Here is a 57,671-nt window from a genome sequence, read left to right on the forward strand (position 1 = left end):
CGAAAGACGTCGAGCAAATACCATCTCTCTTCATACGCATGCCAACCAAAGGTCAGCCCAACCGTAAAGTCCGAACGCGGACTATCCTTCGCCGCTGTATCCCAGCTCTGGACCCGCCGGACAAACACGCTTTCGTCCGGCAAAGTTTCCACCAGATGCAAATCGGACATTGAGAGAAATTCGTTTTCACCGTCCGTTGGGTTTTGTTGATACTGTGCCTGGAAGGCAAAATTGCCTATGTCGGCCTTAATCCGATCAAGAACCTCCTGCGGTTCCCGCTCTGGGTTCAACAAATCTCCTGGCCGACGCGTCAGCACCCGGTTGTTGTAGAGCGGGATCTCTTCCGGGATCTCCGCGATAGACGGCAGGCACAAATGGTCAAATGTGTCCTTTTCCAAGAGGTAGGCGGAGAAGTCATCCGGGTGCAGACGCTGCTGAATCGAGACAATACGATCGGTGCGCTTGTCGTTCAGCCGTGAGAACAGGGTCTGGTCGAAAAAATCACGCAACTCCTGCCGGTACGTATCGTGGCGCATTTCAGAGGGTTTACCCAGATCGTCGATGATAATGAGGTTTGCACCGAAGCCAGTGATGCCGCCGCCAAGAGAGACCGATTTGCGTCCGCCTCCTTTAGTGGTTTTCATATGTTCGAACCGGTTGTGTTTGGGATCGACCTTCATCTTCGGAAACAGGCGCTGATAAAACGGGCTGGTCACCAGCCGTCGAAACTGTTCGGCATGTTCGCGCGCCAGATCTTTGCCGTAACTGACAACAACCACTTTCTTTGTCGGATCGCGTCCAAGCTCAAAGGCTGGCAACAAAACAGATCCACAGATCGATTTCAGATGGCGAGGGGCAATCGAGATCATCAACCGTTGGCACTCACCAGAGGCCACGCGCTGAAGGGCATAACACATAGCCTCCAGGTAAGGCGCCCGGGCAAGCCTCTCACCCGGACACAAGATACCAAAACTGCCTGCAAGGAACGCGTAGAGGTTTTCACGCATCGCAGCCTCTGCCAACCTTTTGCGATCATCAGAATTCTGGGCATTCATCGTCGATGCCTCCTTGGATGCTTGCAAAAAGTTGATCCGGATCGCTGCCAAACATATCCGCCAGCACTTCCAGGGCGGCCAGGTCTGAACCGGGGTCGGCCGCAGATGCACCTTCGCTACCCGCCAGTTCTGCAGCGCGCGCCTCCTGAACCGCGGGCAACAATTTCAGAACCCGGTCAATCGAACGCATCTCGCCTTTGACTGCCCCATTCACCAGTTGGCGCAGGATTGCTTCCAGCATCGTGACCTCGCGGCGTGATCCGTTCTCGGTGATCGGGATTTTCCGAAAGAACACCTCCTCAAGCATCGACCCGACATTCTTCGAGGCTTTCGGCCGCCCTTTCGGATTGCCGGATCGGCCTTTCTTGAATCGGGTTGCTTTGGGCGGTTTGCCGTAGCCCACCTCAAACTCTTTCGTATCGTCAGACATGATCCGCCTCCAGCTCTGAGGTGGTGTCGTTGGCCGCAGAACGCACATCAAACGTCTGTCCTGTCACCGAATGTACGGCGTTCTCACCAGTCATCTCCTGCCAACGGCGGATGGCGACATCGACATAGGCCGGGTCGAGTTCAATCAAGCGCGCCCGGCGCCCGGTTTTCTCAGCCGCCAGCAAGGTCGCGCCGGACCCGCCAAAGGCGTCCAGCACAACATCACCGCGTTGGCTCACATCCATGATGGCATCTGCAACCAGTGCCGTTGGCTTAACTGTGGGATGATCTGAAAGATCGGCCTCGCGCCCTGCCCCAAAGCTGTTTACACCGGCGCAATCCCAGACATTGGTGCGGTTGCGCCCGTGTTTGCCCAATTCGACATTGTTGATATGCGCAGCACCTGGCTTCTTGAAGACCGCAACCAGCTCGTGCTTGGAACGATAAAGGCTGCCCATCCCTCCGTTGGTTTTATTCCAGACGCAGAGATTGATGAGATCAAAGCCACCTGCCTTGCCGGACGCAATCAGCTCTTCAATATGACGCCAGTCCATGCAGATCATCGCGATGCCACCGTCCGGCAAGCAGTCAAACAGCCGGTTGATCACGTCCGAGAGAAAGCTGCAGAACTCACTGTCCGACATTTCTCCCGACGCCATGGCAAATTCGCGATGAGCGCCATCGGTGCCACAGCGGACATGCCCATTGACCGGTACGTTGTAAGGCGGATCAGTGAAGATCATCTGTGGTTTCTCGCCTTCCAGCAAGGTGTCGTAGCTCTGAGCTTGCAGGGCATCCCCGCAGAAGATGCGGTGATCTCCGAGAAGCCAGAGGTCGCCCGGCTGCGTGATGACAGGTGCCGCAGGGTCCGGGGTGTCTACAGTTTCCGCTTCGGTCTCCGCAGCCTCGCCCGCAGCGTCGATGATGATGTCGATCTCCGGTGCCTCGAACCCGGTGATATCCAGATCAAAATCGAGCTCGCCATCAAGGCTGAGATCCATCAGCTCGGCAAACTCGATCTGCAGAGCAGCTTCGTTCCAGTCCGACAGTTCCGCCAGCTTGTTATCCGCGATCCGCAGGGCGCGCACTTCTGCGTATGACAAGTGATCCGCGACAACAGTCGGCACGGACATCAACCCCAGGGCCTTAGCGGCTTCATAGCGGCCATGACCCGCAATGATTGTGCCCGAACCATCCAAAAGGATCGGAGTGACAAATCCAAACTGGGCCACCGACGCCTTCAGCTTGTCAATACTCTTGGCCGCGTGCACGCGGTTGTTGTTGKCGTATGGCTTGATCTGGCTGATCTGAGATTGGACGACTTTGTCCGCCATCCAGATCGGTGTGTTGGACGCCTTRGCGTCGCTCTGTGTWTTTTTGGCAGACATAGCCGCCTCCTTTCGTTTGACGCTCGTTAGCGTCGACAAGAAAGGATCGYGTTGGGAATTCGGAGAGAGCACGATTAACAACTCTCCGGACCAATCGATCCGGTTCGTTGCCCCTTCGAATGCTCTCTGCGGAAACCTGTGTTTCCAATGAGTGCTGCCTGCGGGAGCAGTTTCCCGCCCTGATAGTCCGGGCGATTGAGCCAAATGTAGGTGTCATCAATACGAGAGGCAACCCCCAAACCAAACGCAACCAAATCGTAACCAATTAAGATTGTTTACGAATAATCGGGGGTACAGCAGCAGCGCCCTGCAAAACACACCCCTTCTGAGGCTGCTCCAGAAAGGGCTGGACTGTTGCTATAAACCACGCATCAATGGTTCTACGCCCGAGCCATTCGGGCGCTCCTCAGTACCGGAGTTCGGCATCTCGCTGACCCAAGATCAGAGGAGACAGTTCATGGCCAAGCGGAAGCAAACCAAAATTGACAAGGTACAAGCCTTGTTGCGCCGCCCGAGTGGCGCCAGCCTTGAGGCGCTCTGCAAAACAACAGGGTGGCAATCTCATTCGGTCCGAGCGGCTCTAAGCGGTCTGCGGAAGAAAGGCGTCACAATTGAACGACGCGCATCCGACAAACCAGATGGTTCTTCCACCTATCACCTGACGGTAAGAACAGGAGAAGAGTCATGATCAAAACTAGCGATGTCGCAGATCTCGCCGCCATGGGTCGATCGGATCTGGTCGCGATTTGGCGACAACTGTTTGATCAACCCGCCCCCACTATGCTCAGCCAACCCTTCCTGCGCCGCTTCATTGCCTTTGAAATGCAGTCCCGCAATCGTGGCGGGCTGTCGCGGCAGGTCAAAGCCACATTGGAAAAGGGTTCTGAGAAAAAACCCCGGCCTGCCTGCCCTGCCCTTAAACCAGGCGGGCGCCTGCTGCGCGAGTGGAATGGTGTGACCCATATGGTCGATGTGACAAGGGATGGTTTTACCTGGAACGGTCGGTCCTATCGCTCGCTCTCGGCCATCGCCCGAGAAATTACCGGCGCGCATTGGTCGGGGCCGCGCTTCTTCGGGCTCACCAGCAAGGGGGCCAAATGAGCCCGCGCTGCAAGATCCGGTGCGCCATCTATACGCGCAAGTCCTCAGAAGAGGGGTTGGGCCAAGACTTCAATTCGCTGGATGCACAATATGAGGCCTGCGCGGCTTATGTCGCCAGCCAGCGACATGAAGGCTGGACACTGTTGGACGAGCGTTACGATGACGGTGGCCTGTCGGGTGGCACCCTAGAGCGCCCTGCCCTTCAGCGCCTGCTTGAAGAGATCGATGCCGGGCGCATCGACATGGTTGTGGTCTACAAGATCGACCGGCTGACCCGGTCGCTTGCCGATTTCTCGAAGCTGGTCGACCGGCTGGAACAGGCGAACTGTTCCTTTGTCTCCGTGACGCAAGCGTTCAATACCTCCTCGTCCATGGGCCGGTTGACCCTGAACGTGCTTCTGTCCTTTGCCCAGTTTGAACGGGAGGTGACCGCAGAGCGAATTCGCGACAAGATTGCTGCGTCGAAGAAAAAGGGACTTTGGATGGGTGGTAACCTGCCTTTGGGCTATGATCGCCACCCCGATTCCAAAGCAAGAACGTTGGTGGTGAAGGAAGATGAGGCCCGAACGGTTCGACATCTCTTTGATCTTTATGATGAGCTGGGTTGCCTGCGCAAAGTAGAAGAACGGGCAACGGCTGACGGGCTGCGGTCAAAACGGGTTGTTCGGACAGATGGCAGCGTGAAGGGGGATTGTCCGCTGTCACGCGGCCAGATCTATTACCTGCTGCGCAACCCGGTTTACCTCGGAAAAATCCGCCACAAGGATAAGATTTGGGATGGACTACACCCGGCGATCATCGACCAGGACGTCTGGGACCGGGTGCAGGAAAAAATGCGCATAGCGTCGCAGCGATCCCGTGCAAACCTCACGCCCGATGCGCGCCAACGCACCAATGACCCCGGCGCCTGGCTCACCGGTTTGATGCGAGACGAAACAGGTGATCGGTTGACGCCAACCCACACCACACGCAAAGGCCGACGGTTACGCTATTACGTCTCAAATCGACTGATCTCGGGTGGCAAGGATATCTCCGGCTGGCGACTGCCCGGCCCGGCGCTGGAACACGCAGTCATTGATGTCATCGCAAGACATCTGCAAAAGGCCGCCGCCGCGCATCAGATACTGGCGCAGCCGGAAGCCGGGTCAGCCGAGGCGGTTCAGACTTCGGTTGCGAATTTAGTAACCCGGCTTCAACGCCAAGCCGGTCAGGTCGGCGCTGCTCTTCTGGTCAAAGGCAAAATTGCACGAGGACAGATCGACCTCGAATTGAACCCCAAAACTCTGGCAAGCGCACTTGGCATTGCTGCGGACCATCTGCACCCGGATCTCACCCACGTCACCGCATCTTTCAATCTGCGCCGCCGTGGCGTCGAGGCCAAGGTCATCGCCGGAGATGTGGCACCCCAACCTGATCGCCGCCTCCGGTCCATGCTGATCCGCGCCCATGGCTGGGCCCGAGATCTGAAAGCCGGGGTTCAACTGATGGAAATTGCGCGGCGGGAAAACCTCCCCGGCGCCTTCATCCGCACCCGCGCCCAGCTCGCCTTTCTATCACCAAAGATTCAAGCCGCGATTCTCGACGGCACCCAGCCGCCCGAACTCACACTTAAGCGACTAGTCAGCGTTACCCATCCACTTGATTGGTCCGAACAGGAACGCCAGTTCGGCTTTTGATAGCTTCAGATCCTGCGTCCCTGATGCAGGGTTCGCCCTCCCTGATCCGGCGGAACAATTCCCTGTTCGTGCGAGAAAATTCCCTGTTCCACGATTTAGGGAATTTGCAGCATAAACCTCTGAAAAACATACGGTTCTGATAGAAGAAATGACGGAAATCAGTCCCGGTTTGCGAAAATTCCCTGTAAATAGCCGGGTATCAGGGAAATCCAGCCCAAAGCGACCCCGCTAAAATGCGGCACTGAGACTGGGGCCTGAATTATGCTCTGAATGTACGGTCTGCTCCGTCTCTGATTGAAAGCGCATGCGCCAACGCGCGGGAATTGCGGCACAATTCCGGGTCAGAAAACACAACTGAAATGAGACGGGTATGAGTGGCGGTGCTGTCAGACTAATTCGAACCAGTCTCAGTTTGCCGTGGAAACCGTGAACCTATCCGGAACAAAGTTGACGCCACTCGGCGAGAGCGGCGGTGCGTGTCAGTTTGAAGGTGTCTCGGCTGGCGAGCGATCTTTCCTGGTTGAAGTGGTTGTAGACGGAGGAATGGACGGCGGCGAATTTCCGCAAACTTCGCATTCGCCTGAAACGTTGCATGGCGCTTTCGCGTCGTCGAAACGGGAGATGCGAATTCTCGACGCGGATATTGAGCCACCTGCCCGTCTGATGTTTTTCGAGTGCACCCAGTTCTTTGAGCGCGGCTTTTTATGAGGCGAAGCGATCCGTCACGACGGTTTCCGCTTTGCCGTGTCGCTTCATTAACTTCTTGAGGAATTTCAGTGCTGCAGCCTTGTTTCGGCGTTTGGTGACAACGGCCTCAAGCACTTCACCTTCGTGATCGACTGCACGCCAGAGATAGTGGCGTTTGCCATTCACCTTCACAAAGACCTCGTCCACGTGCCACTTCCATTTGGAGAATGAGCGCAGCTGCTGAACACGCTTCCGTCTGATCTCAGCAGCAAACATCGGGCCAAACCTGTTCCACCAATATCGGATAGTTTCGTGGCTCACGTCGATGCCTCGCTCGTGCAGCAGATCTTCGACATTCCGAAGCGAGAGCGGCAAACGGATGTACAGCATCACCGCAAGACGGATGATCTCTGGGCTGGTTTTGAAATACTTGAAAGAGGCAGGATTGGTCATGGGCAAAAGCTACGCAACACCCCTACCCCGCTCAAGCAAAGTTCTTCTGACAAGACCCTTCAGCATTCCCTACCGCTGAACCACATGCTTGCCCTGGACTTTGAATGGTCCTCTCTGTCGATGAGTTCAGGACAACTGCCGGACTACTCCGTAACATCCATCGAGAAGAAATACGTTGCGCACAACGCTTGATCGGCAATGCCTGAAGGTGGTTCCATGCCAGTAAACATCGCTACGCCAAGGTAGGTGAACCCGGAGCTGTCCTCACTCCAGGCTGCCATATACGTAATTGGTTGGTCGCCACAAAGCGTGTTTCCCTGCCTTAGTGGGCCTGCATCGCCTGATACACGAAACACCTGAGCAACAGGCACGTCGCCAGACGCACCCCAATTGCCTGAACTCTTGGGGTCATGAACTTCGAGATCAAGAAACCTGCCGGTCTCGAAGACCATCCGCTTGGTAGATATAATTACTGGTCCGGTAATCGCCATTGCCGTTTCGCTGGAAGGATTGAAAGCCTTGGAATCCTCAAAGAACGGCTGGGATGCTGCTGGCCCCCCCAACATCCCCATAGCCATTGGCAGCATCAGGATCGATCGACGCATTTGAATCTCCAGTGTGCGTAGTGGTCTGACAACCTTAAACATCCTTTTGCTTCGTCGTCGAATGCCTAGACAATCGTTTCGAATGCTGCGTTCGCGATCAAGGTCTGAGAAGGGCTCGGAGCAGTCATTCGCCGCACTCGGCATGAACGACTGCTACGCGGACAGAGCGCCATTTCGCTGCAGTAACTACCAAGGTCTGCTTTACTAGAATTAGGTTCCAGCAATCGAACCCTCAATCAAGCGCCGTGTCTCGCTCGGCACCGCGAAGACGACTGAGTGTGACCGGAGTGACACCAAGAAAAGATGCTATCAAATAGTGGCCAAATAGCCCTTCGTGGCGCGGGAAGTTTTCGCGAAACCACGCAAGGCGGTCTGCCCCGCCAAGTGCAGCAAGGCACCATTCCCGGTCAGCCTTGCGAGCCAGTTCTTGTTGCAAAATGCCGTTTGCCCATTCGCGAATTGGCTCCGATACCAGCATGAGCTCAGTCAAAGCGCGGTTGTCCATTTGCGCAACTAACGCGTCCGCAACCACAATTATTGATACGAGCGAGGTCCCGTTTCTGGTTCTCGCGACATTTGGTGCGACCACGCACGGACCTGCGTTAAAGCCAACGCAAACACCGCGGCCTTCTGGATCGCTAATTTGGCTCGTGGCGCGCCCATCAAGAATGATGTGCTCCATTGGGTCTGGTTCGCCCTGCGTCGCAATGCGACGCCCCTTTTCGACAAGTTCAACATTCCATGCTGCCGCGAACTCACGCGCTGTGTCTCCATCTAAAGCGTTCGGGAGACATGTCAGAAACGTAAAAAGGTCCAAATCGCGAATTCCTTATCAAACGATAATGCCAGCTTTGCTCGCGCTCAGTACGACGGTGCCAATGGTAAGGAGAACAACCAATGAATATGACGATACCAACTAAGCAGTACGGGCGGCAAGCGGCACTCCTTGGCCTCGCTGCCGCTGGATTCTATCTGCTGATGATCTTTGGCACTCTGGCGCACATCGAGACCTTATCCGGCCTTCGCCCTTTCGACATGCGCCCCGGCGGATATTCGGCTGAACTAGCAAATTCGCTGATCGATGCCTTGGGATCCAGTGGAAGGTCGTACTATCTCACGCGACAAATTCCGCTTGATCTAGTTTATCCCTCTTTGATGGCGCTGACCTTAATATCATTGTTCAAATGGCTTGGTTCACGAGGCATAAGCCAAAAGCTTGTTCGAATTGGAACTTGGATTTCGATTGCCGCAGCTATCGCTGACTATCTAGAGAACGCCGGCATCTGCCTCATGATCCTGAGTTGGCCAGAAATATCAGCCAACACTGTCTTGACGGCAAGTGTCGCTTCCATTGTGAAATCGGGCTTAACGACGACTGCAGTCCTGATCGTCTCGCTAGGTGTCGGCTCTTGGTCGTTCAAAAGGAAACGTGTCTACGCCTGATCGATGCCTGCTGAAGGCCCCATCCCTTCCACTGGCATTTAGCATAGCCAAAAAGTTCAGAATGCCAGTTGAGCAAGTGTTTGAAGGCGAATCTTGAAGTCTTAATAGTAAGTATGAAGCCACCGTTCGAGAATGAACGCTGAACGGTGGCTTGTCGTATTTGGCCCGTAATTGGGTAAATACATTGGGCGCAGCTACGAGCGCTGAACCAGGTTTTGATGAGTCCGGAAACCAACCGGACCCGCTCATCAGTCAATGCTCCAGTCGTCGATTCAGGTTGACGTCGAGTTGTAGATCACCGGCATCTTGCCTTGCCACATGTTCCAAGTGTTATCGGTATTGATCAGCTTGGCCATAAAGTGGGCGACGTTGATGCGACTGGTCGTCCCAGCATCAAATATTGCGCTTCGGATTGGTGACCCAAAAATTTTGTAGTCTGTCACTTCGATGTCATCGATCAATCCGTCAGGACGGACCGCGGTCCATTCTATTTGTGTATCGTTCTGACCAACGTTCGTGCGCAAGTAATCAGCAGCTTTTTCGTTGTCGACGTGCGGGGGAAGCAACAAACGAAGCAGGCCGATGACGCATTTCTGGCCAAATGAAATTCGCTCGTTCAGATCGCGGTTACTGTTTCCGGTTGTGTTCATAAGCACGAACTTGACGGGCTCACTTGGTTGGTTTGCCCGAACGGCGTCGCACAAACGCTGAGTCGCATCAGTGACGAGCCTGCGAGGCCCTCCGAATAGTCCCCGGAAGGTTAGGTTGTGCCCCAAACAAGACACCACTGCGTGACATCCCCGAACATGTTTGGCCATGTCGGAATCCCTCATGTCCAGAATACTCGCTTGGATTACCGACAAATTGGCATGGCCTCTTACTGCTTCAGGCAGGCTATCCAGCGATCGAACAACGATTTTTACGGCTTGGCCGCGATTTAGTAATTCTTCCACAAGCAAACGCCCTGTTGCACCGCTTGCTCCGACGATGAGAGTTGTCATATCCGTTCCAATCCATTGGGTTCTAACTGTTGTCAGTGTGATGTTGGATACGGTTTAGCGCTTTGGTTTATTCATGCAAATTGAATATTTTTTGTACTTTGATATGCATATATGCATGGATTGGCGGTCGGTAAAATTTGATTGGAACAAAGCACGGGCGTTTTTGGTCACGGCAGAGGAAGGCTCATTGTCTGCAGCGGCGCGGGCCTTGGGCATGGCCCAACCAACGCTTGGCCGTCAGGTCGATGGGCTCGAGCAAGAACTGGGCATCGTTCTGTTTGAACGTGTCGGTCGCGGCCTAACGCTCACACCAAGTGGTTTGGAACTATTGGACCATGTCCGCGATATGGGAGAGGCTGCAGGTCGTGTGTCGATGACTGCTCTGGGCCAATCACAAGCGTTAGAAGGAACGATCTGCATTTCAGCGAGCGAGACTTATGCTGCAGTGTTGTTGCCCCCGGTCATCGCCAAGCTACGCATTCTGGAACCGGGCATTCAGGTCGAAATTGTCGTCGCTAATCATGCGAGCGATCTGCGCCGCCGCGAGGCTGATATCGCGATCCGCAACTTTCAGCCTACCGAACCCGATCTGATTGCCAAGAAGATCGGCGATGCTGATGCCGTACTCTATGCGACGCCCGACTACATCGCGAAGATCGGCTATCCTACAAAGCCCTATGATCTACGCCATGCAGACTTTGTAAACATGGATCACGGCGGCATGATGATCAAAGGCCTCAACACTCTTGGGCTTGGCTTGACCGAGGCGAACTTCCCGCTGCTTACCGAAAGCTATCTGGTCATGTGGGAACTTGTGCGCCAAGGAGCGGCTATCGGCATTCTTGACGCCCACATCGGCGACGCTGACCCAATCGTGCGCCGTGTCCTGCCTGACCTCGAACCGCTTTTTTTCCCGATTTGGCTGGTCTCACACCGGGAACTCAAAACGAGCCGCCGCATTCGCAGGGTCTATGATTTCCTGGCAGAGGAACTGCGTCGAGGCTGAGTTCAAGGGATGGATTTGGTCGGGCCGATAATGCTGGTTAGCAATCTGTCGGTCATCATCGTTGCGTCCGCCCAAGGATAATCACGGATCGTATTGAGACAAAACGCTATGCCGATCATTCCGGATATGAGTGTGTCGGTGCTGGCTTTCAGGTTGCTGTGATCTTGAAGCACGGCCTGCACCAGATCCGAAAACACCCTGAAGTGTGCCAAAGTTTCTTCGTCCATGACAAATGTGCTGACGTCCGACCGCGTTACGTCGTTCGACATGAAGACCAGTCGAAAATGATCAGGATGATCGATCCAATAGGATACAAATGTCTGGGCAGCCGTTTGGAGACGTTCATCCGGTGCAACGATCAGTTTCAGTATTTCCTGAATTTCGTCAGACATGTCGGCGAGAACATCAGCCCACAGATACCTTAGAATATCCTGTTTGCCCTCAAAATGCGCGTAGATCGTCATGGGAGCGCATCCAACCTCCTTGGCAAGACGGCGCATCGAAACTGCTCCAAAGCCTTCTGCGCGGTAGATCGCAACTGCATGCTTAGCGATCTTTGATCGGAACTCCACAATATCGCTCTGGCTGCGGGGCGGCCTGCCTGCGGTCTTAGCCATGGGTTGGTCTCTCCAAAAGTATTTTAGTACGCGTCACAAATAATTCTTGCCCTGTCAAGGCGACATTATTATAGCACGCGTATCAATTAAAAGAACTACCCACCTGAGCTCCCACAAGGAACATGGAAATGAAAAAGATAAACTTACTGAATCTGGTTGTCGTGATTGTCGGCGCAGCAATCATCTTTCTCGGGCTGAACATCGGTCTAGGTGGGATCAAGACACTCGGCTGGCAAACAACACGCGACTTTATCTCCATCACGGATGCCGCAACATTCCACGTCCAGGATAGCCACATAAGATTCATTGGCGGGATCTGGTTTGGTGTCGGCGCAACCTTCGTAATCGGCGGGTTTGCGATGCGTACGTTCCGCCCAACATTGATTATTCTGTCCGCGATGATCGCAATAGCCGGTCTATTCCGGCTGAGTGGCCTGGATAGCGGTGTTATCTTCAGCGCGGCAATTGCCCCGTCGCTTATGCTGGAACTATTTGGCTTTCCGCTTCTCGCGTGGCGGTTAGTTGTTTCGAAAAACCGGGAAACCAAAGCTGACGGTTAAGCCAAAGCGGTCGTTAGCCCATGTCGCAGCATCGGTCGTTTTGGGCTCACGCACTAATCGCTTCGCGATAAGGGTGCTTGTTTCTGGCGTTGCGCTGAGCTGGGATTTCTTTCGCGATTTGTGATGTTGGGTTTGTGCTTTTGATCGAGGTGATTTTGCCTCGATTGACAGAGGACATTCCGATGAACATTCAGCATTCCACACCATTGACGCCCCTTCGTGCCCGCATGATTGCCGATATGTCGGGGCGCAATTTTGGCCCTGCATCGCAGACCAGTCACCTGCGCGCCTGCAAGCGTTTTGCAGCCTGGCTCGGGCGTTCTCCGGAGACGGCGACGCCGGATGATGTGAAGCATTTCCAGCAGCATCTGATTGAAAGCGGTGTCAGCATTTGCACGCGCAACCAAACGATGACTGGAGTAAAGTTTCTGTTCCGTGTGACCCTGCGGCGGCACGATCTGGTGGCCGAGATCTTCCATCTGAAGGAACCGGTGAAAGTGCCTCCGGTTTTGAGCAGATCGGAGATCAAACGCATCCTTGCTGTGGCACCCAGTCTGAAGGCGCGCGTGATGCTGTCGCTGGCTTATGGGTGCGGGATCCGCGCAGGCGAGGTCGTGCGGCTGAAGGTTGGTGATATCGATAGCGCTCAAGAGATCATCCGGGTCGTGCAATCAAAGGGGCGTAAGGATGGCAACGTGATGCTGCCCGCGGATATCCTGGACCTGCTGCGCGAGTGGTGGAAAGAGCGACCCGCCAGTCAGAACAAGGATGTTCCAGCGCCTGAGCGGGTCCTCTTTCCCGGCTATCGTGGCAAACACCTCTCGGCCCGCCAGATATCTCGGCTGTTCAAAGAGACCGCGCAGGAAGCCGGGATCACTAAGCCGGTCACGCTGCAAACCTGTCCGAAAAACTGGGACCACTTCAGTGTTTCGCATATGATTTAGAATTTGATACGCCGTTCGTCGAGACGGCATGCAGAAAAACACCCCGCTCGCAAAATTTCAGGCGGGGTGTTTTCTCAGAGTTGTTTAGTGTTCGCGTATCAGTAGCCTACGGTAAAGGCGGCGCGCGGAAATTCGGCCGACTGAGCCTCATCTACAATTGCCATCGCGAAATCTTCCATTGAGATTTCAGAGTTACCGTCTTCATCAACAATCAGGTTGTCTGTGTCCGTTCTAAAGGCACCCTGGCGCTCGCCTGGCTGCAATAGTGCGGACGGGCTGGCATAGGTCCAGTTTGCCGATACATCAGATGCACAGAGTTCCCACTGCGCCATGGATGCACGCGCGGTTGGGACGATGCTTTCGGGCAGAAGGTCGGGATCTGACAAGACCGTGTGCGGGCTTCCATCGGGGAGATGCAAACGTGCGGCACCTCCGACTATGATTACCCGAAGATCGGTCAGCGATGCAGCATCAAGGATGGACCGAGTCAGAGCAACGATTTCGCCCTCTCGCCCGGCTGGCGAACGCACGGCGCTGATGGCCAGATCCTGCCCGGTCATGGCGGCGGCCAGGGCTGCGGGGTCCGCAACATCTGCAACAATTGGTTTCACGTCTTTGGGCAGTTTATCGAGTCCTGCTTCGTTTCGGACGGCTGCGGTGACATCATGGCCACGCGAGAGCGCCTCGGCCACGACACGAGAGCCGACGTCGCCTGTGGCACCAAATACGATGAGTTTCATGGGAATTCTCCTTTTAGGTCGGGTTGTGAATGGGGCGTTTTGGAAGGACGGGAAGACTGACGCGCCCTGCGCGCTGTCCGAGCCAGATTGCTGTGAGCACAATTCCAGCTCCTGTAATTTGGGTGAGCGTCAGGGCCTGGCCCAGAAGGATCCAGCCGACCAGGACTGCGGAAAGCGGGCTGAGAAACCCAAGGGCGGAGACGGCGCCGGGCTCGATCCGGGAAATGCCTCGAAACCACAAGATGTAAGTCAGCGCGGCCCCAATCAGAGTGAGATAGGCGATGCCGGTGATATTTTGCGTATTCAAAGGGGGAAGCGCTGGTTCAAGCAACAGCGCAAGCGGCACCAGCAAAAGCCCACCGGCCGTGAGTTGCCAAGCGGCAAAGGTCAGCAGTGGCACCGGCGCTTGCCATTTACGGGTAAGGACCGTGCCCGCCCCCATCGAGATTGCGCCGCCAATCCCGGCGAATAACCCGATGGGATCCAGCGATATTCCCGAGCCAAGCACAAGAAGCCCGACCCCCGCGATCCCGATCAGGGCGGCGATCACCGCCGATGCTTTGATGGTGGTTTCTAAGAGCAGAGCCGCTAGAAATACGACAATCAATGGCTGAACTGCCCCAACGGTTGCCGCTACACCGCCCGGCAGTCGATACGCTGCCACAAACAAAAGTGCCCAGAATAGCGTGAAATTGAGTGTGCCCAGAATGAATGCTCTCATCCACCAGATGCCTTGCGGCAATTGCCGCGCCAGTATGAGTAGCACTAGGCCCGCTGGCAGCGCGCGCAGCGCGGCCATGGTCAATGGGTAACCGGCAGGAAGGAATTCGGTCGTCACGAAATACGTGCTGCCCCAGACCAGCGGCGCAACGGCCGTAAGCGCGATGTCAAATTGTTGTTTCATGGCGAATCTCCATTTATCTTGACGTCAAGATACTTCTTTATCTCTTGACGTCAAGATACATTCTCGCAATATGACCTCATGGACCACGTAGATCGCATCGTTACCCAATGGAACAAGGCCCGCCCCGACCTCGATGTGGGGCCAATGGAAACGATCGGACGTCTCTCCCGTCTGACGGCTAAGCTCAGAGGGGAGATGGAGAAAACCTGGAAGAATTGCGGGCTCAATCCCGCCAGCTTTGATGTCCTGGCAACGCTGCGCAGATCCGGAAAGCCCCAAGGCTTGTCGCCCGGCGAATTGCTCGACTTGACGATGGTGACGTCAGGGACAATGACCAATCGGATCGATCAACTCGTCAAGCTAGGCTTAGTAGAGCGGGTGCCAAATCCGGAAGACAAGCGCGGCTTCCTAATTTGCCTGACCGAAGAGGGGTTTGCAACGATTGAGAATGCGGTCAGCGACCATGTTGATACGCAGCACCGGCTTTTGAAGGGACTATCTGACGCGCAGCGCGACAACTTGAATGGATTGCTAAAAGTTCTCGGCGAAACGATTGACACAGATACATAATAACTTCCGGTAAAATGGACGCCTCAGAAGGAACCCTTCTGGAGATTTCAGCGGGTAGATGTGTCGAGCAGTGGCTCTACGCGGCATGAACTAATTTGATATTTCGCTCACGCAAAAGAACGTCCGCGGGAAAGTGGTCTTTCAGTGGTCGACCGGCGGGGCATCCCTTAGCTGTTTTCTTTGCCAGTGATGGCAGCTTGCGGGCTTCGCTTCCGTTCGTGCTACGCGCAGCATTCGACAGTAGGACTCCGAGCCGACATTGCCTGATGGGAGAAAGCGTTCCTCCGATAGTGCAGATAGAATGTCCGGTTAGCCCCCTTCTGGATGCCCATCATTCTGCGGAGCTTGGTCACAGATTTGATACCATGAAGGTTTCTCACCCACGAACTCATGGGACTGGTTCTCGAGGCTGATATCTCCATCCAGCGCGTTAGCTGCGATTGGAAAACTGTCTTCGGTGGATAGTATCTCGCCGAGTGATGTGCCGCAGATTTTGCAGAAACACCGCCCATAGATATAAGGAGTGGTCGGTTTGTAAACGCTAACGCAGTCCTTGCCTGCAATCCATTTGAGGTCTTCCTTTTTTACGAACCCGATGGTGCTTGCGCCAACCTTACGGCACCTTGAGCAGTGACACGTTCCAACAAATGATGGTTCGTTCGTCAACTCAAACTGGACGGCTTTACAGCAGCAACTGCCTTTTATCATGTTATTCTCCGTTGTGTATGGTTGGCCTTCCTCACACGTTTGCTTGGCGACATAAACATGGCATGCTGACAGCATCATGGCAGCATTCAACACGAGGAACGTTTTTTGCGCAAAGCGGAACGATTATTCGAAATTGTCCAACTTCTGCGCCTTGCGCGGGAACCGATTTCGGCACAGCACATCGCAAATGAATTGGGATCGTCCAAACGTTCTGTATATCGCGACATAGCTGCGCTAAAGGCGCAAGACGTACCTATCCGTGGGGAGGCTGGCATCGGCTACGTCCTTGGAAAGGGATTTGACATGCCGCCATTGATGTTGACCTCCGATGAACTGGATGCTGCCGTTTTAGGTGCGCATTGGGTTGCTAGCAGAGGCGAACCAGATTTGGCAAAAGCCGCTCTTAACTTCCTTGCGAAAATCGAAGTGGTCGTTCCAGAGCGCCTGCGAGCACAGGTATTGGAACCTGCAACGAGTATCGCTCCTGTTGTTCCCGCCTTTGAGGCAGTCAACTCCTCGATCCTCAGGAATGCCATCCGGACACACCGAAAGGTAAAGCTGGTATACGAAGGTGGTTCTGACGCGGGCGCGGAACGCGTGGTCTGGCCCGTTCTGCTTGGCTATCGGGACGCGGGGCGCATTCTTGCTGCTTGGTGTGAACGACGAAGCGGCTTTCGATACTTTCGTACGGATCGTATGATTTCAGCGGACACTCTCGAGCAACGGATACCAGAAAATGCACTGGCTTTACGTGCACGCTGGCGTTCCGCGATGGACCAAGAGCGAGCAAGCTACGCAAATCACCCCCGTGAGGGTGGATGATGGTCTTCACGACACGCGGCTTCACGAAAACGGTCACTGGTGCAAAATGCAGCATCGGTAGAACTGGGCTCAAACCGGTCGTTCGCTGCAACTTGCTTGAAGGTCTACTTTGCGGGACTTTCCGGACCTACGCCAAGTTGGGGCCAACTGGCGCTTCCGGCCCAGACCTGCCGCTCGACTTGGTATCACGATGCCGCGATGCAGCCCGTCGAACCTGCCGTTCGCTGCACCTGCGAATTTGGGACCAGCTTGAATTCAGACAATGCGGACACAGCCGTCGTTCGCTGCGGTTCCATTGAACGGCAGCTGACAGATCCTTGCTGTCGCTTGCACCAGAGTTCGAGAACCGCGGCACCCACCGCTCCTGACATAGGATCGCTACACCGCAGCGCTCGCGGGTACCGGTCCTAATGACTTCTTGATCTCCGCCATAAGGTCGGCAGGGAAATCTCCCTCTTTCACGTGGCGATAGTTTACATCCGCGCTCTCCGCCTCGTGCACGCAGTACAGTTTACTCCTCCACCAGCACGAAGTCACCTGGCATCCAGGTCTTGTCGAACCATTCCTGACCAGGGCTGTAGAGACGGATGATAGACGACCAGGATTTCCCAGGTGTGGTCTGCACCCAGTTGCCTTCTTTGCCTTCCGGCGGCTGAGGCCCCACCCAGACGGTCCAGGAACCGTCTTCGTTCGGCTCGATCTCTGGGACTGTACTGTCGATCCCCGCAAGTTTCTGATCGGTTTCCAACATTGACCGATGCTGATTGTCGTAGACGGTAATCGACCAGAAATCGCCCGCAGGCACCGGCGTCGGCAGATCAATGCGATATGTCTTTCCACCATCCAGATAGACGCCGTCTGCATCTTTTGCCGTGAACCCGTAGACTGATCCGGACCCGACACGTGGGTTGGACATGGCCGGTGTAATGCCGGTGGCCATGTAATGAAAGAACGTCCGGTCGCTTAGAATGCGCACATCATCTTGAAGAAACTCGTGGCTCAGCCGGGCATAGGGCGTCGTCCATTCACGGCCTTCAAAGAGGTAGACGCCAAGATCGCGTGGGCTGAAAGACATCGCCCGGGCCGTTGCGTTCCCGACTGCACCCGCTTCAGTCAGGATATCCCGCATCCGCTGGTCAGGCTCAAACGGCTGACCGTGCCGGATGCCGATACTGTCGAAGATACCCGCGATTTCGGGCGGGAATGCATTGGGGGGTTCATATTGCACGGCGGCATTCAATTCTTCATAGAACGAAAAATCGTTTCCATGGATGGTGTTCCATTGACCACCGGTCAGCTGTACGAACTTCTGCTCCGGTGGATTCGCGATCTCGCTGTAGGGGAACATGCGGAAGTTATCTTTCATCCGCTTGACGGTGCCTTCCAGGCCGTCGTCGAGCACGAATGCCCGCATCAGAACAAAGTGCTTGTAGGTCGACGAATGCACAATATGCGCCCCGTTTTCGGGTAGCTCACCTTCGTACTCGGGCGGCACAAACAGATAGCGCCCACCTCGACCCTGATCCGGGCCCGTGAAACCAATATCGGTTACCCAACGGAAATAAGCATCGTCGATCGGACCGATGGTAACTGGCGGCACATCAACCACCACTGGACCAGTCTTGGTGTCGATACAGAACAGCACATACATGGTCGTGGTATTCGCGGTCAGCATAAGGCTGCGGGCGTCCAGAAGTTCCTCAGTGATCCCTGCGGCGAAAGGCTCTACGCCGTAATCTTCCAACCCCTTACAAAATGCGTGAACCGAAGTTGCCGGGATACCATGCAAGAAAGCATCGACTCCGCGCATGAAATCGAGGTTGTCCCAAAGTTTGCCGACGGTTTCTTCGGTCGGCAGACCGTCGAAAAAGTTGAGCGTCCCAAGGCGCTCGGTTTCGACAGTATCAGGCGTGAGGAGCTTTTCGGGGACCTTGGCGGCATAGGTCGGGCCGTCGGCGGACACGAAGTGCGGAAGGGTCGTGATGAAAACCGCTAGCACAGCCAGTTTTACCTTGTGGGGGATGAAATGCTGCACGTAAAATCTTCCTAACTTGTGGCTCTCGTTTTTCCTTAGAAAGGTGGCCTCCGCATTTCTTTTGTCAAGAGCGCATCTTGCGTAAGCATCGGCAACTGACTGCAACGCGCTACATCTACGCCAAAGCGCTTGGGTTTTTAGCCGCGACGCTCCTTTTGTATCGGCTGGGGCGGTTTGCTTGCAGCACCTGCAAAAGCGGGCGAATTCAATCTGGCCGCTCTGGGCTGAGGCTGTGTGAAAACTCAGTCCAGTGACCTCTCTCGTCGCCTTCGTTTCGAGCACCTGAGTAAACACTCCCCCAACTGCGCGACAGGACGCATCTAAGGCCCATTTTTGGTAGAGAAAGCCGAATGTCTGGAGTTTTCACACAGCCTCGGCTCGTTGCCGCCATGCGGCGGTTCAGAGAACACCTCGGTTTCGAGCGAATGTGGATGTCGGCATTCAACGTTGCGGTTTGATCAGTTCGCAGATGCAGCGAAAGCCCGCAATCCGCCCATTTTACCGAATGCTGCGACTTTCATCGAGGTCGCCTTTGGGCTCGAAGCAGACATTCGCTGCAATTAAGTCGAACGACTGCTATGCGAAGATACTGTTGAAAAACTCCGAATTTGCGCAAATCAGATTCAAAAACTGTTCGTGCAGACCTGGTAGGAATTCTCGGGTGAGGGGTCGGCCAAAATCCGACGCTGGCTGCCAGAGCGCGCCTCAACGACTGTCATCAATGCCGGAGTTGGACTTTTAGATTGATCGCCCGTTCGCGGAAAATCCGAGCTTCTCAGATTTCCGAGTTTTTCAACAGAATCCGAACCAAGCAGCCGTTCAAAAAGGAAACCAGCGGACTTCGACGTGGCGGTAAGTTGCTTGCATAAAGACTTCGGTGGGAATTGGCTTTACTGGATTTCGATAGCGTTCAGAATAACTCTCACTGTTCAATCTATTTTATAGGAGTTACAAATGAAATTAGTCAAATTCACAGCCGTTTCATGTATGGCAGCGGCTGCCTTCGCAGTACCGGCTTTTGCGGAAGACCCCATTCCTGGTGCTGAGGACGGCTTTGCACCGTACGGTGATCCAGTCGAAGGTTGGAATGTCTTCATCGATGCTGAGCGTCAGGCTTGTTTGATAGAGCGAACAGATGACTTTGGGCACGCGGTCCAGATCGGTCTTACCAATAACAAAAAGCATGCGTACATTGGAGTATTCACTTTGGCGGATGTGGACATCAAAAACAAACAGAAGGTCGAAATTGACATCAACGGTTTCGTATTCGACGGCAAAGCCCGTGGGATGAAAAGCAAAGACCTGCGCGGTGAATACAAGGGCGCCTATTTCGTTATCAAAGACGACAACATGGTGAATGCCATAATGCAGGAAGGGACACTGACAGCCTTCCCAAAGAAAACCAAGCAACCGATCAAAGTAAACCTGACTGGCGTCAGCGCGGCAGTCGAAGCAGCGCGCACGTGTACTGACGGTATTTCCGGTTAAAACTGCGCACTAAAAATTGCTCTAGCACCCCCGTGCTAGTGCAAATATTTCGCGTGAGCCGGACATCGATACCGTTTGAACGCCTTCATGCTCCATTGGCTGAAAGATTAACGATCACTCACCTGACGCAGTTACTCTGCAAAAACATTCTCAAAGTCAGTTGTTGATGAAATGCCCGCGTCGTCTGTATCTGGGATGATCGACAACGCGGGCCAAAGTCTGGTTATGGGACTATCCAGACTATCTGCAATTGGCTTTTCAGCACACGTAGGTGGCCGGTATGGCTTGAACTTTTTACCGCGACACCAGGGACACATCTCTACAACCATTTATCGAAACGACACTGCCACAACTGTCTGCACGAGCTGGATATTTGAATTCGCAGGAAAAGCTCAAGCGCGCGAGCGCAAACTTCTTATCGCGCGTAAGAAAACTTGAAATGTTATATTTTAGGTGCTGTCAGACGAATTCGAACCAGTCTCAGTTTGCCGCAGAAACCGTGAACCTATCCGGAACAAAGTTGACGCCACTCGCTAAGTGCGGCGGCGCGGGTCAGCTTGAAGGTGTCTCGGCTGGCTAGCGATCTTTCCTGGTTGAAGTGGTTGAATACGGAGGAATGGACGGAAGCGAATTTCTGTAAACTTCGCATGCGCCTGAAACGTTGCATAGCGCGTTCTCGTCGTCGAAACGGCAGGTGCGAATTCTCAACCCGGTTGTTAAGCCACCTGCCCGTCTGCTGTTTTTCCAGAGCGCCCAAATCTCTGAGCGCAGCCTTGTAGGATGCGAAGCGATCTGTGACTACTTCTTCAGCTTTGCCGTGGCGTTTCACTAATTTCTTAAGAAATTTCAACGCTGCAGCTTTGTTTCGGCGTTTGGTGACAACCGCTTCCAACACTTCACCTTCGTGATCGACCGCACGCCAGAGATAGTGGCGTTTGCCATTCTCCTTCACAAAGACCTCGTCCACGTGCCACTTCCATTTTGAAAAGGCTCGGAGTTGCTGAACACGCTTTCGTCTGATCTCAGCAGCAAACATTGGGCCAAACCTGTTCCACCAATATCGGACAGTTTCGTGGCTCACGTCGATGCCTCGCTCATGCAGCAGATCTTCGACATTCCGAAGCGAGAGTGGAAACCGAATATACAGCATCACCGCCAGGCGGATGATCTCAGGACTGGTTTTGAAGTACTTGAAGGTGGCAGGTTTGGTCATTCCTAAATGCTATGCACCCGCCCTGCCCCGCTCAAGCAAAGTTCTTCTGACAAGACCGTCTGTACAGCGGACTTTACAGTCCTCCAAGTTTTGCTCCGAAGGGCCGCAGTCAGCTCAACGTTGACCTCGTCAATTTTCACTTGGACGGCAAACCAAGGATAGCTCTGGCTTGCGCCGGTGTTGCGACTGGCCGGCCGTACTGCAGGCAGATATCCGACGTGCGTTCGACCAATGCGGCGTTCGATGAGGCCAAAGTGTTTTTGTCCAGACGCACATTGTCTTCCAGACCCGTTCGCGCATGGCCTCCTGATGAAATTGCCCAGTCGTTCAAGACAGTCTGCTGCGCACCAATCCCGGCGGCACACCAAGGCGCGCCAGGAAACAGTCTGTTGACAGTTTTTACATAGAAATCAAAAACCTCACGGTCTGCAGGCATCGCGTTTTTGACACCCATGACAAATTGGACGTAGGGCGTATCTTTGATTTGCCCCTTCCGGTGCATCTCAGCCGCCTTCAGAATATGGCTCAGATCGAAGGCTTCGATCTCGGGTTTGACGCTGTGGGTAACCATCTCGGCCGCCAACCAGTCGACCAGATCAGGTGGGTTCTCGTAAACGCGCGTCGGGAAGTTGTTCGAACCTACGGACAATGAGGCCATATCAGGTCGCAAAGGCAACATGCCACCACGCGTCTTGCCTGCCCCGGATCGCCCGCCTGTCGAAAACTGAATGATCATGCCGGGGCAGTATTTCTCCAAACCCTCTTTCAATCTCGCGAATTTTTCAGGATCGCTTGACGGCGTCTCGTCATCGTTGCGCACATGTGCGTGGCAGATGGCTGCCCCCGCTTCGAACGCTTTATGGGTGCTTTCGACTTGTTCTTCAACCGTTATAGGCACGGCCGGGTTATTGGCTTTGGTTGGCAATGACCCGGTTATCGCGACGCAAATGATGCACGGATCGCCCATTTCAAACCTCTTTGGTTGCTAAGACGAAATCGAACTCGACATCCCAATAGGGACCCGCAAAGCCAACTTCCGCAGAAGGTGCTGGGTCATCGACGCGGCGGAATTCGGCGATCAGGCTTTCCTTGATACCACAAACGGAATCCGAATGGAGGTATTTATCTTCGGGGTCAAAAATGTGGGTTGTCAGCTCATCATACCCATACTTTGAGACAGTGTAATGCAAATGGGCCGGGCGAAACGGATGGCAACCCAACCGATTCAAGAGGTCCCCTACGGGGCCATCGTAAGGATTTGAATAATGTTTGGGCCTGACAGCGCGAAACCAGTATTTTGGTGCTGTCAAACGAATTCGAACCAGTCTCAGCTAGGCCAGCATAGCTGCCCTTTATGCCGCACCAAGTTCGCGCCACTCGGCAAGAGCGGCGGTGCGCGTCAGCTTGAAGGTGTCTCGGCTGGGTGCTGTCAGACCAATTCGAACCAGTCTCTGTTTACCCCTAAATGCCGGAACTTATGCTGAACAAAGTTGGCGCCACTCGGAGAGAGCAGCGGCGCGGTTTAGCTTGAAATTGTCTCTGCTGTAGAGGGCGCGTTCCTGATTGAAATGGTTGTGGACGGAAGAATGAACTGCGGCGAACTTCTGCAAACATCGCATTTGCCTGAAGCGGAGCATCGCACGTTCTCGTCGTCGAAATGGCAGATGGGAATTCTCGGCCCGATTGTTCAGCCAGCGGCCGGTCTCTTGCCGACTACCGTTCCCGACAACTCTCATCGCCGCRCCATAAGACCGCAGTTTGTCYGTCACGATGGATTCAGGTTGACCGTAGCGTTTCATTGATTTTCTGAGGAATTTCAACGCAGCTTTGCGGTCACGGCGCTTGGTCACATAACTTTCCAGCACCTCGCCTTCGTGATCCACAGCCCGCCATAGGTAGTGCGTCTCGCCATTGATCTTCACGAAGACCTTGTCCAGATGCCACTGCCAGTTCGAATAAGATCGCATCCGATTGACCCTGTTTCTGCGGATCTCTGCCGCGAATATCGGGCCAAATCTGTTCCACCAATAACGCACAGTTTCGTGGCTGATTTCGATCCCACGCTCGTGCAGAAGGTCCTCGACGTTTCGGAGCGAAAGCGGAAAGCGAACGTACATCATAACCGCCAAGCGAATAATTTCTGGACTGGTTTTGAAATAGCGAAAAGGGGAGCGTTTTCTCATCACAGCAGGCTACGAAACCGACCTACCCGCCTCAAGCTGGTTTCTTCTGACAGTGCCTGCTTCGTCGCTAAAATTGTTCCTGCAACAGATCAGACGGCATGTTCTGAAAGCACACGGGCCGCAGGAACCGCCTGATCGACAGGGTTCCGACGGAGGTTGCCCCGAAATTGGTCGAAGCGGGATAGGGGCCTCCGTGCACCATGGTACCGCTGACTTCAACGCCTGTTGGGAAGCCATTTATCAGGATGCGCCCAGCCTTGCGCTCAAGGATTGGCACTAGCGACTTCGCGGTCTCCATATCACTCTCATCAATGTGCAACGTACAGGTCAGTTGCCCTTGCAGTGCCAGAGCAACAGCGCGCATTTGATCCAAATCATCAGCAACAACAATCAGACCAAGCGGGCCGAAAACCTCTTCTCCCAGTTCTGCGTTAGCCAGCCAATGTGCAGCCGTTGTCTGATACAGATACGGCGTCGCGGTTCGCTGATCACACATGGTGGTCAACATACCTTGGACACCCTCGCTGGCAGCGATACGTGATTGTCCATTACGATATGCAGCGGCGATCCCATCGGTAAGCATGGTTTGTTTACCAACCTGTTCCAATCCCTCGATCGCAGCCTCAGTCAGGGCCTTGGCGTGATCTTTAAGGATCACGACAATTCCCGGATTCGTACAGAATTGCCCTGCCCCCATTGTCAGCGATCCGGCCCAACCTGCGCCGATCTCCGCCCCACGCGACGACGCGGCCTCGGGCAGAATGAACATCGGATTCACGGAACCCAATTCACCGAAGAACGGGATCGGCTCGGGGCGGGCAGCGCAAAGGTCAAAAAGTGCGCGACCACCAGGCAGCGACCCAGTGAACCCAACGGCTTTGATCAGCGGGTGTTGCACAAGCGCCTGCCCCACATCGCGTGTTCCACCCTGAACCAGCGAAAACACACCCGGGTGAATGCCGCATTTTACTATTGCTGCGTGAATGGCTTCGGCTACGATTTCGCCTGTACCTGGATGAGCAGAATGGCCTTTTACGACAACTGGGCAGCCCACAGCCAGCGCCGCGGCGGTGTCGCCCCCAGCGGTAGAAAAAGCCAAAGGAAAATTCGACGCTCCAAAAACGGCCACAGGGCCAATCGGTCGCTGGATCATCTTGAGGTCTGGGCGCGGTAAAGGCGCGCGATCGGGGAGGGCTTCGTCATGTCGGAGATCTAGATAATCGCCTTGCAGGATGTGCGCTGCGAACAGGCGCAGTTGGCCCGTGGTACGACCACGCTCGCCTTGCAGACGTGCTTCGGGCAACCCAGTTTCCTGCGTTCCGATTTCTGTGATGGCCTCAGCGCGAGCTTCAATCTCATCAGCGATCGCGTTCAAAAACGCAGCGCGGTCCTCGCGGCTGGAATAGCCATATGACCAGAACGCTTGCTCAGCAGAGTTAACAGCATTGTCGACATGCTCCGCTGTCCCGACCGAGAAGTGATGTGAAGGTCCATGTGCAGGTTCGGAAGTAAAGTGACTTTCTCCGTCAACCCATTGGCCAGCGATGAGGTGTTTTCCGTGCGGTTCGAATATCATGTTCAGTTATCCCAATGTGTGACCATGTCACAGGCAATATCAAAGGCGGCGCGGGTGGCACCGACGTCTGCTCGGCCCTGTCCGGCAATGTCGAAGGCTGTCCCATGTGCGGGTGTTGAAACCGGGAAAGGCAGCCCGCCCTGGACGGTTACACCACGATCAAATCCCAAGAGCTTCAAAGCGATCTGCCCCTGATCGTGATACATCGTCACAACGGCGTCGATATCCTTGGCCACAGCCTTGAGAAACACCGTGTCAGAGGGCCATGGGCCGTCGATTGACATCTGTCCGCCAGCGAGCTTTTTCACGGTCGGTTCCAGAATGTCGATTTCTTCTGTTCCAAAGTTCCCGCCATCGCCGGCATGCGGGTTGATAGCGGCCACGGAAATTCGCGGGCGCTCCATACCTGATCGGCGCAACACGTTGTGGATCAAATGCACGGCTTCTGTGACACGCTCTTCGCTGATCGTGTCAGCGACATCTCGCAATGGAATATGGCTTGTGACACGGCTCGTCCACATGCCGTCCAACGTGTTTAATTCCGAAATGTAGCTGGTTACGCCCAGCTTCTCGGCCATGTAGTGCAACTCATCATCATGTCCCAAACCTGCGAGATGCATGGAGGCCTTGTTAAATGGACCAAAGACAATGGCATCGATAACACCGGTCTGAACGAACTCCAGAGCTTGATCCAGCGTTTGCAATACCGAAGCACCGCCCTCCTGAGAAACTTCTGCTACCCTGATCTCATCCGGGGCGATGGTATCCATTGCGTGGTGAGCGAAGCCCTGCTCGACAGTCCAGTTTGTTGTGACGTCGGCAGGGATCAGATCATATTGGCATTGGGCCACGTTCTGGCCGGCCTCAAATACGTGCGCATCGCCGATCAACAGGATATCAGCGGCATCTGCTACGCCCTCAGAACTCAGCAAGCGCGCGATCAACTCAGGCCCGATGCCGCTGGGGTCACCGGGGATAATGCCAATTTTGGGTTTCATGCTCACTCCTCGGGGGCTCTGTCCGCGTCATCTGAATGAATGCGGGCGATGTTCTCGATTGTACTTTTCAGATGGTCTCTGAGTGCGCGGCGCGTTGCCTTGGCATCGCGTCTTTGCAGGGCGTCTGTGATGTCGGCATGTTGCGCCAGTGTGTTATCCCGGCGATCGACTTGCTGTGAAGAAAGAAAGCGCGCGCGCCAAAGTCGAGCGTTATACTGTCTGTGCGTTTCGATCAGGGGCTCATTCCGGCTGGCTTCAACGATGGCGGCGTGGAATTGCATGTCCAGTTGGAAGAACTCAAGCGGCTCCAATCGCGACGAATTTTTGAACATCCGGGCACCCAACCGCACGATCTCGGCGATCTCGGCCATTGTAGCCTCGATACAGGCCATTTCACCGGCCAGCGCTTCGAGAGCGCCAAGTACGGAAATGTACTGCGTCAACTCATGCAGAGACGGGTCAGCTACACGCGGGCGACGGGTGGCAGAATATTCAACAAGCCCTTCAATTTCCAATAACCGCAACGCTTCGCGCAACGGTGTGCGGGACACGCCCAGAGCATCGGCAAGATCGCGTTCTGGAATAGCAGTTCCGGGGGCAAGTTTACCCAGAAGAATAAACTCCCGGAGGTTATCCGCCGCTTCTTCGGCCAGTGTGCGACGGGGTCGCACGCCACCTTCTTCTTTCAGGTTATCAATCCAGCTTTCACTCAATTCATTTCCCCCACTTCAGGACCATTGGATCCAGAGGTTTTAACAGGTCTATCAACCGGCTGCGGATGGCGGGATGCAAAGGAGGGATCGGATGCCGGCAGAATTCCGACTTGATTACGCCGCCTTCGACCATGGCAGCCTTACACGATTGCCAGCCACATTGCCGGTTTTCATGATTGATTGCCATAGCCACACGGCCATAGGCTGATGTCGCTTCGTCGATACGCCCGGCGTAGTGATGGGTCAGCACCGGCTTGATCTGGTCGACAATCATCCCAGAGGTCATGGAACCTGTCGCCCCGGCGTCCAGATCCGCCAAAAGCGTAATCGCCTCTTCGCCGTCGAAAGGCGCTTCAATGGCCTCGCTACCCTGTTCGATCAATGCACGGATCTTGCTAGCCGCACGCGGGCACTCGATCTTGAACAGCTTGACCGCTTCGATCTCTTTGGCCATGCGCACAAGAAGAGGCACGGGCAAATCTACACCTGACAGCGGCGCGTCTTGCACCATGATCGGGATACCTACTTTGCCCACGGCTTCGAATTGCTCAAAGCTCTGTTCAGGCGTGCCTTTCAGCAAAGCACCATGATAAGGGGGCATCATCATGACAATGTCGGCGCCAAGATCCTTGGCAAATTGCGCGCGTTCCACGGCGATCTGCGTCGCATAATGGCTGATCGTAACGATCACCGGCACGCGACCCGCAATATGTTCAACGGAAAGCCGGGCAAGAACCTCTCGTTCTGCATCGGAAATCAGAAACTGCTCAGAGAAGTTGGCCAGAATGCAGATCCCGTCTGCGCCCTGATCAATCAAACAATCCAGAACCCGCTTCATCCCTTCAAGATCAAGCGAACCATCGGGGTTAAAAGGAGTGGGAGCAACCGGCCAGATACCAGTGTAAATGCGGCTCATTCTTCCACCTCAAAGTCATGCAGGTGTTTGTCCGAGATCTCGATACCAAGACCGGGTTTGTTGTCATCCAGATCAAGGTATCCGTCGACGGCATCCGGGTCACCTTCGAAGATGTAGTAGAACAGCTCATTACCGACTTCGACATCGAAGACGGGGAAATATTCACTGATCATGCAGTTCGTATTGGCCATGGTCAGGTGGTAGTTGTGCATCTGCCCGGCGTGCGGGATCACAGGCACTTGGAAGGCTTCGGCGATGGCGTTGATCTTTTGCGCCGCCGTAATACCACCCACCCTGTTGGTGTCATATTGGAGAACGCTAACGGCCTTTTTCTCGATCAGATCTTTGCAACCAATAACCGAGAACTCATGCTCACCACCGGAAATTGGCACGATGTTCATGGCGTTCAGTTCCCGGTAGCCTTCGACATCATCCGCAATCACCGGCTCTTCCAGCCAGCGTGGTTCGTATTTGACCAACTTGGGCAACATCCGCTTGGTGTAATCAAGGTTCCAACCCTGATAACATTCTAACATCAGGTCCACATCGTAACCGACAACTTCGCGGACCGCTTCCACCCGCTTGAGGTTTTCGCGCATGCCCGCCATACCGTCTTTGGGACCCCAGCCAAAGCGCATCTTGTAGCCTTGGTAATTGTTCTTCTTCGCTTCCTCGGCTTCGGCCTGCATCATTTCGATCGGGCCAGAATAAAGCTTGGAATAATATACCGGGATTTTCTCTTTGGTGCGCCCGCCCAACAGTTTGAACACCGGCTTTCCAGTCAGCTTGCCCATTAGATCCCAAATCGCCACATCAATCGCGGAAATCGCGGTCATGCCAACACCTTTGCGGCCCCATGCATGCGAGCGGCGATACATCTTTTCCCAAAGATAGGCATAATCAAATGGATCTTCGCCAATCACCATCGGCGCGAACCACTCGTTTATGGCTTTCTTCACGACATTCGGTGCAAGAGCTGCGTTACCAATCCCGACCGTACCGTCTTCGGTTTCAATCTCGCAGGTCAGCCACTGATGAAAGCGGAAGGACGACATAGCATCCCCTTTTTCCCACAAAACGTCACTCGCGTTGGTGCAGAAGTTGCCAGTTGGCGGAACGGTTTTGCCTTTCCAGTTCCAGACACGTGTGCGGACTGATCTAATTTTTGTCATTGTTATTCTCCAGTCGACTTAAGCGGCGAGCGTTGTTTGAAAAAGCGTCCCCAGATCGTCGGTCCAAACAGGGCCAAAACTGTGAGAACAAAGAAGAAGAGCGACAACGGGCGGGTTAGCATCAGCCACCATTTTTCGTCGAGCATGACCATGGATTGACCAAGACGGGTTTCAAGCATCCCACCAAGGATCAGGCCAATCGCCATAGGCACAACCGAGAAACCATGTCGGCGCATGAAGAAGCCCAAGATACCCGAACCGATGGCGATCCAGACGTCCATCATCGATTGCTCCAGCGCATATGCCCCAACAATCGAGAAGATAAAGACGATGGGCCACAGGACCTGGATCGGGATCAACGTGACGCGAGCAAATATCTTGGCGCCCCAGAGCCCGATGAAGAAGAAGATTATGTTGACCAGCATCATCGACCAGAAGATGGCGAATGCGAAATCGGCCTGTTCCGTGAACATGGTCGGGCCCGGACGCAATCCATGCACCATCAGACCGGCAAGGATCACAGCGGCGGTGGGGCTACCTGGAATGCCCAGCGCAAGCGTTGGCACCATGGCACCACCGGTTGCCGAATTATTTGCCGCTTCAGAACCAGCAATTCCCTCGAGCGAGCCTTTGCCGAACTCTTCGGGTTTCTTGGACCACCGCTTGGCCTCATTGTAACCGATCATCGAGGCCACAGTTGCGCCTTCGGCAGGTAGAATGCCAATGAATGTGCCGATACCTGATGATCGAAGAATGGTCTTCCAAACGCGCGAGTAATCGTCTCGGCTGGGTAATTTTATCGCTTTCATGATGACCTGTTTGCGTTCCACATGCAGGTTATCGGCCTGCACCAGAAGCTCCGAGATTCCGAAAACGCCGATCATGACAGGTACGAAGGGAATGCCTTCGCTCAGCTCGTTCATACCAAAGGTGAAGCGTTCGATCGAGGTCAGCAGGTCAATACCCACTGTGGCGACCAGCACGCCGAATGCGCCAGACAGGATGTTCTTGACTGGAGAACCGTCGCCTATAGTGGCGAGCATCGAAAGACCAAAAACGGTCAGTGCGAAGTATTCAGGAGGCGCAAAGTTGTAGGCCGCACGGGCCATTAGCGGGGCAGCGGCCATCAGGCACACAACCGAGATTATGCCACCGATGGTCGAGGAGACCGCCGCCATCCCCAGCGCACGGCCTGCCTCGCCACGTTGTGCCAGTGGATAGCCGTCAAGGCAAGTGGTGGCACTGGCCGAAGTCCCTGGCGTGTTGATAAGAATAGCGGTGATTGCGCCTGCAAAAGTGGCAGCGCAATAGATTGTCGTCAGGATGGCGATTGCCGGGATCGGCTCCATCGTGATGGTAAATGGCAACAGTAGCGCGACGCCTGTAGTGGCGTTAAGCCCGGGAAGCGCACCCACGAGGACTCCACCAAGGGTGGCTACAAAGATCAACATCAACAGATGTGGATCAGCTAACGCCAACAGTCCGTTCAGGATAGCTGCATCCATGGTCTTTATCCGTACCAGAGGTTAGTGAGCAGCCCGCGCGGGAAGCGGACCTCGAAAACGCCGTCAAACAGAAAAAAGACGGCAATTGGGGTGATCAGTCCAACGAGGAAAACGGCCCAGAAGCGGCGTTCACCCCAAAGGGCTGCCAGCGATCCGGCGAATAGGCCAAGTCCAAGAAACAAATCGATTTCAGCGACAAGCAAGAACCCGATCAATAGCCCCATGGTCATTTGCACCATTTTTGTCAGTCGTTCAGGCGCGGCGCTGGTGTCGCGAAACAAGAGCCAGACTGACAGCATGATGATCAAACCGATCACAAGCTGGGGAAAGTCTTCGGGTTGCATTCCGCGTTTCAGAATTGGCGGCACCCGGTCAAACTGGGTCGACAACCAATAGGCCCAAGCACAAAATGCAATAATCCCCAATGGGACAGCATAACGGGAAATGTCTCGGCGGGGTTGATCAGTGGTGTCAGCAGCGTCTTGCATCTCATGTCATTCCTGAAAAAGGAAGTGCGGTACGGCGACAGGGAAGTCGCCGTGCCAACTGGTCAAATTATTCGATGAATCCCAGCTCTTTCAGAGCCGCTTCCATATCGGTGACCATAGTGGTGATCTGGTTGCCCCACTCTTCTGAACCAACAACCGAAGTGCTGTCGAGACCGACCGATTCCAGGAAGCCCTGATAAACGCCGTGGTTCATCGAGTTCATCAAAGCAGCTTCGATCTGTTCAGCCACTTCGTCAGGCGTGTCCTTGTGAACAACGAACCCACGTACCGTTGAGAAGCTGACATCAATGCCCATTTCCTTAGCGGTTTTTACGTCAGGCAAGCCTGCCATACGCTCATTCGCCAGAACAACAATCGGGCAAACGTCGCCAGCATCGATTTGCGAACCAGCTTCGGCAAGGTTCAGAACAGCTGCGTCAACCGCACCGGCAACCAGTTGGGTCGCCAATTCGCCACCACCATCAAACGGGACGATTTTTGGGGTCTGCATGCCGCCTTTCTTGGTGAACATGAATGCCGATACGTCATCGATGTTGCCAAGATGGGTGGTGCCATAGCTGATAGGCGCTTCTTTTTGCGCCGCAACGAATGCGTCCGCGTCAGCATAGGCGCCACAGCGTACCATCAGAATTTGTGGATCATCTGTACCGCGTGCAATTGGACGGATATCATCCAGCGTCATTTCGGTTTTGCCCTTTGCGACAGTCGCCGCGTGACCAATGGTGAAGGTCAGGATCGAATAACCATCCGCGGGAACGGTCAGATAGTGATCCATGGCAACTGCACCGCCGCCACCCTTTTTGTTCACGACAACCATATCCGTTTTCAGCTCGCGACGGGCGCGCAGCATCATCATGCGGGTAGTGACATCCGTGCCGCCGCCGTTACCGGCATGAGTGATGACTTCGATAGTCTTGGATGGGTACTCATCGGCACCTGCAATAGAGCCCATTAGGGCCATTGCAGCGACCGATACGGTGGCAAGAAAGTTTTTCATTAGTTCCTCCTAGGTGTTTCAAACCGGCACTCCCTAGGGCCGATTCGTAATCTCGTGAGCATGGCGTATCAGGTATTTGGAATTTGGTATACCAAAAATTGGCGACATTGGAATATGGGTGCTGTCAGACGGGTGCTGTCAGACGAATTCGAACCAATCTCTGTTAGGCCAGTGAAGCTGTCCTTTATTCCACGCCAAGTTCGCGCCACTCGGCAAGAGCGGCGGTGCGTGTCAGCTTGAAGGTGTCTCGGCTGGTGAGCGATCGCTCCTGATTGAAATGGTTGTAGACGGAGGAATGAACGGCGGCGAATTTCTGCAAACTTCGCATGCGCCTGAAACGCTGCATGGCGCGTTCTCTTCGTCGGAACGGCAGGTGAGAGTTCTCAACGCGGTTGTTGAGCCACCTGCCCGTCTGTTGTTTTTCCAGAGCACCCAAATCTCTCAGCGCCGCCTTATAGGATGCGAAGCGATCTGTGACGACTTCTTCAGCTTTGCCGTGCCGCTTCATCAGTTTCCTGAGGAATTTCAATGCTGCGGCTTTGTTTCTACGCTTCGTGACGACAGCTTCGAGCACCTCTCCTTCGTGATCAACGGCACGCCAGAGGTAGTGACGCTTGCCGTTCACCTTCACAAAAACCTCGTCCACGTGCCATTTCCATTTCGAGAATGCCCGCAGTTTCTGAACACGCTTTCTGCGGATCTCAGAAGCAAACACCGGCCCGAACCTGTTCCACCAGTAGCGGACAGTTTCATGACTGACATCGATGCCTCGCTCGTGCAGCAGATCTTCGACATTCCGCAACGAAAGTGGAAACCGGATGTACAGCATCACCGCCAAGCGGATGATCTCGGGACTGGTTTTGAAATACTTGAAAGTGGCAGGTTTGCTCATTCCCAAAGGCTACGAAACCCCCCTGCCCGCCTCAACCCAAGTTCTTCTGACATGACCCTGCGAAGAAGTTGGTTAAAAAGTTAAGAGTCTTTTTGTTTTCTTCCGACGTATCAAGGAATGCCGATACTCGTATTTCAAGCTGATTGAGTAGCGTTAGTGCATTCGACTACGTATGCGGTTGGCTGGGCGTCGCTTTTCGCTTGATACCTTTGCAAAGCTCACAAACCCATTCAGCGGTTCCATCAATCGCTCGACTTGAACTCTTTAGGTCGTGGTAGGAAACGACCCGCTGTTCGCGGCAAAAAGGACAAGTTGCAATCGCATGAAAATCGGGAACATGGACGGCTTTCGGCGGGGCGGGATTGCAAACCATAGAGTTCTCCAATTGGGAGGATACCGCGCGTGCTGAACATAGGTTAGCGGCCTATTTTGACACTTTGTCGGGCTATATCATCACAAATTCTAACATAAGTCGCTACGCTGTGCGATTTTCGTTTCGGAAGGCACGCCTTGAGTGCGGTTTAGTAATTTCACAGATTTAGTTAATCGTCTGCCTTGCAGAAGATGCGGTCATTGGGCTTCGCACGTTTGAGCTATTTCGGGCCGTCTAGTGTGCTACAGCGCCAGCATCAGTTCGTGAAAAGCTCCATTACTCCGATATTTTTCGCCCGTGCCGTCAACTTTTTTGAGAACTTCTTACGGCTGACTGTGTCGAGTTCGTTCCAGAACTCTCGGCTGACACGGATGCTTCCAAGCTTACTATGGCCGTCCAGTATGTCTTCGGAATGGATCTGTTCAAGCCGCGCTGCTTTGTTAACCTCTGTCCCAATCATCGTGAACTGATGTCGTGTTGCAGAACCGAAATCTCCACTCACGACAAGCCCGATATGTAGTCCAATTCTGAGGGTCAAAGGCTCGTTCCCTATTCTAATCTCCTTGACGTTCTTTACCGATTGTTCAGCGGCACGAACAGCATCCGAACAGATTGACGAGGCGTCTTCGACTTTGCCCTTCATCACCCAAAACGCCATCAACCCGTCACCGATGAACTTATCGATGTGTCCGCCTCGATCTAGGACGGGGGACGTTTGTGCGTTGAAAAATCGCTGAACGATGTCGGCGACGCGCTCCGGAGGCGTATTCAATGTGAACTTGCTGAATCCGACCACGTCGGAAAACCAAATTATAGCCCGCTCGATGAGGTATTCGGCTTGTTGTTCGCTCCCGGACTGCATTCGGCGACTTAAGGCGTACTGGTTTGTGTAAGCGTGTAGAATGCGCGTGTCGTCAGCCAAGTGGCGGCTAAGAGACGCAGTCTTCCTAGTCGCGCTTCGAAGTTTGATCGAGATAATTTTTGCGATGTTTCTCCAAATGATACCCGCTTCTGGGTGTGTCTCTATATTGGTCCGATCAATAACTAAAACATCGACAATACTCTCGTTTGCGACAAGGTCGTAGACACGTTGATACCCGTTGCCGGCCAAGTGTTGTTCTCCGATCACTTCGTTTCGCCGCCGAACGAAAAGAGTTTGTCCATTTAATTTAATGGCGACAGATCCATTAACGATAATCCAGAGACACTCTGCCGGATCGCCGGCACTGCAGATAGATTCGCCTTCGGTGTACCTGTATCTACGTGGTTCGAGCGGCGTGGTGTCTTCGACATCGTCAATGAGTCCGGATAGCGCAAGTGCTTCCTCGTACTCTGGACCCAGCTTCTCAATTGGTGTGATCGACGCATTTTCCGCCATTCGAGCCTCCGCATCCACATCCACGTCTCCTGCTCGCAGTATCACCATAGCACGAAACCCCAAATCGAACGTGTTGCTTGGGAAGATTGAAGGAATGCGATCTGCTCTCGGGTGGCCTGCCCGCAGTGTTCTCAAATTCCGCTCTGGGCTCAATACGAACGTTCGTCGACTTTTCCCAAGTGACCGCCTTGCGGACAAAGCTGCCTGTCGTTGCGGCTAACTTGGCTAACGGGCGTCGTAGACAATTTCGCCCTCGAACACCGTCAGAATCGCCTCTATCTTTCCAATTTCTCCCGTCCGGTCCGCCGCAACCAAGTCAAACGGGTTTTGATCCAAAACTGCCAAGTCCGCGAACTTGCCAACCTCGATCGATCCGGTGACGTCTTCATGTTCCATCGCGTAGGCCCCGTTGATCGTGAAAATACGCATAACGTCTTCAAGCGTCACGCCTTCGCCTAAAGGCCCACCCGGATAATCCGGATCATCCGGGTTTTCGCGAGTGATCATGGCTTCCATGTTCCGGAAGGGATTTGCAGAGGGCGCTGAAGCGGGCCAGTCACTGCCGTAAGATACCGTCACACCCCTGCGCAGCATTTCTGCGATCTGCGCACGCCCCGCAGCCCTGTCAGGTCCAAGGAGCGGATCGTAAAGGTCACCGGTCGGAAAGCGAAAATATACAGGTGGCGACATGTCCGCAACGACATCAAGCCGCGCCATACGGTCCATATCTTCCGGGGTGACCCACAGAGGATGTGCAATCTGGGCGACTGCATCGAACGCTGGATAGTTCTCGCGACCCTCTTCTATGAGATCCAACACTACCTTCGTTGTACCGTCGCCGATGGAGTGGGCCATCATCTTGTAACCATCTCGCATGTTTTCACGCATCTGGTTCATCATGTTTTCGCTGATCGTTAGGATACCGAAGGTTTCGGTTCCCTCATATGGCTCGATCATGAGCGACGTTTTTGTCAGTGGCGTGCCATCCGCTCCCCATTTCACCGTGAATGGGTCAATCAACCGGGATTGCAGATCAGGCAAAAGTTCCAATGTCTCTTGAGCGCGCGCTTCCTCGCCAAAATAGTCGTTCATGATCAGAGCCGTATCGACCCGAAGTCGCACTTTTTCTTCGTTGGCAAGCTCCGCCCAAGCCATGATTGCTTCACGTGATACGGCAGCATCTGTGATCGCAACTATTCCAAAGCTGTGCAAAATATCCTGACTTTCCAGTATTGCCTTCTCCCACATAGGGACATCAGGATGAGTTTGGATACTACCCACGCGGAATAGGCCCATTTCAGCCAGAAATCCAGTAGGTTCACCGGTTTCCGGATCCATTTCGATGACACCGGTCTCGGGCTGCGGCGTATCCTTTGTAATGCCCGCTAGCTCAAGTGCCTTTGAATTAACAACTGCGTTATGTGCCGAACTGTCGACTAGATAAACCGGTCGATCCGGGAAAATATCGTCGAGTAAGTTTTTGCGCGCTCGCCCATCTTCAAAGTGGGAGGGGTCCCACTGCTGACCCCAAATCCACCCATCACCCGGGTTGGCCTCGGCATACTGCATCAGTGATTGTCGAATTTCGTCAGGAGTGCTTTCGGGCGGAAATGTAGCCCTATTGGCATAAGGAAGGATCGTTGCGCCCGCGCTCGATGCGTGGACATGGTTCTCTTGGATTCCCGGCATCATAAAGGCGCCCCCGAGGTCGATCACTTCCGTTTCGGTCCCAGCAAGAGCCAAAGCATCTTCATTACTACCCACGACCACCAACTTGCCGTCTGTGATGGCAATAGCCTCGACCCACGGAATATTCTGGTCGACGGTGTAAATTTGCCCGTTTGTGAAGACCGTGTTTACGCTTTGAGCCCACAAAGGCAAAACAGACGAAGCCACAAGAAGTGAGGCAAGACCGAGCTCGATCGTTTTCATTCCTATTACCCCAACAGCTAGATCATCATCTGCCTTAGAATGGTCGGTTGCGAGCTGTTTAACAACTTCTGCTCTGGGCTCGAAGCAGACATGCGGCAGTGCAGCGGTCGAAGGTTGAGCCTGTTCCCGTAAGCAGACTTTAGGAAAAACGAGATGACCCAGCGATTTCATCGGCTTGGCCAATCGTGCTGACATTCGTCTTCCACAAGCCACCCTTCGCACAAACCGGGCTGATCGACGGCTCAGAGCCCATTTTGGCCGATGCTGCGCGATGTCCGAATGACTGCAATGCGCAGTAAACCAGCTTTGCGAAATTGTGAGAATAGGCTCTTAGTCCCCGTTCGATCCAAGGATAATTTTCGGTCTGATACTTCGCCAAAAGTGGGAGCATCACGATGCTTTCTATATGCGAAGTAGGCGCCAGCTCGGTGTCAAGCTGGATTGCTCGCAAAAAGTGCGAGTATCCAGCCCCGAAAACACTCCGTCTTGCGCGACAAGGACTGTACGCCAACCTCGTGCTGCTGCACCGAGGATATCGGTGTGAAGAGTGTCACCGCACATCGCGATGCGTTCGGGCGGAATTCCTGGAAGCGTGGCTTCGACCATTTCAAATACTTCCGGAAATGGCTTGCCAAAGAACCTGATGCCTTGAAGGCCCTCATCTGCCAGCAAATGCCCGTAGTGTCCGGGCTCCAATGAGAACCCGAAGTCTCGTGGCGCTGCCAGATCAGCATTTGCGACCACCACTGGGCGCGGTTTGGCCAACAAGCTGTCGCAAAGCATGGATTGTTGAGATTGTTGCCAGATTTCGGTCGAGAGAAACAAGAAACCGTCAGCCCGGTCAAAGTCTGCCTTGTCTGCCTCAAGCCTGATCGTCTCGGATAAGATGTCCGTCAGGGCGTCAGACGGCGAGGCGATGCAGCCCCACAGACCGTCGTTCAGGTTTGCCAAGGCTGCGTCTCGGCTGGTCACAATCTCATCTGAATCAACCTGCATTCCGAGCTTTTGAAATTTGGCAGTCGCGCCCTGGTGATTATAGCTGGCGGCATTGGAAAGAATGCGAATCTGGTGTCCGCCCTCCCTGAGCTCTTTCAAACGAGCTGCCGCGCCGGGAATCGGAGTTTCCCCAACATTTAGAACGCCAAAAGCATCAAAAACAAAGGCGTCTACTTCGTTGCCAATATCTAGAAGTGAATCAATATCCAGAGTGGCCGCGTTGAATGTTGCTTTTGGGAGTCTGGGACGTATGGACTGATAACGCGAAAATATCGAGTTGGCGTCAAGCATGTGTCCAAATGTCCTTTTTTGATGAGCGCCCCTGACAAGTTTGACGCAATCCAGAATGTAACATCAACAAAGCAAAATGGAAGAAAAAACAACATTTACAACAAATCGTTGTCAAGGAGATTCGAAATTTCGTGCACAAAGCATTGATAAATATAATTTTTACGACACTTGCAGCCAGGGCGCCCTTTAAGGTTTTATGTGGCTTTGATTGAAAAATGTTGTTTTGTTGTTTTTTGGTGATATGGTTTTGGCAACTTGAAGGGGGATAAATGGCGTCAAAGAAGATCAGACGGAGGGATTTAATCCAGCAAGTCGTGCAAGAGCGTGGCGGTGTCAGTGTGGGGGCCTTAGCGGAAATGCTAGGGGTCTCGACGCAAACCATCCGCCGTGATCTGGACATATTGTGCGACGGTGAAAACCTGCGGCGCGCGCACGGGCGGATCGAGCTGGCTGAAAGCCGTTTGAATACCCCGTTTGATCAGAGAGCCGGAACGAACCTACGTGGCAAACGGTCGGTTTCCGAACTTGTTGCGAGCATGATCCCCAACGGGGCAAACGTGTTCCTTTCAATCGGATCGACTCCGCTCGAAGTGGCCAAGGCACTGTCCGGCCACCAAGAGTTAACAGTCATCACGAACAACCTGAGTGCCGCGATGGCGCTGAGTAATGAAATCTCAAACCGTATCCTTTTGCCAGGAGGCGAGCTGCGTCTGCCCGATCGTGATTTTATCGGCGAAGAAGCAACTGATTTCTTTGACAGGTTTCGTGCCGAGTTCGCAGTATTTGGCGTTGCCGGTGTGGCGCATGATGGGGGGTTGTTGGAATTTCATCCAGCGGAGGTTCGGGTGAGAATGAAAATGCAGCAGCACGCGGCCAAATCGATTCTCGTAATAGACAGTAGTAAATTTGGTCGCATTGCGCCGGCATTGGGCGGCAACATCTCGGATGTCGACGTTGTCGTGTGTGACCGTACTCCGGCCCCTGAATTTTCTGATCTCGCAGACAGTTTGGGCGAGGCCATTACTTACTCACAAGGAGAGCGCTGAATATGGCGGAACCATTTGTTCACGTCGACAATATTGCCAAGCGCTGGAATGGGCAGCTTGGCGTCGAGAATATTAATCTTTCGATCCCGCGTGGTTCGTTCGTAGCGCTGCTTGGCCCTTCGGGCTGCGGCAAGTCAACGACGCTGAGATTGCTGTCGGGACTAGAATTGCCGGATGAGGGGCGGATCGTCATTGACGGGCTTGATATCACAACTTCTGCCCCTGCGGAACGCAATCTGTCGATGGTGTTCCAGTCTTATGCTTTGTTCCCGCATCTGAGTGTTGCGGAAAACGTCGTCTTTGGCCTCAAGGTGCGAAAAGTCGGCGCGGCGGATCGGCGCGAGAAACTGACCCGGGCGCTCGAGATCACTGGCTTGTTGGGCTATGAGCAGCGTAAGCCGGGCGAATTGTCGGGTGGTCAGCGCCAGCGTGTGGCGCTTGCACGTGCGATCGTGGCAAACCAGCCGCTGTGCCTGATGGATGAGCCGCTTTCGAACCTCGATGCCAAGCTGCGCGCCTCGGTGCGCAAGGACATCAAAAAACTACAGGTCGATTTGGGCATCACCGTAGTTTACGTCACGCATGACCAGACCGAAGCGATGAGCATGGCCGACATGGTCGTGCTGATGAAAGACGGCCTTATCCAGCAGACAGGTTCACCAGAAGAGCTTTACTACAAGCCTGCTAACACCTTTGTCGCCGAGTTCGTCGGTGCCCCGCCAATGGCGCTGATCAAGTCTGAAGGCGTGCCGGGATTTGAGCGCGCCACGACAATTGGCCTTCGCGCCGAAGCGGTGAAGGTGGTGGAATCGGGCAAGGGCAGGCTGACTTGTAAAGTATCGGAATGTGAATTCCTGGGTTCCGAGACATTCATTGGCCTGTCACATCCTGCTGCCAATGGTCTGACCGTATCCATGCCCGGATTGAAACATATTCCGGCAGGAGAAGATCTGGAGATCAGCTTTGCCGATGAAGACCTGCATTTCTTTGACGACATGGGCAAGCGACTGGCCGGGTAGGTCAAGCAACTGAACTTTGGAAAGACAAGAGTAACTGTCATCACTGGGAGGAAAAAATGAACGTTATTAGAAAGATAAGTTTGGCTGCCGTCTCGGCCACCGCGCTGGCTTCAGCCGCGGCCGCAGAGACGGAACTAACCATGTATTATCCTATCGCGGTTGGCGGCGCGCTGACAGAGGTAGTGGATGGCATCGTTGCCGATTTCGAAGCCGCCAACCCTGACATCAAGGTCAACGCGATCTATTCAGGAAACTATGACGACACGCGCGTGCGTGCCTTATCAGCACTTGCTTCGGGTGAACCGGCTCAGCTGGCGGTGATGTTCTCAATCGATGCCTATGATCTGATCGAGCAGGATCTGATCGTGGCCTACGAAGATATCGACGGGGTTAACCCGGACTGGCTAGACAACTTTTATCCGGCATTGATGGCCAATGGCCGGATCGAGGGCAAAACCTGGGGCATTCCGTTCCAGCGTTCAACTATCGTTGCCTATTACAACAAGGACCAGTTTCGCGCGGCTGGTCTTGACCCTGAGGCACCGCCCAAGACCTGGGACGAGCTGATCAGCATGGGCAAAGCACTGACCAACGACGACACCTATGGCCTGATGATCCCATCGACCGGCTATCCCTACTGGATGTTCCAAGCGTTGGCGATTCAGAACGGCAAGGAGGTGATGTCCGATGACGGCCTGACCACCTATTTCGATGACGAAGCCGTTGTCGATACGCTTGAATTCTGGCAGTCGCTGTCGCAGGAGCATGGCATCATGCCCACCGGCACCGTTGAATGGGGTACTCTGCGCCAGGCGTTTCTCGAAGGTCAGACCTCGATGATGTGGCATTCAACCGGCAACCTTACAGCTGTGAAAAACAACGCCAGTTTTGACTTTGGCGTCGCCGAGCTTCCGGCAAATGTGCGTCTGGGTTCACCCACCGGCGGTGGCAACTTCTATGTTTTCAAGGAGACATCGGACGAAGAGCGCGCGGCAGCTATGAAGCTGATTGAATTCATGACCTCGCCCGAGCAAGCAGCAGCGTGGTCCATCGCGACCGGCTATATGGGTGTGTCTCCGGCGGCGTATGAAACCGAGGCTCTGAAATCCTATACAGAAGAGTTCCCACCCGCTCTCGTTGCCCGAAATCAGCTGGAAAACGCGGTTGCCGAGTTCTCGACATTTGAAACCGCACGCGTGCGTGAGGGTTTGAACAACGCAATTCAGGCGGCTTTGACCGGCACAAAATCGGCTGAAGACGCGCTAGGAGAAGCCCAGACATCGGCTGTGCGCCTGCTGCGTGATTACCAGTAACCTCAACTCCCTGGCGTCGGGCAGAGATGCCCGACGCACCTAACCTTGAGGGTCGCAATATGGCAGAGCATGTGAATATCGAGCGTCGTCGACAGGCCATCTACGGTTGGATCCTGTTGTCACCAGCGGCAATTCTGCTGACGACCTTTGCGTTTTATCCTTCGCTTGCGACCTTGTGGTCGAGCTTGTTCAGCCGGGAGACCAGAAGACGCCCCAGCGAATTTGTCGGGGGTGAGAACTATACCGACCTGTTTGCCGACCCAACCTTTTGGAAGGTTGTCGTGAACAACTTGATTTATGCGGGCGCGACCATCCCTATTTCTATTGCCATCGCGCTTTCGATGGCGCTTTGGGCGAACTCCAAGATCCCGGCGCGCGGGTTTGTACGCACCGCCTATTTTACGCCCACGGTCCTGCCAATGATCGCAGCGGCAAACCTTTGGCTGTTTTTCTATACCCCCGGATTGGGTGTGCTCGACCAGATCGGCAGTCTGTTTGGCCTTCCCTCGATCAACTGGCTGGGGCAGCCTGAAACTGCCCTGTGGGCTGTAATCATCGTGACGATCTGGAAAGAGGCTGGGTTTTTCATGATCTTCTATCTGGCGGCCTTGCAGACGATCCCTGAGGACCTCAAGGAAGCTGCCGACATTGAAGGCGCCAGCCGCTGGACCTATACGCGCCGGATCGTGCTGCCGTTGTTGATGCCGACGACGCTATTTATCATGGTCAATGCGTTGATCAACTCTGTGAAATTGATCGATCATTTGTTCATCCTGACCAAGGGCGGGCCCAACGATGCGTCCAAGCTTATCCTTTATTACATCTGGGAAATGGCCTTTGCCTTCTTTGATGCGCCCCACGCAGCGGCAATGACCATCCTGGTGCTTGTCGTGCTTGGCGTGGTTGCCGGCGTCAAGTTCACCATTCTCGACAAGCGGACCCATTACCAATGAGCGGATTTTCCAAGCATATCGAATCCTTTGGCGCATTGTTGTTGGCCGTGATCTGGATTTCCCCGCTGGTCTTTGCCTTTTGGGCGGCCTTCCACAGCACCTCTGACGCGGTCAACTTTAACATCACGTCGCCATGGACACTCGACAATTTCCGCACCGCTTGGGAGGGGGCGCCGTGGCTACGCTATTTCCTCAACACCTTCCTTTTAGTGACGGTGATCCTTATTGGTCAGTTCTTTGTCACGACGTTGGCAGGATTTGCCTTTGCCCAGGTCCAGTTTCCAGGTCGGGATTTCGTGTTCATCCTCGTGTTGATGCAACTTTTCATCCTGCCCGAAGTGTTGATCGTGGAAAACTATGCAATGGTTTCACGCCTCGGATTGTTTGACACGATTCTTGGCGTCGGAATGCCCTATATGGCCTCTGCCTTTGGCATTTTCCTAATGCGGCAGGCGTTTAAGGGCGTTCCTATAGAACTGCATGAGGCAGCGCGCGTCGAAGGCTGCGGCTGGTTCGGGATTCTTTGGCGAGTCTATGTGCCGTTGGCGCGCCCGACATATCTTGCTTATGCGTTGGTGTCGGTATCGACCCACTGGAACAACTTCCTCTGGCCGCTCATCGTGACCAACTCGCCCGACACACGACCGCTGACGGTTGGCCTGTCGATCTTTGGCGCACCGGAAAATGGTGTGGATATAAGCGTCATTTCGGCGGCAACGATGATGTCCGTTGCACCCTTGTTGATCGCGTTCCTCGTGTTCCAGCGTCAATTCGTTCAAGCCTTCCTGCGCGCGGGGATCAAATAGTCGTGGCGACATTTCTTCATCTAAGTGACTTGCACGCGGTATCGCGCGGCGATTTGTGTTCAGGCGTGCTTGATACCCGCGCGATCCTGATTGGGGTCATCGACCGATTGATCGAAAGAGGCGAAGCTCTTGGCCCGCTCGACGCGGTTCTAGTCACTGGTGACGTCAGCGAAGATGGCAGCCCGGACAGTTACGATTTCGCGCGCGCGCAACTGGAGCGGTTTGACCTGCCGATTTATGTTGTTCCTGGAAATCATGATGCGCGCAAGCCAATGCAAAAGGCCTTTTCAGGTTTGGACATCATGCCGGTGGACGGGCTTGTTGATTGGGTGGACACGGTGGGCGATACCCGTGTTATCGGGCTTGACACGCTGGTTGAAGGACAGGGCGGTGGCAGGCTGCGCGTGGAAAGTCTTGATTTTTTGGAGCGGGAGCTTTCTGGGTCTGACGGGCCGGTTGTCGTTATGTTGCATCATCCGCCATTTAGCACCGGGATTGATTTCATGGATGTTATCGGATTGGAGAACCATTCCGATCTGGCAGAAATTCTTGCGGTGCACTCTGGGGACATCACGGTGTTGGCTGGGCATGTCCACGGCGTTCACATTGGTCGCGTTGGCGGTCACGTTGCCATGACAGCGCCCGGCCTTTGCAGCGGTTTTGCACTGGACCGGCGTGCGGTGGCTCCTGCTGGTTTTTTTTCTGGCCCTACGGGCTGTGCAGTTCTCGAGACCGGAAAGAGCGGTATATGGAGCGTTGTTTCGCTAGACGCTGCCGAGGGACCGTATTCATTCTGAAGTGGCCGGATTGGCCCGGAAACCAAAGACTCGGTGATGATGGATAGCTCACCCATAATTGTTGTTTTGAATTTGGCTGCTGCTGCGGCACTTCTGATCTGGGCTGTTCGCCTTGTGCGCACCGGTTTTGAGAGAGCCTTTGGAAGCCAGTTGCGGCTTTGGTTGCGTCGGTCGATGGGAAACCGGTTGGCCGCGACGGGAACCGGAACGCTGACCGCGATCCTGCTGCAAAGTTCCACCGCCGTCGCAATGCTGCTTGCCGGATTCATGGCCGCGGGTTCGGTTGGCGGCACCGCCGGGTTGGCCATTATTCTGGGGGCGGACCTTGGCTCTGCCATCGTAGCGCAGATCATGAATTCCCGGATTGCTTTGCTGACGCCCTTGCTACTTTTGATCGGGGTGCTGATTTTCCTGCGCAGTTCCCGGCGCGGCGTGCGCCAGGTAGGTCGGATCCTGATTGGATTGGCCCTGATTTTTCTGTCGCTTGACCTTATTCGCGATGCCAGCGCGCCGCTGGCAAACAGCGAGGCCGCTTCGGGGGCCTTGATTTACCTGTCTGCTGATCCGTTGACGGCCTTTTTGCTGGCGGCGGTTTTTGCCTGGCTGGTGCATTCCAGCGTTGCGGCGATATTGTTGTTTGCAACCCTTGCGGCTCAGGGCGTTCTGCCCCTGTCGGCGGCGTTTGCCATGGTCCTTGGGGCCAATCTGGGCGGTGCCTTTATTGCGTTTGTTCTGACCTTGCAGGCCGATGTCTCGGTGCGGCGGGTCGTGTCTAGCAATTTGTTCCTGCGTGGCGGTGGGGCGGGGCTGGTGCTGTTTTTTCTCTACCGGATTGACGGTGTTGACCTTGTTCCCGGGGCCAGCCCCGTTCAGCAGGTTTTGAACCTGCATCTCCTATTCAACCTTGCGCTTCTTGTCGTCTGTATTCCGTTTCTTGGCCCGATAATGCGTTTGGCGGAGAGTGTTTTCGCTGATGAAAATAAAAACAGCGCCAAGACCAACGTACGTACGGCCCTGGATCCTTCGGTCCAGAACCAGCCTGCGCGCGCCTTTGCCTGTGCGCATCGTGAGTTGGTCGAAATGGGCAATAGGATCGAGATCATGGTGCGGGACTCAATGTCACTTTTTGACAATTACGATGATGCCATTGCTCAACAACTGAAGAGGGAAAAAGTCGACATTGACCGAATGTCGCTTGACCTGCGGGTTTATTTGTCTGGAGTCAAAAGCGACAATCCGAAAGAGGACACCGGTACGCGGGCATTTGATCTGTCCGGCGTGGCAGTGAACCTTGAGGCCGGGGCGGATACGATTGCACGGAAAATGGTCGAATTGGCCAAGCGCAAGAGTGCGGAAAACGTGAACTTTTCGGAAGAGGGTTGGCAGGAACTGACCGATTTCTATGACCGTGTGTTGCGCAACGTTCAGCACGGAATCGCGGTACTGATGACCGAGGATGCCGGGGCAGCACGGGAACTGGTGCAGCAAAAGGAAATGATCCGCGAGATCGAGAGAAAGCTGGAGCGCGCGCATCTTACCCGGCTGCGTGCAGGGGTGTCCGAAACCATCGAAACCAGTGCGATTCACCTTGACCTGTTGCGCGCCCTGAAAATGTTAAACACGGCATTCGCGATGATCGCCTATCCGCTTTTGAAAGAGAGTGGACAGTTGTTGGAAAGCCGATTGGCAAATGAATAGACGGTTTCATAGAGTGATTAAGATACAGTCCTAGTTCAAGACGATCCACTTTCCCGAGCCGGGAAGCGCTGGCAATCAGACGAAAAAATGGAAACTGATCAAACTTAAAACAGTTCATCAAATGGGTCAGCTTATAAAGTTGAATGGAAATTATGTTGTGCCAGCCAAATACAGGCCTTTTGATAACGACCGTACGCCTTGCGGCGACCGACTGGTTCGTGAAAGAATTGCGATCTCAGCGACTCACAGCCCATCAAGAAAGTTTTCGATTTCTGCTAGAGCTTTGGGCCACGCGGGATCGTACTCTGGCATTGTGTTGTTCGTGGTTTCGATACCAACAAAGCGAGCATTCCCAATGCATGAGGCCAGCATCCTGCCTTGATCAACGCTGTGCATTCTGTCTTTCATGGCGTGAAGAACCAGAGCAGGACAAGAGATTTGTGGCAACATATCGGTGATGTCGACCTCCGCGACCAGAGGGCCAATTCGCTGCCAATCTTGGTGATCCATCGCCAGCTTCATGAACTCTGCATAGGTCCGCTGATCGTAAGGACTAGCGGCCGGAGAAAATGACTGAGCCATCAAGTCTCTTGCTGAAGGGTAATCGTCATTCCAACCCTCTAAGCTCATATCCATCATTGCTTGCCCAAGGGCGGCAATGCCCGGTTGGGAGCGCACTTCCAACCCTTGCGCAAAACCACCCAACAACACCAGACCTGAAACACGATTGGGACGTAGCGCAGCAAAGGCTGCGGCCACAGTAGCCCCGAAAGAAATGCCGAACAAAGGCAAGCGTTCAATTTTTGTGTCGTTAAGTACGGCCTCCACATCTTCCACTATCCGAATCAACGAGACATCCTGCACACCTCTCTCGGACAAACCGTTGTTGCGGCCATCAAAACGATAAAGGCAGTAGCTCTGAGACAGCAATGGTAGCCAGCCGGCAATGGTGTTCATTGTCCAGTCATATTCCAGATGCCTTAGCCAGTTCGGCGTCACGAGCAGCTTTCTTCCTTCGCCGGTAGAGGTCCAGGCCAGAGTCGTACCATCCTTTGACTTTGCAAACCTGATGTCTTGGGACTCGGCTTGACGCTTTTTCTTCGCTCGTTTGATGTCGCCTTCAAAGTCAATAGAAAAGGCTTCGATGGGATTTGGAACCCCTTTAAGTCGCATAGAACTTTCAGGCCGTAATGCAACGCTCAGCGAGGTCCCTGCGACATCAGCAGTTGTCTTGCTGACAAAACAATTGCCGGGCTGAGCTGTTGCCTGAAGGCGCGAGGCCACATTCACGGCATCCCCAAACAAATCGGTGCCGTTGGGCATGACATCCCCAACATGAATACCGGCGCGTAGTGAAAGATCTTCACTTCGCATTTGCTGTAGAATATCGCTGGCCGCATTGATTGCATCGGTGGCTGCATCAAACTCGACCAGAGCTCCGTCGCCCAGCAATTTGAAAATCCGTCCAGAGTTGCCTTTCACCGCTGGCTTGATGACTTCGAGCAAAATGCGTTGTAATGCAAGGAAGGTAGCATCAGCATCCTCCGACATACGTTGCGTGTAGTCGACCACATCTAGACTCAAGACTGCTGAGGTTTTCCTTTTCATTCCTCGGTGCGACCTCACTTTGCTTGATTTACTCCAAATTCAGATTTATCAGACGCCATTTCCTTTGGCATAATAACTCCAGTTGCCCATGTCGGTCCATCATTCGAGTTGAGAAACTAAGGTTGGGCCCAGCTGAATTACCGCTTCGCCGTAGCTTCTATCGAGTGATTGGCTGGAGCGGAGGCTTTGGCGGGCCGCGCTGCGGCATCATCACCAAGCATTCAATTACAGGAATGGCCTGGTAATTGCCGTTTGCAACGCAACGATCAACATCGGCTTAGTCCGCATCTCGGTCATCTGACGGAAAAGGTCAGATGACCGCTCCGAGCCCAAAGCGGTCACTTGCAAACGCTCCCAATTTCACGCTTATGTAAGTAATGAATTCGCTACAAAAGCCATTTGTTCCCTGGGCGCAGATAACGCATTTAGTGGCACTTGGAACGCTGAGCAGCCTCATCTGACTGGTCCAAGTTGATTGTTAGTGCATTATCGGCCTGTGATCCATCGGGATGATGGTTTCAGGTGCTGGCGAGCGATAGCCCAGTGCACTGCGGGGGCGTTTTGTGTTGTAGTGTCTCCTCCATTGTTCGATCAAAATTTGAGCTTCTCGAAGGCTGTAGAAGATTTCGCCGTTGAGCAGCTCGTCTCTGAACCTGCCGTTGAAGCTTTCACAGTATCCGTTCTCCCACGGGCTCCCAGGTTCAATGTAAGCCGTCTGGGCGCCAACTGCGGTGATCCAGTCTCGGACGGCCTGGGCGATGAATTCTGGCCCATTGTCTGAACGTATGAAGCGGGGTGCACCCCGCAGTATGAACAGATCCGTCAGGGCATCGATCACATCGACCGAGTTCAGCTTGCGCTTCACTCTAATCGCTAGGCACTCCCGGCTGTGCTCATCAAGGATGTTCAGCGTCCGAAAAGCTTTGCCATCGTCAGTTCGACAATGAACGAAGTCATAGCTCCATACATGATTGCGATACTCCGGCCTCAGCCGAACGCACGATCCGTCATTCAACCAGAGCCGCCCCTTCTTCGGTTGTTTCATTGGCACTTTCAGCCCCTCTCGCCGCCAGAGCCGTTCAACCCGCCCATCGCTGACAGACCATCCAGCCTCTCTCAGCAGCGCAGCGATCCTGCGATAGCCATATCGGCCATATTGACGGGTCAGCTCGATCATGTCGGCGACCAGCCTGTCCTCGTCCGCGCGGCCTCTTGGGATGCGTCGTTGCGTGGACCGGTGTTGTCCAAGCACGCGACAGGCGCGTCTCTCAGAAACGTTCAGCTGGTTGCGTACATGGTTAACACAAGCACGACGACGAGCGGGGCTCAGTAGTTTCCCTTTGTGGCTTCCGTCAGGATCAGTTTGTCCAACGTCAGATCAGAAACCGCACGTCGCAATCGTTCGTTCTCTTTCTGAAGCCGTTTCAGTTCCTTCAATTGATCAACACCCATTCCCCCGTACTTTTTTCTCCAGCGGTAATAGGTTTGCTCAACAACACCAATCTGTCTGACCGCATCAAGACGGGACATGCCTTGACCCATCAGAACTTCAACCTGCCGTAACTTCGAGACAATCTCTTCAGGCTTCGGTCTCTTGTTTGCCATTCTTGGTCCTCCGTTTCCTAAACATAACGGTGGACCAGTTCAGTTGGGGAGGCTCACTCACCAGAGGTGGTCGCAAGCTGGATGTAATCGCGCCCGAACCGCATTCGATACTCGTAAAAATGCTCGTGACCGTTGAACACTGTGTACGGCATGTCGGACAGTGCTTCTTCGATACGGTGAAACTCGGTTTCTTCCGCTTCCCAAGCGGGTTTGTGCGTTATCACAAAGGTATGTCGCGCATCTTGGTTCGAGGCGACAACATCGACAAAATAGTCACCTTGCTCTTTACTAATCGCTCCAGTGACCCGCTCCAAGCTGTTCGCGTAGGGGGTTTCAGCGAAGGCTTCCGGGCCATCGGTCTTGTAGATTTCTACGGCCTTAGCGCGTTGTGCCGCAAGCGTTTCTCTGCGCTCCGCACTCATATCCTCGGTGTCGAGAACGAGAAACAACACATCTTTTATGCGGAAATGGAAATAGGGCTGGCCGTAACGTTCTGCCCAAACGGCACGTTCCGCCTTGCTCGACAGATCATGATTGCCACCGACGTAGACATAGGGCGCACCGATCAATGCCGCTCGCGCATCGAAACTCTCCCACTCTGCTATCAAGGCATCCCGGTCACCACCGCCTTCGATTAAGTCACCGACACTAATCACGAACTCTGGACGCAGGAGCGCCATCTGCCGTGCTGCCAATTCAAAGATGCCAGGACGTTCGCCGCCGGTGAGGTCCGAGTGCAGGATAAAGGTCAGGTCACTGGTGTCGCCGGACGTAAGTGGTTCAGACCAAGGAACTGCGTCACCTGAAATGTCATGCGAAAAAGTCTGAGCTTCTGTAGCGCAGGCGAGCGCCATTAAGGCGGTCGCCACACTAGCCAACTTACCGATCATACTCATCAACGCAGATCGTTTTGATAAATCACACCGTCCTTCGTCACTAGATCAATTTCAAGCAGTCCATCAATCATGTCACATCTCCTCCCTAATACTCTACAGGCTTCAAAAGACTATCCGCGTACGTACCCCGAATAACGTAATGTTACCCTGAGTGGGGTTCAGAAGCGGGTCGGAAATGAATTGTATCGATGGCGTGATCTGCAGTCCGGGCGAAATTGAAAACCGGTAGAAAGCTTCGAGCGTGAATTGATCGCCGTCTACGCCTCTGGCCTCGGCCCAGTTCAGGCCCAGCCCGGCCAGATCAGTATTGCGACCGTAGTACCCAAGACCGGCAGAAACCGACCGGTCATAAAGCGCTGCGGTCCCCTTTGAGGCACCTGCGCGGAAGAACGGCATCCACTTATTGTTAACAAACCATGCAGCGGAAAACGCCGCACCATAATCTTCAGGGCGGCTGCCATCATCGGCTGCATCCGCATGCCAGAGGGTCAGATGGATGTTGTCGAAATAGACGCGATCGAAGCCGGAGGTGTACCCAAGTTCGAGTGATTTGAAGAGATTTCCATCACTAAACACATCAAAGTTTGGATCAGACGGGTCGGCGTTTGCGTCTGAGACGCTCGCAACAGCGTAGAAGTTTTCACTCAGCTTTACCCCACCGGCAATACCAAGACCTTGACTAGGCGTGTTAATGGTCGGGTTGGTGTTAAAGGACAGGTTCTGGAATCCGCTGTAAGGGCTGACCAACCCATAGATATCCACAAAGTCTGTTACATCAATCTGCCCGACTTGCAGTGTCCACGCGCCGTTCTCGGCCCTTTGGGTCCAGAACAGGTTGGTCAGCAGCAAACCATTGTCGTTAAAGGCTGTACCTGTGATCGAAATGGCTCCGCCATCCAGCCCGAGAAACTGCGGCGCAACATCGGTGTAGCTGTGTCGGTCTTCGATCTTGAATGTCAGTGAGCCGCGTTCTGTTGCCTGCCAACTACCGTAGAAACGCGCAATTCCACTGGCGGCTTCACCGGTTCCCAAGTCTGCATTTGTGGTTTGGCCCAATGCCAAATAGTCAATGCTGAACCTAAACCCATTCTCAGCCAACTGGTCCTTCCACTGGAACCAACCCGGTACAATATTGAGCGGAAAATCGGAACGATATTGAGGATCGGTTAGCCCATCTCCGGGTTCTAGATCAGCTTCGACCGAAGAAGGTCCGGACAGCCCTTGCGCTGAAGCTACGCCAGCAAAGGCTATACTCAATGCTGCGACCAGAAGTCTTATCATTCAGACGCTCTCACCCCACCCGTCTTGCGGTGACCCGCCGCAAGGATGTTATCAGCAACCGATTCCGCCCAATCATTCGTTGTTGACGTGCCAGTCATCAGGTCTTGCATCGTTTCAGTCTGCGAGACCTCCAATACATAGCTGGAGCTCATTGGCACATTGCCGTCTACGACGCGGAAAGTGTGATTTGTTTCTTCAATCGATAGTTTGCCAGTCAGCCGCACAGGTTCATGCATAGTGCTGGGGCTCCAATCGCCGCCTACGCGCGCCCGGATCATCTGATTAGCATTTGGCGGTGGGGTATGGCTGCACATGCCGCGTTCGGGAACGAGGTAGACAACAGCGGTTCCATCCGCTTCGAGTGGCGCTGGAATAGCGTAACCCGCTAACGTAACAGTTTGTCCATCCAGGTTCGGATTGGCCGCTGTTGCTGCTTTCTTGCGCCGGTCGGCTACGATCCATCGTTGATCGATCAGCCAATCTGCATCAATCCCGTCTTCGGCCAGTTCTTCAAGTGCCGTATTGATTTTTGCGGCACTGTCAGCCATCCGAGCCTCGTTGAGGGTGGGATCGTTTAGCAGCTCTCTGTTTCGGACGATCGTTCGCAAGGATTCGATCTGTTGATAGTTCAAATCCTCAAAAGGATCCTCATAGGTTTGCACTGACGGATCGACAAGATCGCTCCAGTCCACTGAACGATCTTCGGCTGAAAACGCCAGGGTCGCGGACAACACCAAAGCTGTGGCCACTCGACCAGCTAAAGACATCATGCTCATTTTTAAGTTCATTTTCTCCAATATTGAATGCAGGACGGCCGAGGTAAACAAACCGCCCTGCATACCACTTGGGTTACTGGTACTGCGTTATCGATGCCCTCGTCGATCCGGGGCGATACATAATGCTATCCGTGTCCACCAAAGTGTTTTTGTATGCCCGCCCGTCTTTCATGATGAGCTGAAGCTTGCTCTCGTCCAATATCATGTCGATATTTTCGACGGGGTTTCCGTCCCAGATCAGAATATCCGCATAGCTGTCAGGTGCGATCGTTCCGATAGCATATGTTGGATAAGGGTCGAGCGGCCCAGACCATTTCAGAACTTTTCCCGCGTTGCCGGTATGCATCTTCCAGACATGAGCCGATGGATATCCCGCCTCGTTGACCTTGCAAGTGATATCTTCCTTGGCAATTTCGCTAAGACCTGGGCCAAACATATCAGCGCCTCCAGTCATGAATACGTCGTTCTCCAACATCATTTTGGCCGCATTGCGCGCGCCCTCGCCTACAGCAACACCTTTGAGTTTCTGCTCATGCGTGAAGAAGTCCGGCATTGTTTCATAGGAACCAAATGAATTGATCGACATGTAACACTGGAAGGACCAGACGACCTCTTCCCCCTTAGCCGCCATCTGCTTGACGATATCCTCAGAGACTAGGAAACCATGTTCAAAGCTGCGAACACCTGCATCCAGCGCCCTCTGGTAAGATGTGTCGTGATAAGCATGAACGGCGACATATGTCCCGTAGTTCTCTGCAATCTCCACAGCCGCCTCGACTTCTTCCTGAGTCGCCGCAGAAATCTCCAGAGGATCGAAACGGCTGGCCACACCGCCACCTGCCATTAGCTTAGTGAAGTGCGCTCCATTGCGATAGTTGCGGCGAGAAGCCTTAATCACGTCATCACGGCTGTCTACTTTGAAGGAGTTTTGAACGATCTCGCCGTAATCCGAAGCTGTCAGGTCGTTGCGATCACCCCAATCCCCGTGACCACCTGTGTGGCTGAGGACGCCTCCAGAAGTATAAACGCGCGGTCCTATGAGCAGTCCACGTTGCACGGCCCTTGCCACCCCACGCGAATTACCAGCAATGTCGCGGATGGTCGTAATGCCCTTCATCAGATAATTCTCGCGGATGGCTTGAGCAGCCATTGCGCCGCCGCCACCAAAATCCCATTCGTCCTGATAAGAATTTGTTCCCTCTGGTGTTTCGAACATGATGTGCGTGTGCATGTCGACTAAGCCGGGTGTCATTGTTTTACCGGTGCCATCAACTTCAAACGCACCGTCAACCTCAATTGGATCAGTCGACACTTGCGTAATCACGTTTCCCTCGACCAGAACATTGGCGTTCATGATTAGGTCAGGATTAAACCCGTCGAACACATTAATATTGGTGAACAGGATTGGCGGTGCTTCTTGATCCTGAGCTTGTGCGGACGTCGAAAAGGAAAGAACTGCCGCGACAATTGCCGTTGAGCAGAGCGACATATTTAGACCGGACATAAGTACTCCCTTCATATTCAAGTTTTGATTACTATAGTCCGAAAAGCTTTGAATCGGTTGCCTGTTTTGAATTATTTTGTTCGAATGTGACCAAAAAAGTGGCCACTGAGTAATTCCAGTTCAGACAAGGGGGAAGAGCTTGCCTTTCAACTCCACCACTCAAGAGCATAGCGAGGGCTTTATTCGCCTCTCTTTAGCCGCTCCGTTTTTGCAATATCTCACCGAACGCAAGATCAATCCGCAACCAGCATTGGATCAGGTCGGCTTGAAAGCCGAACTGTTGTCTGACCCATCCGTGTTCGTTCACTCAGAGCTGGTCTACGGTTTGGTGAATGCCTTCTCAGAAGTGTCAGGGGATCAATACCTTGGACTGAATGTCGGAGAGACCTTTGACCTGCAAGAGTGGCCTCCGTTTGCTCAAGCCTTGCAATCTACAAAAACACTGTTCGAGTTTTTTACCCGCTTTGTTGGGCTTGTACCGCAGGAGTCTAGTTCTGTTCGGCACAGCCTTGTTATTGAAGCAGACAAAGCGACTTATCGTATCGAAAGGCAACAGGAACCAACTGTCCCACCTGTTCAGGTGACCGGTTTTGCCGCCGCAATCTATCTACGCCTATTGCAGACAGTCGTTGGAGGTGCCTGGGATTCTTCCCTTGTGCGATTGGAAAGCAGATACATAAACAGTCTACCTTTCGGCTACAAAAGGATCGAAGTTGGCCTTGGGTCCGATCCCGGTATGCAAATTAGTTTTCCTGTAGAATGGTTGTTTTTACACCATGTCTCTGAGGGCTTTGCTAAGCCCATAGCCTTGCCTCGACAAGATGAAGAAGTAACCGTGGTGGCTGCATTGCGATCTGTCTTACGCGACAAACTGGATGAAACCGATTTGGGACCAGAGGTGGTAGCTGGATTGTTAGGAATACAGCCGGAGCGGCTCCTGAAAGCGCTTCAGAAACAAGGCACAACGCTACCCCGCGAGATCAAACGGCTGCGTGTCGATGTCGCTAAAGAGCACATCAGAGAAGACAAGATGACAATGGCGGAGATCGGCCTATTGCTTGGATACTCCGACAAGTCTCATTTCACTCGATTTTTTAGAGGCCAAACCGGAATGACACCGACTAAGTTTCGAAGCAAGTAAACGAGGTCGAACCTAAAGAAAGCTTGGTTGCGAACGTCCGGTTAGGGCTAATTGCGGTCCTTTGGAGTAAGAATGCGGATGGCTGCAAAGTCCGCAACTCAGACGCTCGATGCTCGCGCAGCGAACGACCGATTTTGAGTTGCCCCGATTTGGTAGACTTGAACGTCCGCTTTCGGGAAATCGCGCTGCAGTGCCGCGAACTCTCCGGTGATTTTGTTGGTGAGGAGGCGCGATGTTTGCGGCGACAGCATCCGGCAGCTTCGTCCGCAAAGCGGTCGTTCGAGCAGCGTGCCGTGAACGTCTGCTTCGAGCCCAAAGCAGTCAATCGTTTGACTTTTTTGAGCATTTCACAAAACTCACCGTATATCACAATTGGGTGTACTCTCGCTTATCAAGTAAGAGGAGAAAGCTGATGGAAACACTGGGCCCGACACTTGCGGCACTATACGCTCAGCGTGCATTTATTACTAAGTTGTCACTGGGAGTCTTGGCTTATGTGTTAGTGGTAGACGACGCACAGGCCCAAAGCGCACAGGGTTGCGTAGAATTGGGCTCTCCTCGGATAGAATATTCATCCGGATCTGAAAGCACTCGCGTTAATCAAACAATTTCAACGACGGAACGCACGTGTCTGCCGATCCCAAACGGACCCATAACAGGACTTACAATTGGAAACTCCTCAATTGCGCCCTCAGGTGAAATTGAGTTGTATGTTCCCGGCCAAAATACCGTTCCAAGTAATGCTTCAGTGTTAACTCTTCTGAATGTTGATGTCGCCGCAGGCAGCGGAGACTTTGTATCTAGGGAAGCGTTGGCAACAAACATCAACGGGAAGCTGAGAGTGAACGTCATTGGAACTTCGATTGGTTCCGGCAGATCAATGACGTTCGCTCCCTTCAACGGCGCGAATATCGACCCCACTGAAGTTTACTTCCAGTCAGACCGACCGTTAACCTACGACAACCTGACTGTTATGGGGGCGACTGAAGTCGTTTTCGGGGCGTACTATATCCAAACTCGGGTTGCTGAGGCTTCTGATTTCACACTGACGAACAGTTCGATTTCTTCAACCAGTGACATGGCGATAGCTGCAGGCACGACTGTTCGGCTTGATGCGGCAAGCAGTTTGAACACCGTAAACTTTGAAAATTTTGGCACGCTGGCCGGAACGGGAACCGTAAACGCCTTCAACTTCACGGTTAAGAACGGCGGGGTGCTTTCGCCGGGCTTTTCAATTGGTACACTCAACAATAGTGGCGGAATCGCCTTTGAAGCTGGGTCAAGGCTCTTAAGTGAAGTCGATCCGGCGGCCGGGCAGAAAGCTGACTTGGTGTCATCCAGCGGGCCGGTGACAGGGATTAACAGCGCTACCATACAAGTCGAAGCCGCTCGTCCCGGATTGACTGCGCAGGACTATGCTGCTGGCAACGACTACACGGTATTTCAAGCCTCGAGTTTTGATGGAAACTCCCCAACTCTTGTCGCCGGGGGATCGCTGCCTGCTCTATCCAGTCTGAGCATCTCAAACACGCCAACCGCGGACGGTAGAATTGATATAGCGTTTTCGACCCTCCCCATCTCGAGTTTACCGCAAAATCCATCAGTTGTTGGATCTCCCAATGCAAGCAACCTTGCTGGTGCGGTGGCCAACACCACAAACACGTCATCTGGAACCAATCTGACCAACGGCTCAACCTTGGGCACCGCAGTTAACACGCTCACCAATTCAGGTTTGGCTGGGTTTAATCGTGTGCACGCAGAACCCTATTCCTCCAATTTGACCGTTGGGCTGGAGCAACTTGACCTGATAACCAACACAGTGCTGAGCCACGCTGACTGCCGCAAGTATCAAGCGGTCGGCTTCAGCAATGAGGAACAACCCATTGCAGCAGGCGACATCGACTCGGCCCAGAGCGCTAGCGGCGCAATAGACTGCTCTGATCGGCGTTGGTGGATCGACACGGCCTATTTGAGCGGGGACGTTGATGGAAGTAATGGCCTTGGGACATTCGACTATTCGCTCGGCACTATTTTGGTCGGAGCGGATGTCGCAAGTACCGATAGAGGTGTGGTCGGAGTGTACGCAGGCGTTGGGACATCCTCCATGGATGAGCACGATCAAGTCGATCAGGACTTTTCGACCGATAGCTATCACGTGGGCGTCTATGGGCGTACAACAACAGGAACGTGGGAGTTTTCCGGGCTGATCGGTTACATGTTCGGTGAAACTGACGCCAAACGGAATAACCCTTCTGTTGATGGCTTTACGGGAGGCGAGGCAAAATCGGATTTGGACCAAGAGGGAATTCATGCCGGCGTCCAGGCACGGAAGCTGTTTAACATGGACAACGGTGCAAGGGTTTCTACGGTTTTTGGATTGAACTACGGGCGTATCCAACAAGGTTCAGGCACAGAGACTGGCGGTGGTGATTTCAATTACTCGATTGGGAAAGCGAACGCGGAGTCTCTGGTCGCTTCCATTGGAGTTGACTACCAACGGGACTTCTTGACAGAGAATGGTGTGCTAACCCCAATCGCCTTTGCTCGTTACGAGTATGACTTCTTTGCCAACAAAGACAGTGAGCACGAAATCACAGTTACAAGCCCCTTATTCGGAACATTTACACAAGTCGGACAAAACCGAGGAGCAAACGGCTTCGTTCTTGGGCTAGGACTGGGCTATCAAATATCAGAGCTAGCCAGACTAACGGCAGGATATGGCTATTCGGTTCGCTCCAATGGCCAAGAACATGGCCTTGGTGCAAACTTAAGCGTTCGGTTCTGATTTGGCAGTACGATTGTTTCAAATTTAGGAATCACACACGCCGACCATCGTTGTTGGGCCTTCACAAACGAACCCAGTGGACGTCCGCTTTGTCCGCATAACGGACGTTCACACCAAGTACAGCGAACGACCGCTCTGAGCCCAAAGCGGAAGTGCTCCATCTCTGAACCAAGCAGGCGCAGCAAACTATTCGCCGAAGTCACCAGCTGCGTCGCAGAAAGAAAAGCGGCCATTCATTCAAAGCGCAGCGAACTTTGGTACGTCGATGTCTGAGTTGCGGGACAAACCGTAAATTCGCTGCGGCTGCGCGAATGTCTCGTATTGTGATCCATTGGCCGTCGATGATCAGTTTGAACACGCTGATGGCCCATCTGATCTGACACTTGGCTGTTAGATAGCTTATCAATTTGAATCCATACTGATCCATATTATGAATGATGCATGACCTTTGACCAAATCCAAACATTTCTATGGGTGGCGCGTTTAGGCGGCTTCAGAAAAGCCGCGGAGCGCATGAACCTTTCGCAACCGGCTGTCTCAACGCGCATCTCGAACCTTGAGCAAGAA

The 57,671-nt window shown here is 53.8% G+C and carries 53 protein-coding genes and 1 pseudogene (1 of these 54 running past the window's edge); 20 read left to right on the forward strand and 34 right to left on the reverse strand.

All coding sequences use genetic code 11. The features are described from left to right. The 3 genes from DHN12_RS18415 to DHN12_RS18425 all read right to left on the reverse strand — a co-directional run. On the reverse strand, positions 1-1,055 hold a 1,055-nt coding region (locus DHN12_RS18415), incomplete at its 3' end, for a hypothetical protein (RefSeq protein ID WP_108861499.1). Next, on the reverse strand, positions 1,036-1,485 hold the full coding sequence (locus DHN12_RS18420) for a DUF5681 domain-containing protein (protein WP_108861500.1): 450 nt from the start codon (positions 1,483-1,485) through the stop codon (positions 1,036-1,038). The genes DHN12_RS18420 and DHN12_RS18415, both read right to left, overlap by 20 nt. Then, on the reverse strand, positions 1,478-2,872 hold the full coding sequence (locus DHN12_RS18425; protein WP_234416694.1) for a DNA methyltransferase: 1,395 nt from the start codon (positions 2,870-2,872) through the stop codon (positions 1,478-1,480). Before DHN12_RS18425 ends, DHN12_RS18420 begins: the two co-directional genes overlap by 8 nt. 457 nt (positions 2,873-3,329) lie before the next feature. Here DHN12_RS18425 and DHN12_RS25255 point away from each other — a divergent pair, with 457 nt between their 5' ends. The 3 genes from DHN12_RS25255 to DHN12_RS18440 are packed head-to-tail and all read left to right on the forward strand — an operon-like array spanning position 3,330 to position 5,649. Then, positions 3,330-3,560 carry a DUF3489 domain-containing protein gene (locus tag DHN12_RS25255; RefSeq protein WP_108861501.1) on the forward strand — a complete coding sequence of 77 codons (231 nt, stop codon included), beginning with the start codon at positions 3,330-3,332 and terminating at the stop codon, positions 3,558-3,560. Continuing rightward, the gene (locus DHN12_RS18435; protein ID WP_058274426.1) at positions 3,557-3,973 is read left to right on the forward strand and encodes a DUF2924 domain-containing protein; all 417 of its coding nucleotides are present in this window, start codon (positions 3,557-3,559) and stop codon (positions 3,971-3,973) included. Before DHN12_RS25255 ends, DHN12_RS18435 begins: the two co-directional genes overlap by 4 nt. Continuing rightward, positions 3,970-5,649: a recombinase family protein gene (locus DHN12_RS18440; protein ID WP_108861502.1), complete on the forward strand. Its 1,680-nt coding sequence runs from the start codon at positions 3,970-3,972 to the stop codon at positions 5,647-5,649. Before DHN12_RS18435 ends, DHN12_RS18440 begins: the two co-directional genes overlap by 4 nt. 432 nt (positions 5,650-6,081) lie before the next feature. Here the strand turns inward: DHN12_RS18440 and DHN12_RS18445 are convergent. The 3 genes and pseudogenes from DHN12_RS18445 to DHN12_RS24490 form a co-directional block, all read right to left on the reverse strand. Continuing rightward, positions 6,082-6,789 (reverse strand): annotated as a pseudogene (locus tag DHN12_RS18445) (IS6 family transposase). A 143-nt stretch (positions 6,790-6,932) separates the two neighbouring features. Next, on the reverse strand, positions 6,933-7,394 hold the full coding sequence (locus DHN12_RS18450; protein ID WP_159090074.1) for a hypothetical protein: 462 nt from the start codon (positions 7,392-7,394) through the stop codon (positions 6,933-6,935). 232 nt (positions 7,395-7,626) lie between these two features. Then, positions 7,627-7,872 carry a hypothetical protein gene (locus tag DHN12_RS24490; RefSeq protein ID WP_159090075.1) on the reverse strand — a complete coding sequence of 82 codons (246 nt, stop codon included), beginning with the start codon at positions 7,870-7,872 and terminating at the stop codon, positions 7,627-7,629. Positions 7,873-8,291: 419 nt separating this feature from the next. Here DHN12_RS24490 and DHN12_RS18460 point away from each other — a divergent pair, with 419 nt between their 5' ends. After that, positions 8,292-8,837, forward strand: a complete 546-nt coding sequence (locus tag DHN12_RS18460; protein ID WP_108861505.1) for a hypothetical protein — start codon at positions 8,292-8,294, stop codon at positions 8,835-8,837. 272 nt (positions 8,838-9,109) lie between these two features. Here DHN12_RS18460 and DHN12_RS18465 read toward each other — a convergent pair whose 3' ends face one another. Continuing rightward, on the reverse strand, positions 9,110-9,838 hold the full coding sequence (locus DHN12_RS18465; protein ID WP_108861506.1) for an NAD(P)-dependent oxidoreductase: 729 nt from the start codon (positions 9,836-9,838) through the stop codon (positions 9,110-9,112). 103 nt (positions 9,839-9,941) lie between these two features. Here DHN12_RS18465 and DHN12_RS18470 point away from each other — a divergent pair, with 103 nt between their 5' ends. Continuing rightward, the gene (locus DHN12_RS18470) at positions 9,942-10,844 is read left to right on the forward strand and encodes a LysR family transcriptional regulator (RefSeq protein WP_108861507.1); all 903 of its coding nucleotides are present in this window, start codon (positions 9,942-9,944) and stop codon (positions 10,842-10,844) included. A 2-nt stretch (positions 10,845-10,846) separates the two neighbouring features. On the opposite strand, the gene DHN12_RS18475 is transcribed toward DHN12_RS18470, so the two are convergent. Beyond that, positions 10,847-11,461 (reverse strand): TetR/AcrR family transcriptional regulator, encoded by a 615-nt coding sequence (locus tag DHN12_RS18475; RefSeq protein ID WP_108861508.1) that lies wholly within the window; start codon positions 11,459-11,461, stop codon positions 10,847-10,849. Between the two features lie 128 nt (positions 11,462-11,589). Here DHN12_RS18475 and DHN12_RS18480 point away from each other — a divergent pair, with 128 nt between their 5' ends. Then, on the forward strand, positions 11,590-12,021 hold the full coding sequence (locus DHN12_RS18480) for a DUF4345 family protein (RefSeq protein WP_108861509.1): 432 nt from the start codon (positions 11,590-11,592) through the stop codon (positions 12,019-12,021). A 182-nt stretch (positions 12,022-12,203) separates the two neighbouring features. After that, entirely contained in the window at positions 12,204-12,965 is a 762-nt protein-coding gene (locus DHN12_RS18485) for a tyrosine-type recombinase/integrase (RefSeq protein WP_108861605.1), read from the forward strand. Positions 12,966-13,063: 98 nt separating this feature from the next. On the opposite strand, the gene DHN12_RS18490 is transcribed toward DHN12_RS18485, so the two are convergent. Together DHN12_RS18490 and DHN12_RS18495 are read right to left on the reverse strand one after the other, a co-directional pair. Next, positions 13,064-13,705 carry an NAD(P)-dependent oxidoreductase gene (locus tag DHN12_RS18490; protein WP_108861510.1) on the reverse strand — a complete coding sequence of 214 codons (642 nt, stop codon included), beginning with the start codon at positions 13,703-13,705 and terminating at the stop codon, positions 13,064-13,066. Positions 13,706-13,718: 13 nt separating this feature from the next. Continuing rightward, positions 13,719-14,609, reverse strand: a complete 891-nt coding sequence (locus DHN12_RS18495; RefSeq protein ID WP_108861511.1) for a DMT family transporter — start codon at positions 14,607-14,609, stop codon at positions 13,719-13,721. Positions 14,610-14,687: 78 nt separating this feature from the next. Between DHN12_RS18495 and DHN12_RS18500 the strand changes: the two genes are divergently transcribed. After that, the gene (locus tag DHN12_RS18500) at positions 14,688-15,179 is read left to right on the forward strand and encodes a MarR family winged helix-turn-helix transcriptional regulator (protein WP_108861512.1); all 492 of its coding nucleotides are present in this window, start codon (positions 14,688-14,690) and stop codon (positions 15,177-15,179) included. A gap of 309 nt (positions 15,180-15,488) precedes the next feature. Here the strand turns inward: DHN12_RS18500 and DHN12_RS18505 are convergent, their stop codons facing one another. Then, complete coding sequence (locus tag DHN12_RS18505; RefSeq protein ID WP_306418414.1) at positions 15,489-15,965, reverse strand: GFA family protein; 477 nt, start codon at positions 15,963-15,965, stop codon at positions 15,489-15,491. 27 nt (positions 15,966-15,992) lie between these two features. Here DHN12_RS18505 and DHN12_RS18510 point away from each other — a divergent pair, with 27 nt between their 5' ends. Then, positions 15,993-16,709, forward strand: coding sequence for a YafY family protein (locus DHN12_RS18510; RefSeq protein ID WP_108861513.1), 717 nt, complete (start codon positions 15,993-15,995; stop codon positions 16,707-16,709). A gap of 511 nt (positions 16,710-17,220) precedes the next feature. Here the strand turns inward: DHN12_RS18510 and DHN12_RS18515 are convergent. After that, positions 17,221-18,744: a DUF1254 domain-containing protein gene (locus tag DHN12_RS18515; protein WP_199913542.1), complete on the reverse strand. Its 1,524-nt coding sequence runs from the start codon at positions 18,742-18,744 to the stop codon at positions 17,221-17,223. A gap of 954 nt (positions 18,745-19,698) precedes the next feature. Here DHN12_RS18515 and DHN12_RS18520 point away from each other — a divergent pair. After that, positions 19,699-20,232, forward strand: coding sequence for a hypothetical protein (locus DHN12_RS18520; protein ID WP_145974851.1), 534 nt, complete (start codon positions 19,699-19,701; stop codon positions 20,230-20,232). 505 nt (positions 20,233-20,737) lie between these two features. Here the strand turns inward: DHN12_RS18520 and DHN12_RS18525 are convergent. The 16 genes from DHN12_RS18525 to DHN12_RS18600 all read right to left on the reverse strand — a co-directional run bounded on the left by DHN12_RS18525 (position 20,738) and on the right by DHN12_RS18600 (position 37,876). Continuing rightward, positions 20,738-21,445 carry an IS6 family transposase gene (locus tag DHN12_RS18525; RefSeq protein WP_108861514.1) on the reverse strand — a complete coding sequence of 236 codons (708 nt, stop codon included), beginning with the start codon at positions 21,443-21,445 and terminating at the stop codon, positions 20,738-20,740. 136 nt (positions 21,446-21,581) lie between these two features. Beyond that, complete coding sequence (locus DHN12_RS18530; RefSeq protein WP_108861515.1) at positions 21,582-22,412, reverse strand: 3-keto-5-aminohexanoate cleavage protein; 831 nt, start codon at positions 22,410-22,412, stop codon at positions 21,582-21,584. A 1-nt stretch (position 22,413) separates the two neighbouring features. Then, positions 22,414-22,755, reverse strand: coding sequence for a hypothetical protein (locus DHN12_RS18535; protein ID WP_234416695.1), 342 nt, complete (start codon positions 22,753-22,755; stop codon positions 22,414-22,416). Between the two features lie 165 nt (positions 22,756-22,920). Next, on the reverse strand, positions 22,921-23,628 hold the full coding sequence (locus DHN12_RS18540) for an IS6 family transposase (RefSeq protein ID WP_108861517.1): 708 nt from the start codon (positions 23,626-23,628) through the stop codon (positions 22,921-22,923). 67 nt (positions 23,629-23,695) lie between these two features. Continuing rightward, positions 23,696-25,204 carry an aldehyde dehydrogenase (NADP(+)) gene (locus tag DHN12_RS18545; protein ID WP_108861518.1) on the reverse strand — a complete coding sequence of 503 codons (1,509 nt, stop codon included), beginning with the start codon at positions 25,202-25,204 and terminating at the stop codon, positions 23,696-23,698. 2 nt (positions 25,205-25,206) lie between these two features. Further along, positions 25,207-26,202, reverse strand: a complete 996-nt coding sequence (locus tag DHN12_RS18550) for a 4-hydroxythreonine-4-phosphate dehydrogenase PdxA (RefSeq protein ID WP_108861519.1) — start codon at positions 26,200-26,202, stop codon at positions 25,207-25,209. 2 nt (positions 26,203-26,204) lie between these two features. After that, complete coding sequence (locus tag DHN12_RS18555; RefSeq protein WP_058276391.1) at positions 26,205-26,915, reverse strand: GntR family transcriptional regulator; 711 nt, start codon at positions 26,913-26,915, stop codon at positions 26,205-26,207. 1 nt (position 26,916) lies between these two features. Further along, a complete protein-coding gene (locus DHN12_RS18560; RefSeq protein WP_108861520.1) occupies positions 26,917-27,831 on the reverse strand; it encodes a dihydrodipicolinate synthase family protein in 915 nt (304 codons plus the stop codon). After that, positions 27,828-29,003 carry an L-rhamnonate dehydratase gene (locus tag DHN12_RS18565; RefSeq protein WP_108861521.1) on the reverse strand — a complete coding sequence of 392 codons (1,176 nt, stop codon included), beginning with the start codon at positions 29,001-29,003 and terminating at the stop codon, positions 27,828-27,830. Before DHN12_RS18565 ends, DHN12_RS18560 begins: the two co-directional genes overlap by 4 nt. Before the next feature lie 2 nt (positions 29,004-29,005). Beyond that, a complete protein-coding gene (locus tag DHN12_RS18570; RefSeq protein WP_108861522.1) occupies positions 29,006-30,508 on the reverse strand; it encodes a tripartite tricarboxylate transporter permease in 1,503 nt (500 codons plus the stop codon). 5 nt (positions 30,509-30,513) lie between these two features. Then, a complete protein-coding gene (locus tag DHN12_RS18575; protein ID WP_082649225.1) occupies positions 30,514-30,996 on the reverse strand; it encodes a tripartite tricarboxylate transporter TctB family protein in 483 nt (160 codons plus the stop codon). Between the two features lie 67 nt (positions 30,997-31,063). After that, positions 31,064-32,014, reverse strand: a complete 951-nt coding sequence (locus DHN12_RS18580) for a tripartite tricarboxylate transporter substrate binding protein (RefSeq protein WP_108861523.1) — start codon at positions 32,012-32,014, stop codon at positions 31,064-31,066. 184 nt (positions 32,015-32,198) lie between these two features. Continuing rightward, positions 32,199-32,906 (reverse strand): IS6 family transposase, encoded by a 708-nt coding sequence (locus DHN12_RS18585; RefSeq protein ID WP_108861524.1) that lies wholly within the window; start codon positions 32,904-32,906, stop codon positions 32,199-32,201. Positions 32,907-33,535: 629 nt separating this feature from the next. Beyond that, entirely contained in the window at positions 33,536-34,657 is a 1,122-nt protein-coding gene (locus DHN12_RS18590) for an adenylate/guanylate cyclase domain-containing protein (RefSeq protein ID WP_159090076.1), read from the reverse strand. Positions 34,658-34,882: 225 nt separating this feature from the next. After that, positions 34,883-36,589 carry an amidohydrolase gene (locus tag DHN12_RS18595; RefSeq protein ID WP_159090077.1) on the reverse strand — a complete coding sequence of 569 codons (1,707 nt, stop codon included), beginning with the start codon at positions 36,587-36,589 and terminating at the stop codon, positions 34,883-34,885. 402 nt (positions 36,590-36,991) lie between these two features. Beyond that, positions 36,992-37,876: an HAD-IIA family hydrolase gene (locus DHN12_RS18600; RefSeq protein ID WP_108861527.1), complete on the reverse strand. Its 885-nt coding sequence runs from the start codon at positions 37,874-37,876 to the stop codon at positions 36,992-36,994. A gap of 269 nt (positions 37,877-38,145) precedes the next feature. Between DHN12_RS18600 and DHN12_RS18605 the strand changes: the two genes are divergently transcribed. Genes DHN12_RS18605 through DHN12_RS18635 form a run of 7 tightly spaced genes read left to right on the forward strand, consistent with a single transcriptional unit; the run spans position 38,146 to position 45,508 of the window. Next, positions 38,146-38,922 (forward strand): DeoR/GlpR family DNA-binding transcription regulator, encoded by a 777-nt coding sequence (locus tag DHN12_RS18605; protein ID WP_108861528.1) that lies wholly within the window; start codon positions 38,146-38,148, stop codon positions 38,920-38,922. A gap of 2 nt (positions 38,923-38,924) precedes the next feature. Next, positions 38,925-39,941, forward strand: a complete 1,017-nt coding sequence (locus tag DHN12_RS18610; RefSeq protein WP_108861529.1) for an ABC transporter ATP-binding protein — start codon at positions 38,925-38,927, stop codon at positions 39,939-39,941. 56 nt (positions 39,942-39,997) lie between these two features. Continuing rightward, positions 39,998-41,254, forward strand: coding sequence for an ABC transporter substrate-binding protein (locus DHN12_RS18615; RefSeq protein ID WP_108861530.1), 1,257 nt, complete (start codon positions 39,998-40,000; stop codon positions 41,252-41,254). A 59-nt stretch (positions 41,255-41,313) separates the two neighbouring features. Continuing rightward, on the forward strand, positions 41,314-42,207 hold the full coding sequence (locus tag DHN12_RS18620; RefSeq protein WP_108861531.1) for a carbohydrate ABC transporter permease: 894 nt from the start codon (positions 41,314-41,316) through the stop codon (positions 42,205-42,207). Continuing rightward, complete coding sequence (locus tag DHN12_RS18625) at positions 42,204-43,013, forward strand: carbohydrate ABC transporter permease (RefSeq protein WP_108861532.1); 810 nt, start codon at positions 42,204-42,206, stop codon at positions 43,011-43,013. Before DHN12_RS18620 ends, DHN12_RS18625 begins: the two co-directional genes overlap by 4 nt. Positions 43,014-43,015: 2 nt before the next feature. Further along, positions 43,016-43,810: a metallophosphoesterase gene (locus DHN12_RS18630; RefSeq protein ID WP_108861533.1), complete on the forward strand. Its 795-nt coding sequence runs from the start codon at positions 43,016-43,018 to the stop codon at positions 43,808-43,810. Between the two features lie 36 nt (positions 43,811-43,846). Beyond that, entirely contained in the window at positions 43,847-45,508 is a 1,662-nt protein-coding gene (locus tag DHN12_RS18635) for a Na/Pi cotransporter family protein (protein ID WP_306418415.1), read from the forward strand. A 243-nt stretch (positions 45,509-45,751) separates the two neighbouring features. Here the strand turns inward: DHN12_RS18635 and DHN12_RS18640 are convergent, their stop codons facing one another. The 6 genes from DHN12_RS18640 to DHN12_RS18665 all read right to left on the reverse strand — a co-directional run bounded on the left by DHN12_RS18640 (position 45,752) and on the right by DHN12_RS18665 (position 53,178). Next, the gene (locus tag DHN12_RS18640; protein WP_108861534.1) at positions 45,752-47,116 is read right to left on the reverse strand and encodes an alpha/beta fold hydrolase; all 1,365 of its coding nucleotides are present in this window, start codon (positions 47,114-47,116) and stop codon (positions 45,752-45,754) included. Positions 47,117-47,594: 478 nt separating this feature from the next. Beyond that, positions 47,595-48,721, reverse strand: a protein-coding gene (locus tag DHN12_RS18645; protein ID WP_108861535.1) for an IS3 family transposase whose coding sequence is annotated in 2 segments (ribosomal slippage) — positions 47,595-48,460 and positions 48,460-48,721 — 1,128 coding nt in all. Because the reading frame shifts where the segments join, the coding sequence is not laid out codon by codon here. Between the two features lie 53 nt (positions 48,722-48,774). Next, positions 48,775-49,617 carry a metallophosphoesterase gene (locus DHN12_RS18650; protein ID WP_108861536.1) on the reverse strand — a complete coding sequence of 281 codons (843 nt, stop codon included), beginning with the start codon at positions 49,615-49,617 and terminating at the stop codon, positions 48,775-48,777. Between the two features lie 102 nt (positions 49,618-49,719). After that, positions 49,720-50,898 carry a carbohydrate porin gene (locus DHN12_RS18655; RefSeq protein ID WP_108861537.1) on the reverse strand — a complete coding sequence of 393 codons (1,179 nt, stop codon included), beginning with the start codon at positions 50,896-50,898 and terminating at the stop codon, positions 49,720-49,722. Further along, on the reverse strand, positions 50,895-51,737 hold the full coding sequence (locus DHN12_RS18660) for a DUF3299 domain-containing protein (RefSeq protein ID WP_234416696.1): 843 nt from the start codon (positions 51,735-51,737) through the stop codon (positions 50,895-50,897). Before DHN12_RS18660 ends, DHN12_RS18655 begins: the two co-directional genes overlap by 4 nt. A 10-nt stretch (positions 51,738-51,747) precedes the next feature. After that, entirely contained in the window at positions 51,748-53,178 is a 1,431-nt protein-coding gene (locus tag DHN12_RS18665) for an amidohydrolase family protein (RefSeq protein WP_159090078.1), read from the reverse strand. A 139-nt stretch (positions 53,179-53,317) separates the two neighbouring features. On the opposite strand from DHN12_RS18665, the gene DHN12_RS18670 reads away from it, so the two are divergent. The 3 genes from DHN12_RS18670 to DHN12_RS18685 all read left to right on the forward strand — a co-directional run. Then, on the forward strand, positions 53,318-54,319 hold the full coding sequence (locus DHN12_RS18670; protein WP_108861539.1) for an AraC family transcriptional regulator: 1,002 nt from the start codon (positions 53,318-53,320) through the stop codon (positions 54,317-54,319). 412 nt (positions 54,320-54,731) lie between these two features. Further along, a complete protein-coding gene (locus DHN12_RS18675; RefSeq protein ID WP_234416697.1) occupies positions 54,732-57,104 on the forward strand; it encodes an autotransporter domain-containing protein in 2,373 nt (790 codons plus the stop codon). A 441-nt stretch (positions 57,105-57,545) separates the two neighbouring features. Beyond that, positions 57,546-57,671: the start of a LysR family transcriptional regulator gene (locus tag DHN12_RS18685; RefSeq protein WP_108861542.1), read on the forward strand. It continues 753 nt past the right edge of the window; the window shows 126 of its 879 coding nt (coding positions 1-126); its start codon is at positions 57,546-57,548; its stop codon lies off the right edge, out of view.

Origin of the sequence: Ruegeria sp. Alg231-54 (assembly GCF_900143525.1) — a bacterium.
Lineage (GTDB): Bacteria > Pseudomonadota > Alphaproteobacteria > Rhodobacterales > Rhodobacteraceae > Ruegeria.

Bases quoted from the DNA above. Each gene is read 5' to 3' on its own strand.
- DHN12_RS18420 (WP_108861500.1), bottom strand. From the start codon at position 1,485: ATGTCTGACGATACGAAAGAGTTTGAGGTGGGCTACGGCAAACCGCCC.
- DHN12_RS25255 (WP_108861501.1), top strand. From the start codon at position 3,330: ATGGCCAAGCGGAAGCAAACCAAAATTGACAAGGTACAAGCCTTGTTG.
- DHN12_RS18435 (WP_058274426.1), top strand. From the start codon at position 3,557: ATGATCAAAACTAGCGATGTCGCAGATCTCGCCGCCATGGGTCGATCG.
- DHN12_RS18440 (WP_108861502.1), top strand. From the start codon at position 3,970: ATGAGCCCGCGCTGCAAGATCCGGTGCGCCATCTATACGCGCAAGTCC.
- DHN12_RS18450 (WP_159090074.1), bottom strand. From the start codon at position 7,394: ATGCGTCGATCGATCCTGATGCTGCCAATGGCTATGGGGATGTTGGGG.
- DHN12_RS24490 (WP_159090075.1), bottom strand. From the start codon at position 7,872: ATGCTGGTATCGGAGCCAATTCGCGAATGGGCAAACGGCATTTTGCAA.
- DHN12_RS18460 (WP_108861505.1), top strand. From the start codon at position 8,292: ATGAATATGACGATACCAACTAAGCAGTACGGGCGGCAAGCGGCACTC.
- DHN12_RS18465 (WP_108861506.1), bottom strand. From the start codon at position 9,838: ATGACAACTCTCATCGTCGGAGCAAGCGGTGCAACAGGGCGTTTGCTT.
- DHN12_RS18470 (WP_108861507.1), top strand. From the start codon at position 9,942: ATGCATATATGCATGGATTGGCGGTCGGTAAAATTTGATTGGAACAAA.
- DHN12_RS18475 (WP_108861508.1), bottom strand. From the start codon at position 11,461: ATGGCTAAGACCGCAGGCAGGCCGCCCCGCAGCCAGAGCGATATTGTG.
- DHN12_RS18480 (WP_108861509.1), top strand. From the start codon at position 11,590: ATGAAAAAGATAAACTTACTGAATCTGGTTGTCGTGATTGTCGGCGCA.
- DHN12_RS18485 (WP_108861605.1), top strand. From the start codon at position 12,204: ATGAACATTCAGCATTCCACACCATTGACGCCCCTTCGTGCCCGCATG.
- DHN12_RS18490 (WP_108861510.1), bottom strand. From the start codon at position 13,705: ATGAAACTCATCGTATTTGGTGCCACAGGCGACGTCGGCTCTCGTGTC.
- DHN12_RS18495 (WP_108861511.1), bottom strand. From the start codon at position 14,609: ATGAAACAACAATTTGACATCGCGCTTACGGCCGTTGCGCCGCTGGTC.
- DHN12_RS18500 (WP_108861512.1), top strand. From the start codon at position 14,688: ATGGACCACGTAGATCGCATCGTTACCCAATGGAACAAGGCCCGCCCC.
- DHN12_RS18505 (WP_306418414.1), bottom strand. From the start codon at position 15,965: ATGATGCTGTCAGCATGCCATGTTTATGTCGCCAAGCAAACGTGTGAG.
- DHN12_RS18520 (WP_145974851.1), top strand. From the start codon at position 19,699: ATGAAATTAGTCAAATTCACAGCCGTTTCATGTATGGCAGCGGCTGCC.
- DHN12_RS18525 (WP_108861514.1), bottom strand. From the start codon at position 21,445: ATGACCAAACCTGCCACCTTCAAGTACTTCAAAACCAGTCCTGAGATC.
- DHN12_RS18530 (WP_108861515.1), bottom strand. From the start codon at position 22,412: ATGGGCGATCCGTGCATCATTTGCGTCGCGATAACCGGGTCATTGCCA.
- DHN12_RS18545 (WP_108861518.1), bottom strand. From the start codon at position 25,204: ATGATATTCGAACCGCACGGAAAACACCTCATCGCTGGCCAATGGGTT.
- DHN12_RS18550 (WP_108861519.1), bottom strand. From the start codon at position 26,202: ATGAAACCCAAAATTGGCATTATCCCCGGTGACCCCAGCGGCATCGGG.
- DHN12_RS18560 (WP_108861520.1), bottom strand. From the start codon at position 27,831: ATGAGCCGCATTTACACTGGTATCTGGCCGGTTGCTCCCACTCCTTTT.
- DHN12_RS18565 (WP_108861521.1), bottom strand. From the start codon at position 29,003: ATGACAAAAATTAGATCAGTCCGCACACGTGTCTGGAACTGGAAAGGC.
- DHN12_RS18570 (WP_108861522.1), bottom strand. From the start codon at position 30,508: ATGGATGCAGCTATCCTGAACGGACTGTTGGCGTTAGCTGATCCACAT.
- DHN12_RS18575 (WP_082649225.1), bottom strand. From the start codon at position 30,996: ATGCAAGACGCTGCTGACACCACTGATCAACCCCGCCGAGACATTTCC.
- DHN12_RS18580 (WP_108861523.1), bottom strand. From the start codon at position 32,014: ATGAAAAACTTTCTTGCCACCGTATCGGTCGCTGCAATGGCCCTAATG.
- DHN12_RS18585 (WP_108861524.1), bottom strand. From the start codon at position 32,906: ATGAGCAAACCTGCCACTTTCAAGTATTTCAAAACCAGTCCCGAGATC.
- DHN12_RS18590 (WP_159090076.1), bottom strand. From the start codon at position 34,657: ATGGCGGAAAATGCGTCGATCACACCAATTGAGAAGCTGGGTCCAGAG.
- DHN12_RS18595 (WP_159090077.1), bottom strand. From the start codon at position 36,589: ATGAAAACGATCGAGCTCGGTCTTGCCTCACTTCTTGTGGCTTCGTCT.
- DHN12_RS18600 (WP_108861527.1), bottom strand. From the start codon at position 37,876: ATGCTTGACGCCAACTCGATATTTTCGCGTTATCAGTCCATACGTCCC.
- DHN12_RS18605 (WP_108861528.1), top strand. From the start codon at position 38,146: ATGGCGTCAAAGAAGATCAGACGGAGGGATTTAATCCAGCAAGTCGTG.
- DHN12_RS18610 (WP_108861529.1), top strand. From the start codon at position 38,925: ATGGCGGAACCATTTGTTCACGTCGACAATATTGCCAAGCGCTGGAAT.
- DHN12_RS18615 (WP_108861530.1), top strand. From the start codon at position 39,998: ATGAACGTTATTAGAAAGATAAGTTTGGCTGCCGTCTCGGCCACCGCG.
- DHN12_RS18620 (WP_108861531.1), top strand. From the start codon at position 41,314: ATGGCAGAGCATGTGAATATCGAGCGTCGTCGACAGGCCATCTACGGT.
- DHN12_RS18625 (WP_108861532.1), top strand. From the start codon at position 42,204: ATGAGCGGATTTTCCAAGCATATCGAATCCTTTGGCGCATTGTTGTTG.
- DHN12_RS18635 (WP_306418415.1), top strand. From the start codon at position 43,847: ATGATGGATAGCTCACCCATAATTGTTGTTTTGAATTTGGCTGCTGCT.
- DHN12_RS18640 (WP_108861534.1), bottom strand. From the start codon at position 47,116: ATGAAAAGGAAAACCTCAGCAGTCTTGAGTCTAGATGTGGTCGACTAC.
- DHN12_RS18650 (WP_108861536.1), bottom strand. From the start codon at position 49,617: ATGAGTATGATCGGTAAGTTGGCTAGTGTGGCGACCGCCTTAATGGCG.
- DHN12_RS18655 (WP_108861537.1), bottom strand. From the start codon at position 50,898: ATGATAAGACTTCTGGTCGCAGCATTGAGTATAGCCTTTGCTGGCGTA.
- DHN12_RS18660 (WP_234416696.1), bottom strand. From the start codon at position 51,737: ATGCAGGGCGGTTTGTTTACCTCGGCCGTCCTGCATTCAATATTGGAG.
- DHN12_RS18665 (WP_159090078.1), bottom strand. From the start codon at position 53,178: ATGTCCGGTCTAAATATGTCGCTCTGCTCAACGGCAATTGTCGCGGCA.
- DHN12_RS18675 (WP_234416697.1), top strand. From the start codon at position 54,732: ATGGAAACACTGGGCCCGACACTTGCGGCACTATACGCTCAGCGTGCA.